At 35.8% G+C, this 57,148-nt stretch carries 71 protein-coding genes (1 of these 71 running past the window's edge); 63 read left to right on the top strand and 8 right to left on the bottom strand.

Annotated features, from left to right (window positions below; all coding sequences use genetic code 11):
- Positions 1-142 carry the 3' portion of a hypothetical protein gene (locus ACHUFV_RS19140; RefSeq protein WP_101552463.1) on the top strand. The gene continues 53 nt to the left of window position 1, outside the view, so 142 of the gene's 195 nt are visible here — the last part of the coding sequence; the start codon falls outside the window, past its left edge; the stop codon is at positions 140-142.
- 56 nt (positions 143-198) lie between these two features.
- Complete coding sequence (locus ACHUFV_RS19135) at positions 199-465, top strand: nucleotidyltransferase family protein (RefSeq protein ID WP_101552464.1); 267 nt, start codon at positions 199-201, stop codon at positions 463-465.
- 237 nt (positions 466-702) lie between these two features.
- Here ACHUFV_RS19135 and ACHUFV_RS19130 read toward each other — a convergent pair whose 3' ends face one another.
- Positions 703-927 carry a DUF2188 domain-containing protein gene (locus ACHUFV_RS19130; protein WP_101552466.1) on the bottom strand — a complete coding sequence of 75 codons (225 nt, stop codon included), beginning with the start codon at positions 925-927 and terminating at the stop codon, positions 703-705.
- A 141-nt stretch (positions 928-1,068) separates the two neighbouring features.
- Positions 1,069-1,197, bottom strand: a complete 129-nt coding sequence (locus ACHUFV_RS19125; protein WP_257964302.1) for a hypothetical protein — start codon at positions 1,195-1,197, stop codon at positions 1,069-1,071.
- A 486-nt stretch (positions 1,198-1,683) separates the two neighbouring features.
- On the opposite strand from ACHUFV_RS19125, the gene ACHUFV_RS19120 reads away from it, so the two are divergent.
- Positions 1,684-2,136, top strand: a complete 453-nt coding sequence (locus tag ACHUFV_RS19120) for a helix-turn-helix domain-containing protein (RefSeq protein WP_101552468.1) — start codon at positions 1,684-1,686, stop codon at positions 2,134-2,136.
- 58 nt (positions 2,137-2,194) lie between these two features.
- Positions 2,195-3,178 carry a hypothetical protein gene (locus ACHUFV_RS19115; RefSeq protein WP_101552470.1) on the top strand — a complete coding sequence of 328 codons (984 nt, stop codon included), beginning with the start codon at positions 2,195-2,197 and terminating at the stop codon, positions 3,176-3,178.
- Positions 3,179-3,213: 35 nt separating this feature from the next.
- On the opposite strand, the gene ACHUFV_RS19110 is transcribed toward ACHUFV_RS19115, so the two are convergent.
- A complete protein-coding gene (locus ACHUFV_RS19110; RefSeq protein ID WP_101552471.1) occupies positions 3,214-3,480 on the bottom strand; it encodes a hypothetical protein in 267 nt (88 codons plus the stop codon).
- Positions 3,481-3,883: 403 nt separating this feature from the next.
- Between ACHUFV_RS19110 and ACHUFV_RS19105 the strand changes: the two genes are divergently transcribed.
- From ACHUFV_RS19105 to ACHUFV_RS19010, 20 genes are all read left to right on the top strand, one after another.
- Complete coding sequence (locus ACHUFV_RS19105; RefSeq protein ID WP_101552473.1) at positions 3,884-4,435, top strand: hypothetical protein; 552 nt, start codon at positions 3,884-3,886, stop codon at positions 4,433-4,435.
- A gap of 117 nt (positions 4,436-4,552) precedes the next feature.
- A complete protein-coding gene (locus ACHUFV_RS19100; protein ID WP_101552475.1) occupies positions 4,553-4,882 on the top strand; it encodes a hypothetical protein in 330 nt (109 codons plus the stop codon).
- Positions 4,879-5,301, top strand: coding sequence for a hypothetical protein (locus ACHUFV_RS19095; RefSeq protein ID WP_101552477.1), 423 nt, complete (start codon positions 4,879-4,881; stop codon positions 5,299-5,301). The genes ACHUFV_RS19100 and ACHUFV_RS19095 overlap by 4 nt, the downstream gene beginning before the upstream one ends.
- A gap of 734 nt (positions 5,302-6,035) precedes the next feature.
- Entirely contained in the window at positions 6,036-6,806 is a 771-nt protein-coding gene (locus ACHUFV_RS19090; RefSeq protein WP_101552479.1) for a hypothetical protein, read from the top strand.
- Positions 6,807-7,106: 300 nt separating this feature from the next.
- A complete protein-coding gene (locus ACHUFV_RS19085) occupies positions 7,107-7,274 on the top strand; it encodes a TIGR04540 family protein (protein ID WP_394236919.1) in 168 nt (55 codons plus the stop codon).
- A gap of 112 nt (positions 7,275-7,386) precedes the next feature.
- Complete coding sequence (locus ACHUFV_RS19080) at positions 7,387-8,616, top strand: PIN domain-containing protein (protein WP_101552481.1); 1,230 nt, start codon at positions 7,387-7,389, stop codon at positions 8,614-8,616.
- 12 nt (positions 8,617-8,628) lie between these two features.
- Entirely contained in the window at positions 8,629-9,228 is a 600-nt protein-coding gene (locus ACHUFV_RS19075; RefSeq protein WP_101552483.1) for a hypothetical protein, read from the top strand.
- A 2-nt stretch (positions 9,229-9,230) separates the two neighbouring features.
- Positions 9,231-9,947 carry a hypothetical protein gene (locus ACHUFV_RS19070; protein WP_101552485.1) on the top strand — a complete coding sequence of 239 codons (717 nt, stop codon included), beginning with the start codon at positions 9,231-9,233 and terminating at the stop codon, positions 9,945-9,947.
- A 239-nt stretch (positions 9,948-10,186) separates the two neighbouring features.
- Complete coding sequence (locus ACHUFV_RS19065) at positions 10,187-10,387, top strand: hypothetical protein (protein WP_101552487.1); 201 nt, start codon at positions 10,187-10,189, stop codon at positions 10,385-10,387.
- Positions 10,387-11,622 (top strand): hypothetical protein, encoded by a 1,236-nt coding sequence (locus ACHUFV_RS19060; protein ID WP_101552489.1) that lies wholly within the window; start codon positions 10,387-10,389, stop codon positions 11,620-11,622. The genes ACHUFV_RS19065 and ACHUFV_RS19060 overlap by 1 nt, the downstream gene beginning before the upstream one ends.
- A 765-nt stretch (positions 11,623-12,387) precedes the next feature.
- Positions 12,388-12,681 (top strand): hypothetical protein, encoded by a 294-nt coding sequence (locus ACHUFV_RS19055; protein ID WP_101552491.1) that lies wholly within the window; start codon positions 12,388-12,390, stop codon positions 12,679-12,681.
- Positions 12,682-12,704: 23 nt separating this feature from the next.
- Positions 12,705-13,106 carry a four helix bundle protein gene (locus ACHUFV_RS19050; RefSeq protein ID WP_101552493.1) on the top strand — a complete coding sequence of 134 codons (402 nt, stop codon included), beginning with the start codon at positions 12,705-12,707 and terminating at the stop codon, positions 13,104-13,106.
- A 468-nt stretch (positions 13,107-13,574) separates the two neighbouring features.
- Complete coding sequence (locus ACHUFV_RS19045; protein WP_101552495.1) at positions 13,575-13,943, top strand: hypothetical protein; 369 nt, start codon at positions 13,575-13,577, stop codon at positions 13,941-13,943.
- A 51-nt stretch (positions 13,944-13,994) separates the two neighbouring features.
- Positions 13,995-14,726: a hypothetical protein gene (locus ACHUFV_RS19040; RefSeq protein WP_101552497.1), complete on the top strand. Its 732-nt coding sequence runs from the start codon at positions 13,995-13,997 to the stop codon at positions 14,724-14,726.
- A gap of 93 nt (positions 14,727-14,819) precedes the next feature.
- Positions 14,820-15,320, top strand: coding sequence for a hypothetical protein (locus ACHUFV_RS19035; protein WP_101552499.1), 501 nt, complete (start codon positions 14,820-14,822; stop codon positions 15,318-15,320).
- A gap of 80 nt (positions 15,321-15,400) precedes the next feature.
- Complete coding sequence (locus ACHUFV_RS19030) at positions 15,401-15,697, top strand: hypothetical protein (RefSeq protein WP_101552502.1); 297 nt, start codon at positions 15,401-15,403, stop codon at positions 15,695-15,697.
- Between the two features lie 340 nt (positions 15,698-16,037).
- Complete coding sequence (locus tag ACHUFV_RS19025) at positions 16,038-16,211, top strand: hypothetical protein (RefSeq protein ID WP_180827440.1); 174 nt, start codon at positions 16,038-16,040, stop codon at positions 16,209-16,211.
- Positions 16,208-16,612 (top strand): DUF2442 domain-containing protein, encoded by a 405-nt coding sequence (locus ACHUFV_RS19020; RefSeq protein WP_101552504.1) that lies wholly within the window; start codon positions 16,208-16,210, stop codon positions 16,610-16,612. Before ACHUFV_RS19025 ends, ACHUFV_RS19020 begins: the two co-directional genes overlap by 4 nt.
- Before the next feature lie 30 nt (positions 16,613-16,642).
- On the top strand, positions 16,643-17,182 hold the full coding sequence (locus ACHUFV_RS19015; RefSeq protein WP_101552506.1) for a hypothetical protein: 540 nt from the start codon (positions 16,643-16,645) through the stop codon (positions 17,180-17,182).
- A 353-nt stretch (positions 17,183-17,535) separates the two neighbouring features.
- Positions 17,536-17,748 (top strand): hypothetical protein, encoded by a 213-nt coding sequence (locus tag ACHUFV_RS19010; RefSeq protein WP_101552508.1) that lies wholly within the window; start codon positions 17,536-17,538, stop codon positions 17,746-17,748.
- A 200-nt stretch (positions 17,749-17,948) separates the two neighbouring features.
- Here ACHUFV_RS19010 and ACHUFV_RS19005 read toward each other — a convergent pair whose 3' ends face one another.
- Positions 17,949-18,797 (bottom strand): nuclease-related domain-containing protein, encoded by an 849-nt coding sequence (locus tag ACHUFV_RS19005; RefSeq protein WP_101552510.1) that lies wholly within the window; start codon positions 18,795-18,797, stop codon positions 17,949-17,951.
- A 598-nt stretch (positions 18,798-19,395) separates the two neighbouring features.
- Between ACHUFV_RS19005 and ACHUFV_RS19000 the strand changes: the two genes are divergently transcribed.
- The 18 genes from ACHUFV_RS19000 (at position 19,396) to merA (ending at position 33,503) form a co-directional block, all read left to right on the top strand.
- Positions 19,396-20,205: a recombinase family protein gene (locus ACHUFV_RS19000; RefSeq protein WP_052126233.1), complete on the top strand. Its 810-nt coding sequence runs from the start codon at positions 19,396-19,398 to the stop codon at positions 20,203-20,205.
- The gene (locus ACHUFV_RS18995; protein WP_036178215.1) at positions 20,195-21,040 is read left to right on the top strand and encodes a heteromeric transposase endonuclease subunit TnsA; all 846 of its coding nucleotides are present in this window, start codon (positions 20,195-20,197) and stop codon (positions 21,038-21,040) included. The genes ACHUFV_RS19000 and ACHUFV_RS18995 overlap by 11 nt, the downstream gene beginning before the upstream one ends.
- The gene (locus ACHUFV_RS18990; protein WP_197414230.1) at positions 21,030-23,210 is read left to right on the top strand and encodes a Mu transposase C-terminal domain-containing protein; all 2,181 of its coding nucleotides are present in this window, start codon (positions 21,030-21,032) and stop codon (positions 23,208-23,210) included. The genes ACHUFV_RS18995 and ACHUFV_RS18990 overlap by 11 nt, the downstream gene beginning before the upstream one ends.
- Complete coding sequence (locus ACHUFV_RS18985) at positions 23,194-24,858, top strand: ATP-binding protein (protein WP_101552512.1); 1,665 nt, start codon at positions 23,194-23,196, stop codon at positions 24,856-24,858. The genes ACHUFV_RS18990 and ACHUFV_RS18985 overlap by 17 nt, the downstream gene beginning before the upstream one ends.
- Before the next feature lie 5 nt (positions 24,859-24,863).
- Entirely contained in the window at positions 24,864-26,738 is a 1,875-nt protein-coding gene (locus tag ACHUFV_RS18980) for a TnsD family Tn7-like transposition protein (protein WP_062686386.1), read from the top strand.
- A 210-nt stretch (positions 26,739-26,948) separates the two neighbouring features.
- Positions 26,949-27,071: a hypothetical protein gene (locus ACHUFV_RS18975; protein WP_255475359.1), complete on the top strand. Its 123-nt coding sequence runs from the start codon at positions 26,949-26,951 to the stop codon at positions 27,069-27,071.
- A 131-nt stretch (positions 27,072-27,202) separates the two neighbouring features.
- The gene (locus ACHUFV_RS18970; RefSeq protein ID WP_036178223.1) at positions 27,203-27,415 is read left to right on the top strand and encodes a hypothetical protein; all 213 of its coding nucleotides are present in this window, start codon (positions 27,203-27,205) and stop codon (positions 27,413-27,415) included.
- A gap of 36 nt (positions 27,416-27,451) precedes the next feature.
- The gene (locus ACHUFV_RS18965; RefSeq protein WP_062686384.1) at positions 27,452-27,898 is read left to right on the top strand and encodes a hypothetical protein; all 447 of its coding nucleotides are present in this window, start codon (positions 27,452-27,454) and stop codon (positions 27,896-27,898) included.
- Positions 27,895-28,086 (top strand): hypothetical protein, encoded by a 192-nt coding sequence (locus tag ACHUFV_RS18960; protein WP_036178230.1) that lies wholly within the window; start codon positions 27,895-27,897, stop codon positions 28,084-28,086. Before ACHUFV_RS18965 ends, ACHUFV_RS18960 begins: the two co-directional genes overlap by 4 nt.
- Positions 28,087-28,184: 98 nt before the next feature.
- A complete protein-coding gene (locus tag ACHUFV_RS18955) occupies positions 28,185-28,511 on the top strand; it encodes a hypothetical protein (RefSeq protein ID WP_169187617.1) in 327 nt (108 codons plus the stop codon).
- A 388-nt stretch (positions 28,512-28,899) separates the two neighbouring features.
- Positions 28,900-29,208, top strand: a complete 309-nt coding sequence (locus ACHUFV_RS18950; RefSeq protein ID WP_139109147.1) for a hypothetical protein — start codon at positions 28,900-28,902, stop codon at positions 29,206-29,208.
- Positions 29,209-29,294: 86 nt separating this feature from the next.
- The gene (locus tag ACHUFV_RS18945) at positions 29,295-29,969 is read left to right on the top strand and encodes a hypothetical protein (protein WP_062686381.1); all 675 of its coding nucleotides are present in this window, start codon (positions 29,295-29,297) and stop codon (positions 29,967-29,969) included.
- 139 nt (positions 29,970-30,108) lie between these two features.
- On the top strand, positions 30,109-30,435 hold the full coding sequence (locus tag ACHUFV_RS18940) for a YnfA family protein (RefSeq protein ID WP_062686379.1): 327 nt from the start codon (positions 30,109-30,111) through the stop codon (positions 30,433-30,435).
- A 112-nt stretch (positions 30,436-30,547) separates the two neighbouring features.
- On the top strand, positions 30,548-30,946 hold the full coding sequence (gene merR / locus ACHUFV_RS18935; protein WP_062686376.1) for an Hg(II)-responsive transcriptional regulator: 399 nt from the start codon (positions 30,548-30,550) through the stop codon (positions 30,944-30,946).
- Positions 30,947-30,963: 17 nt separating this feature from the next.
- Positions 30,964-31,194 (top strand): mercury resistance system transport protein MerF, encoded by a 231-nt coding sequence (gene merF / locus ACHUFV_RS18930; protein WP_036178241.1) that lies wholly within the window; start codon positions 30,964-30,966, stop codon positions 31,192-31,194.
- Between the two features lie 19 nt (positions 31,195-31,213).
- Positions 31,214-31,516: a mercuric transport protein MerT gene (gene merT, locus ACHUFV_RS18925; RefSeq protein WP_062686373.1), complete on the top strand. Its 303-nt coding sequence runs from the start codon at positions 31,214-31,216 to the stop codon at positions 31,514-31,516.
- 16 nt (positions 31,517-31,532) lie between these two features.
- Positions 31,533-31,847, top strand: a complete 315-nt coding sequence (locus ACHUFV_RS18920; protein ID WP_062686372.1) for a heavy-metal-associated domain-containing protein — start codon at positions 31,533-31,535, stop codon at positions 31,845-31,847.
- Between the two features lie 15 nt (positions 31,848-31,862).
- Positions 31,863-33,503 carry a mercury(II) reductase gene (gene merA, locus ACHUFV_RS18915; RefSeq protein ID WP_062686370.1) on the top strand — a complete coding sequence of 547 codons (1,641 nt, stop codon included), beginning with the start codon at positions 31,863-31,865 and terminating at the stop codon, positions 33,501-33,503.
- Between the two features lie 85 nt (positions 33,504-33,588).
- On the opposite strand, the gene ACHUFV_RS18910 is transcribed toward merA, so the two are convergent.
- Positions 33,589-34,230 carry a class I SAM-dependent methyltransferase gene (locus ACHUFV_RS18910; RefSeq protein ID WP_044394568.1) on the bottom strand — a complete coding sequence of 214 codons (642 nt, stop codon included), beginning with the start codon at positions 34,228-34,230 and terminating at the stop codon, positions 33,589-33,591.
- Positions 34,231-34,423: 193 nt separating this feature from the next.
- On the opposite strand from ACHUFV_RS18910, the gene ACHUFV_RS18905 reads away from it, so the two are divergent.
- From ACHUFV_RS18905 to ACHUFV_RS18820, 18 genes are all read left to right on the top strand, one after another.
- Positions 34,424-34,792 (top strand): ArsR/SmtB family transcription factor, encoded by a 369-nt coding sequence (locus ACHUFV_RS18905; RefSeq protein ID WP_044394569.1) that lies wholly within the window; start codon positions 34,424-34,426, stop codon positions 34,790-34,792.
- Positions 34,785-36,899, top strand: a complete 2,115-nt coding sequence (locus ACHUFV_RS18900) for a heavy metal translocating P-type ATPase (RefSeq protein ID WP_044394570.1) — start codon at positions 34,785-34,787, stop codon at positions 36,897-36,899. The genes ACHUFV_RS18905 and ACHUFV_RS18900 overlap by 8 nt, the downstream gene beginning before the upstream one ends.
- A 705-nt stretch (positions 36,900-37,604) precedes the next feature.
- Positions 37,605-38,729: a cysteine desulfurase family protein gene (locus ACHUFV_RS18895; protein ID WP_394236875.1), complete on the top strand. Its 1,125-nt coding sequence runs from the start codon at positions 37,605-37,607 to the stop codon at positions 38,727-38,729.
- A 364-nt stretch (positions 38,730-39,093) separates the two neighbouring features.
- The gene (locus ACHUFV_RS18890) at positions 39,094-39,396 is read left to right on the top strand and encodes a hypothetical protein (RefSeq protein ID WP_394236874.1); all 303 of its coding nucleotides are present in this window, start codon (positions 39,094-39,096) and stop codon (positions 39,394-39,396) included.
- Positions 39,397-39,501: 105 nt separating this feature from the next.
- Positions 39,502-39,765: a hypothetical protein gene (locus ACHUFV_RS18885; protein WP_394236873.1), complete on the top strand. Its 264-nt coding sequence runs from the start codon at positions 39,502-39,504 to the stop codon at positions 39,763-39,765.
- A 355-nt stretch (positions 39,766-40,120) separates the two neighbouring features.
- Positions 40,121-40,534 carry a hypothetical protein gene (locus ACHUFV_RS18880; protein WP_394236871.1) on the top strand — a complete coding sequence of 138 codons (414 nt, stop codon included), beginning with the start codon at positions 40,121-40,123 and terminating at the stop codon, positions 40,532-40,534.
- A 265-nt stretch (positions 40,535-40,799) separates the two neighbouring features.
- On the top strand, positions 40,800-42,155 hold the full coding sequence (locus tag ACHUFV_RS18875) for a rhodanese-like domain-containing protein (protein WP_394236869.1): 1,356 nt from the start codon (positions 40,800-40,802) through the stop codon (positions 42,153-42,155).
- Between the two features lie 80 nt (positions 42,156-42,235).
- Positions 42,236-42,646: a hypothetical protein gene (locus ACHUFV_RS18870; RefSeq protein ID WP_394236867.1), complete on the top strand. Its 411-nt coding sequence runs from the start codon at positions 42,236-42,238 to the stop codon at positions 42,644-42,646.
- A gap of 305 nt (positions 42,647-42,951) precedes the next feature.
- On the top strand, positions 42,952-43,659 hold the full coding sequence (locus ACHUFV_RS18865; RefSeq protein ID WP_394236865.1) for a YdjY domain-containing protein: 708 nt from the start codon (positions 42,952-42,954) through the stop codon (positions 43,657-43,659).
- Positions 43,660-43,731: 72 nt separating this feature from the next.
- On the top strand, positions 43,732-44,847 hold the full coding sequence (locus ACHUFV_RS18860) for a TVP38/TMEM64 family protein (protein ID WP_394236864.1): 1,116 nt from the start codon (positions 43,732-43,734) through the stop codon (positions 44,845-44,847).
- On the top strand, positions 44,844-45,863 hold the full coding sequence (locus tag ACHUFV_RS18855; RefSeq protein ID WP_394236862.1) for a lysylphosphatidylglycerol synthase transmembrane domain-containing protein: 1,020 nt from the start codon (positions 44,844-44,846) through the stop codon (positions 45,861-45,863). The genes ACHUFV_RS18860 and ACHUFV_RS18855 overlap by 4 nt, the downstream gene beginning before the upstream one ends.
- The gene (locus ACHUFV_RS18850; RefSeq protein ID WP_394236861.1) at positions 45,835-46,584 is read left to right on the top strand and encodes a glycine/sarcosine/betaine reductase selenoprotein B family protein; all 750 of its coding nucleotides are present in this window, start codon (positions 45,835-45,837) and stop codon (positions 46,582-46,584) included. The genes ACHUFV_RS18855 and ACHUFV_RS18850 overlap by 29 nt, the downstream gene beginning before the upstream one ends.
- Positions 46,585-46,586: 2 nt before the next feature.
- Positions 46,587-46,799 carry a hypothetical protein gene (locus tag ACHUFV_RS18845; RefSeq protein ID WP_394236859.1) on the top strand — a complete coding sequence of 71 codons (213 nt, stop codon included), beginning with the start codon at positions 46,587-46,589 and terminating at the stop codon, positions 46,797-46,799.
- A gap of 17 nt (positions 46,800-46,816) precedes the next feature.
- Positions 46,817-48,088, top strand: coding sequence for an ABC transporter substrate-binding protein (locus tag ACHUFV_RS18840; RefSeq protein WP_394236857.1), 1,272 nt, complete (start codon positions 46,817-46,819; stop codon positions 48,086-48,088).
- A gap of 1 nt (position 48,089) precedes the next feature.
- Entirely contained in the window at positions 48,090-48,974 is an 885-nt protein-coding gene (locus ACHUFV_RS18835) for an ABC transporter permease (RefSeq protein WP_394236855.1), read from the top strand.
- Positions 48,962-49,780: an ABC transporter permease gene (locus tag ACHUFV_RS18830; protein ID WP_394236853.1), complete on the top strand. Its 819-nt coding sequence runs from the start codon at positions 48,962-48,964 to the stop codon at positions 49,778-49,780. The genes ACHUFV_RS18835 and ACHUFV_RS18830 overlap by 13 nt, the downstream gene beginning before the upstream one ends.
- A gap of 5 nt (positions 49,781-49,785) precedes the next feature.
- Positions 49,786-50,796: an ABC transporter ATP-binding protein gene (locus tag ACHUFV_RS18825; protein WP_394236851.1), complete on the top strand. Its 1,011-nt coding sequence runs from the start codon at positions 49,786-49,788 to the stop codon at positions 50,794-50,796.
- A 52-nt stretch (positions 50,797-50,848) separates the two neighbouring features.
- Positions 50,849-51,442, top strand: a complete 594-nt coding sequence (locus ACHUFV_RS18820) for a CDP-alcohol phosphatidyltransferase family protein (protein ID WP_394236917.1) — start codon at positions 50,849-50,851, stop codon at positions 51,440-51,442.
- Between the two features lie 86 nt (positions 51,443-51,528).
- On the opposite strand, the gene ACHUFV_RS18815 is transcribed toward ACHUFV_RS18820, so the two are convergent.
- From ACHUFV_RS18815 to ACHUFV_RS18805, 3 genes are read right to left on the bottom strand one after another with little or no spacing between them, the layout of a single operon-like run.
- The gene (locus tag ACHUFV_RS18815; RefSeq protein WP_394236849.1) at positions 51,529-52,305 is read right to left on the bottom strand and encodes an ABC transporter permease; all 777 of its coding nucleotides are present in this window, start codon (positions 52,303-52,305) and stop codon (positions 51,529-51,531) included.
- Positions 52,302-53,195: an ABC transporter ATP-binding protein gene (locus ACHUFV_RS18810; protein ID WP_394236915.1), complete on the bottom strand. Its 894-nt coding sequence runs from the start codon at positions 53,193-53,195 to the stop codon at positions 52,302-52,304. The genes ACHUFV_RS18815 and ACHUFV_RS18810 overlap by 4 nt, the downstream gene beginning before the upstream one ends.
- Before the next feature lie 14 nt (positions 53,196-53,209).
- A complete protein-coding gene (locus tag ACHUFV_RS18805) occupies positions 53,210-53,398 on the bottom strand; it encodes a PLD nuclease N-terminal domain-containing protein (RefSeq protein ID WP_394236847.1) in 189 nt (62 codons plus the stop codon).
- A 337-nt stretch (positions 53,399-53,735) separates the two neighbouring features.
- Here ACHUFV_RS18805 and ACHUFV_RS18800 point away from each other — a divergent pair, with 337 nt between their 5' ends.
- From ACHUFV_RS18800 to ftsH, 3 genes are all read left to right on the top strand, one after another.
- Positions 53,736-54,353, top strand: coding sequence for a TetR/AcrR family transcriptional regulator (locus tag ACHUFV_RS18800; RefSeq protein WP_394236845.1), 618 nt, complete (start codon positions 53,736-53,738; stop codon positions 54,351-54,353).
- 62 nt (positions 54,354-54,415) lie between these two features.
- On the top strand, positions 54,416-54,820 hold the full coding sequence (locus ACHUFV_RS18795) for a Spx/MgsR family RNA polymerase-binding regulatory protein (RefSeq protein ID WP_394236843.1): 405 nt from the start codon (positions 54,416-54,418) through the stop codon (positions 54,818-54,820).
- Between the two features lie 76 nt (positions 54,821-54,896).
- Complete coding sequence (gene ftsH / locus ACHUFV_RS18790) at positions 54,897-56,714, top strand: ATP-dependent zinc metalloprotease FtsH (protein WP_394236842.1); 1,818 nt, start codon at positions 54,897-54,899, stop codon at positions 56,712-56,714.
- The last annotated feature ends 434 nt before the right edge of the window (positions 56,715-57,148 follow it).

The following is a 57,148-nucleotide window of genomic DNA, read 5'->3' as shown; positions in this document are numbered from 1 at the left end:
TCCTGATGGAGTATTTGCAATCCCAAGAAATCATAATGACCCAAGAGTAAAAGTTAGAGCGTTATGGGATTACTGTAAAGAAAATAGTGTTGACCCAGAGGATTTAAATGAAGAAGAAATGAAACAATTCCTTCAATACTAAACAGAGAGTTTGATAAGTCTTTTATCGGATTTTCTTTTGAAGAGGGGGAATGTGGGATGAATCAAGTAATTGAGGCATTGCATCGCAATTTAGATTCCATTCGAGACTATAACGTTCAAAAGTTAGCAATTTTCGGCTCATACGCTCGTAATGAAGAAAGTGAAGATAGTGATATTGACATTTTAGTAGCCTTTAAAGAAGGACATACAACATTCCGCAACTTCATGGGATTAAAACTGTACCTTGAAAGTTTACTTGAAAAAGAAGTGGATTTAGTCTCTGAAAAAGCGGTCAAAAATGAACGACTCCTTTACATTATGTAGGATGCGATTTATCTTGAAGGACTATAATATTTTTTTGAAAGATATTTTAAAAGAAAATTTGAACTAAAATTCAATCTGAACAAAGTTGTGTCTAATAAGCATCAGTGTAGAAAAAGTGAAACGATTTCTTGCTTACTAAGTTAAATGCCTATAATATACTTAAAGAAACAGGGGGATAACATTCCTCCCTGTTGTAGTAGTAAGTCAGTTAATGAATATCCTTATGGATTCATTCAATTAACCTCTTGGTGGGTAAGGGTCATTTCCGTAGCTGTTTTTTTCTCGGATTCTTCCTTTTAGATTATGAATAACAAGTTCTGATTGCTGATTTTTTGCAATACCCCTACCATATGCGATAGCTTCACGCTGGGTATCGAAAATTTTTGTAGCTCTTGAATTTCCTGCACCCTTTACTTGAAATCCACCACCAGAATGCGGTGTAACATGCTGATTCTTCCTCATTTTTACATCACCTCATAAGTTGATATGGTGTGGGAGGCGAACGTAAGGTCCTCTTTTATGAAAATAAAATTTGTTGTAATATAAACTTGGATATATAACACTATGGCTCTTATTTGTTCTGCAAAACAAATAAGGGCTTTTCTATTTTAGCTTTCTCTTTAACTCTCGTTCGAGCTTCTGCATTTCTCTTTTTACTTGTTTATCTACTTCTCTATTTAGCTCTCTAATTGTTCTATTAACTTGTGAAGTATTGATTTTCACCCTTACCATATGGTTCACCTCCTCTTATGTAATCCTTTTTCGTTTGTTCCCCCACAATATAGAATTATAGCACCTTATCCCTTTGTTAACAATATATAGTTATTTGTAGGTTTAGTTAATACTATATGTTGTGTTTTGTTGGGTATTATTATAATTTATTAAACATGAAAATATTAGAATATTTAAGAATGCTCAAGAATAAGGAAGGAGATGATAGAGTTTCAATAATTTCTACTCAATTTCCTCATTTGCCATAGATGTTCCAATCATTTCAGCATAGCTCTATATTTTTGAACATCTCCTTAATCATTCATTTTTTGTATTTGTCATCTTTACTTACTTGTTTAACCCTGTTCTATCATCGAATATTCTTTCAAGAGAAATCTATAATATATCATTCTTAATAAAAACAAGGAATTCTATTAAGAAGAGTTAAAACAGGATGTTCTAATCTATTAAACGGATTAGGCAGATTAAACAGGAGGCACATATCATATGAGTAAAAATGGAGATGACCGTACAGTAAGTAATAATTTTGGGGCTACCCTTAAGTTCTGGAGAGAAAAAAAAGGATTAAGTCTCCAAGAACTATTTGAAAGAACAGGTGTATCAAATGGCTACATTTCTCGTTTGGAAAGAGGAGAACGTAAAGCTCCAAGTGTTCCTATTTCTGCTAAACTCGCAGATGCTCTTGGAATTCCACTTTCGTTGTTATTAGACATTTCAACGTCTGACACTCCGATTGATGAAGCTCCCTTAGTAGCGGAGTTGATTTTGTATAATGATTGTAAACGGGATGCTGATAATCTTTTTAGTAAAGACGAGAAGGAATCTTTTATTCAAATCATTGAATTTATTCTCGAAATGAGCTGGGATGAAGATAACCGAATTAAACAGTTATTCGACCTCTCAGAACTGATTGATGATTTTAAAGAGGTAAGTAAATAAATTTGGAAATTAGGGGACTCTTTTAGGGTCTCCTATTTTTAACAGGAGGAAGAAAAATATGAGTTTTAATGGGTCAGAGAAAGAGTTCTTAATGACGTTGTTTTTAGGTCGGAAGAGAATAATCGAAAAGGAACTTGGTTTGGAATTAGAAAGTGTCCAGTTTGAAAAACATTATGAAGGTCTTAAAATTGATATGTATGCTATAAGCAGTTTAGGGGTAGAAGTATTTGTGGAAAACCTATTGCTTAAGAGTAATAAGACACATCAAAACAAGATATTAAAAATTATTGAGATGATTGAAAGTGGCATTATCGTTTACATTGCTTCAGCATTTCATAGTAAACACCTAAAAGAATTACAAGATGTAGTCAAGAAGTCTGGTAAACCGATTACTCTATACTTTGCAGAACTAAATCCCGATATATTTGCACCCCTACAAAGATTGAACCATATGCACAAGCTAAAAGTTTACGAAAATCTAAACTTGTTAAATATAGAGAATCCTATTCGGCTTTTAAGAAAGGAAAGTATTGTACAACCGTTTGTTGCTAAAAGATTGGAACAACAGCAACAGGAAACCCTTAGTGACCTTGAAGCAATGAGAAAAAAGGAAAATGAATTTCTGTTAAATTCACTGAGAAGTCGTATCAAATACTTCTTGCCTTTTCATCGAGAGAAGGCACACTTACAAAAATTACGTATTATCAGTTTTGGAGCTGGTCGTAGTGATTGTAATTATTATGTATCGTTGAGTGATAGAAGAAATATCGCTTTTGTAGAGTTAAGATTTAGTGATAACAATAGAAAAATATACGATTCTATCAAGGAAAAAGAAAATGTTATTCAAGAGAGATTTGATGGAGCAGTTCGATTTAAGGATAACTGTATATCAGTGACGATTAAGCCTTCAGAAAGTATTGAGAAGACAGTTGAAAAATTGGTGGATATTTTTGAGAAAATGATTATCGCTTTCTCGAACTATACTTATTATTTCTATCAGGACAAAAAGGAGATGTGGCAATATCACGAGCAAGGGATATAAAAAATTGTTAAGGCATTGGGTAATCCAGTGCTTTTTTATATACCCTTAAATCTTTTGATAAATTCCCTACCAAATTCTCTCGTATTTAACTTAATGCGGTCATTGGGTTCATATTCAACCCCAAAAGAAAACTCTTCATTTAATCTTTTAAGCTCCCTGTACATGTTTTTCACAAGTATTTCATTTCCATCGGCTACCTGATAAATGACAAGTTTAGGTAGGGCGTTGCCATCATCATATTGAAAAATCTGATAAATTCCATTAATAGATTTTACCTCAATTACTTCCAGCAATTTATTCATGCAATAGCCTCCGAACGAATTCCATTTGTATCCATATTATATCATGTATTTTCTAAACTTTTCTTTAATTATGTAGGTTCAAATAGCGTTTGTTACATAAATATATCTGAAGATTTGCCAAAGAAGTACCTACCAATTTCATAATAGTGCTTAAATTCATCATACCTTTTCGGCAACAGTTCCGAATAATTTGCACAATAGTTATGAAAATGTTCATACCTTCCTTTATAGGGAGGGGGCTTTTATTTTCCTGAAATTATCTTTTTAGTAATTTGAGGTGTTATCCGTTCCACAATACAGGGATACAACAATGTCGGGTGTTATTAAACCAAGGATTTAGAATTAATTACGTTACATCCATCTATAATATAAGACTAATAATTGAAAGAGAGGGAATCGTAGCATGGACTTAAAATTAAAAGACAAAGACACTCTAATTGAAAGTGTTGGTCTTCCAATTCCTTTGCAAATTAGCTTGGAGAAAAGGGGAAAGACGGTTGTAAATCATAGATATGTAGAGGATACCAAGGAGCTTCAGATATACTGTTCTTCCTGTAATCGTTGGCATCCTGTTTACAGATTAGTGGATGGGTCATGGATTGATATAAACCTAACGTACAAGTTGTGCAACGCAGGGAAAGAACGAGCTTACTTTGATACCTACTGTAGCCATTGCTATTCTAATCGTCATATTAAAGGTGATACAAGTACAGTAGTGAAAGATGCAGGGGCGAAAGCAGTTGAAGTAAGTAAAGAAAAGGTTACTAAGTCAGTGGAAGAAGAACAGTATCTTCCCTGGAGCGAGAAGGCAGGAGGGATTCAGCAAACTATTTTTCTCGAACCTGGTCTGGATATGTACTTGAAGCTATACGGTGTTTATCACAACAAAAAGAAAAACCAACTACTCAATGAAATCATTGCTGAATTCAAAGCCAAGAACCCAATCAATCTATAAAACTGCACTGCAATCACCTTTCCTAAATTTGTCCGATTAAGGAAAACCTAATAGTTTCTATATCAAATTTTATATCAAAACCCTATCATATCTAAAAACAGGAAGGAGGAGAGAACTTTGAAACGTAAAGATGGGGGGCTTTACTACAAGGTTCAAGAAGTTGCTTATCTATTAAACCTTTCCCCTGCCACCTTGTTCAACCTTATCAGGAATGACCGCCAAATGAAGCAGGAAGGGAAGGAAGGCTTCTTACCAAATGTAACAAAGATAAACAATATCCAGCATTTTAAGAAATCGCAAGTAAAAGAGATTCGAGATGGTATTGCTAATCTAAAAAAGGGAGACTTGAAGCAATATCGAAAAGAAACCACTTATCAAAAGTTAAAGCAGGAAAACGAGAGCCTAAAGAAAAAACTGGCTCAATTAGAAGGGAGAGAGAAAAGGTGAGAATCATTGAAGGGCAAAAATACCTTACCACAGGTGATTTAGGGGCATATGTAAACCGTAGTCCAGCTACAATCGTAAAATGGTGTAAGTACAGCGATAGACTGTCTGACAGTGGAAATGAACGATTGATTCCGAAGCCCCTTGTGGTTAATGGTCAACGATTGTTTACAACAGAACAGGCATTAGCGGTTAAGGAGTTTTCTGAGTCAAAGAAATATGGAAAGATGGCTGAATTTAATCGAAAAAGTCTTGGTAAACGGGGTGCAGATATTGAGAAAAGGATGAAAGCAAGGGAAAAAGAGCAGGAGAAAATGCAGGAAGAAAAGAAAGAAAAGGAACTGGAAGTGACTCTGTCTAAGGTTAATCGAAGAGCGGTTGATTATACAAAACGATTTCAGCATATTAAAAAGAACTTGTAGCAATGATACAGGTTCTTTTGTGTTTTTTGGTTGAATATTAGATGAATTGAGATGAAAATAGAAAGTGGATTTTTAAGGCGAAAAGGGTAGTTAAACTTTGATACATAAGGCTTCACAGCATCTTACAACTTTCGGAAAACATAAACCTATATATAGCAAAGAAAAAAATGAAAAAACTGATTTGAAATGTCGCATACCTTTATCTAAAGTAGGAATAAAGTTTTTTAGGGCTTTACTGTTTTATTCATTTTTTCGGCTTTACAGCCTTCTATTGGAATTCAACAGTTTTTATTTGAAAGGTCGATGGTATTTTAAAAAAATCAAGAGTAACTTTTAACTAAAATCTGTTAGAGGGCAAAACACATACATGAAAATTGTCGTAGTTCCCTTTCCATGAATTGATTATATCTCTTGGGGTTGCTTCTATTGTAAATAATCTAAGTTATTTCAACACAATAATAAATAGGAGCCTCTACAGGCGGTATAATGGATATTTTTCGGTGACTCCCTTTAAAAAAGCAGTTTTTAAAGGTAATACATACGTTTAAAAAGCAAATATCATCCTTTACCTATAAGTCCCCTGATTACCTATAGAACCATTCTAAGACGTTGTAGAACCACTCTAAGCTATTTCTTGATTAAAGCAAAAGATATAATCAAATAGAATTTATTTGCGATAAACAAGCAACATGACATTGCTATATTAGAAATTTTAAGGAAGGAGTAGAGCGAAGTTGTACACAGTAGAAACTATTTTAAATAGAATTAACGATACAGGCTATAGAATCAATCCATTCTATGTCCAGGAAATGTTAAAGCATTCGGTAACGGAAAAGGAAAATATAAGGGTGGACCTTTTAAAATATGCGGAAATTGATTTTACAAGCAATCGTGATGTTATAGGATTTATTAATAACAAGTTATTGAGAAGAGAAGGTATTCAGGGAAAAACGATATCCAATAAAATCTTGGAGGAGTTATTTGAAGAAACAAATAATCTCTTTTTTCAAAAGCTAATTGCTTTCAGAAAATGTCATGATAGATATAAGAAGGGGGTTTCTTTTATCAAAGCTGTCATTGATTCGGAATTTAACAAAGATAATGATGACAGTGTTACTGCGTTTTTAAATAAAGATAAATTTGAAGTAATCTGGATTAGTCCAGAAGCCAAGCTAAATTCGGTTGGCGGAATTAGCCTATCAAATCCTCCTTTACCGTTTTCCACTGAGGATATTAAAAATATATTTGTTAGTGAATACATTGCTATTCCCTGTAATGAAATGGATGGAGTTCTATATATTCTAAATAAATACGGAAACCTTCTGAATGCGGATAATTATATTGTAATTGGAACTACCCTTTATGCTGATTTAAGGTATAGTAAATGGAACGACATTCCTTTTCCACCTTCAGACGAGGAAGAAACAAAGCATATGGAAGATTTCCGTAGGGAAATTGGCATAGATTATCACGGAGATAAAATAAAAGGGGAAACGGAACAGTAGGAATATTCATTCTTCCCAATCCGTCACTTATTGAAATAGGTTTTGAAAACAATCACTATTTATACAAGAATCTGATACGTTTTGCAAAAACATGACCGATAGAATATTCTATCGGTTTTTCCATGCAATCGTTCAATACGAATGATTGCTTATTCCAAAAAGTAAGAATAAAATAATGGTATGGTAAAAATAAAGTATTAGTTTGAGGTGGCACAATTGGAGCTTAAACTTTTTTATAAAACACAGAGGGAACTGGCTTCGGCATTGAACTCCATAATAGATGCATATTGGGAAAATTAAATAGATGAAAAGATTCTTATAAAAGAAGTAGAGGATATTTACAAAAATAATCCGAACAAGGTACTAAAGAACGGTGACTTTACAACTATTCTTAAGCAACAATGCGGAAAAAGGCGACTTGAGATTGTAGATAGAATTTTGGATATGAAAGGCTTTGATAGCAAGTAAGTTCGGTATTTAAAGCATTAGGAGTAAGTTAATATTGAATTATATGAACTGCTGGGGATTAACTTCTCCAGCATATTTTTTAAGGAAACGATGGGAAGTTGGGAGAGGGAACATGAATATCTTTTTAGATACGAATGCCATATATTATGACCCCTTCTTTAAAAAGGGGAAAAATAGAATTCTATTAAACTTTGCAAAACATGAAGACGTAAAAATCAACATATGTAAAACTGTATATATCGAACTTTTTAGAGCACATAAGGTTTTTATTGAGCAACAACTGAAAGCGGCCAATGAATCAATGGTTAAATTAAGCCCTTTTTTAGATAAGACAGCCCAAAATTTTATTATTGATATAAAACTTGATGACATTTTGGATGATTTCCATAAGCAGTTTAATTATTTCCAAGACGAAAGCCAAATCGAAATTATTGAGTACGATGGGGATGTATTAGAAGATATTATTGAAGCTGACATGTATGAGAAAAGTCCATTTATAAAGCAAGGGAACATTACTAATAATAAAGGTCAAAACGTAAAAACCGTAAATAAGGCGATAAGGGATGCGATTATTTGGTATTCGTATCAACGATTTGCAGAGAAAAATAAGTTAGAAGACTGCTATTTTATTTCTAATAATACAAAAGAATTTGGCGATATTGGCTCTAAAAGCAGTCCAAAGGAAATGCCATATCCCCTCCATCCTGAAATTAGTAAGAATAGCAAGATAACTGCATATAAAAATATACATGATTTTCTCGCCCATAATGACGAACAGATAAAGAGATTGTTTAAAGATTTACATACAAAAGTTTTATCGAGTGAGTTATTTGATAAGTTGGTAGAAGAATTAGAAGATGGCATCGGAGAAGAGTTGATTAATCAATATTTTGCAGAAGAAATTTCATCCGAAACTTATAGTTTTCTTTCCAATATGCAACCGAATGGGATACATGAGGATTATTTTATGCCAGGTTACGTTGACCCCTTATTATACGGAAATATTAGTGATATTCGCTTAAGTGAAGTAGATGTATTTGGTGACTCCATTTCCGTTTCAGTAGATGTTGACGTGGAAATGGAAGTAGATATCTATATATATAACCCTGTTCATGATGATTTAGATGAAAAATTTGAAAGTTATGCTACTGATATGGTAAAGGTTACGGAAAATATAGTCTTTTTGCTTCCAGTAGATATAGAAAAGGAATTGGATGTCGATAACTTCTCTTTAAGAAAGTATATTGAAGGGAATGAACCAGACTATCTTAGTATTGAAATAATCGAATGTGAAAATATAGACCATACGGATATGTTTCGTGAGGAAGAATATGAGGAATAAGGTGAGGGAAAAATGATTTTTAAATCGAATCCAGATATCTATAAGAATGCTTATCCAAATTGGCAAAAATCAATGAGAAAGTTTGATGAACAATTTGCTTTGTACTCCGTTCAATTTAAAGATTCTGCGGATAAGTTAATAAATGATGTTGGTGAGAACCGAGGGCATATTGCTGATAGTATTATCAATCCAGCTTTATTTCTTTACCGACATTCAATTGAGTTATGTTTAAAAGCAATTCTCTATAAAGTTTATCTTGATAATGGTGTCGATTACGAAAAACTCAAGGAAAAACTTGAAGGACATAGCTTAGATAGCTTATGGTCGAAGGTAAATAATGAGGTAAGGAATAAATATGGCTTTTTAGATAATCAACAAGCTAAGAACGAACTTAAGAAAATTGGTAAGTTAATAATGGAACTACATAATACTGATGACAGCTCCATGACTTTCAGATATCCCTTTGATAAAAATTTAGAAGAGTATCAGCAGGGGGATGGGAAAGAAAGTTTTGGGATTGACTTCAATCATATGCAGAAGGAAATAGATTACATTCATTCAAGATTGTATTATTGGATTTATGAAAGGATTGCAAATCGGGAGGAGTGGTAAATATGGAGGATACACAACTCTACTTTTGGAAGCCATTAATGGAGAGGTATAAAAAAGAGTTATCTATGGTTGCGGAATATTACAATCGAACGATACCATCATTTGGAGACATTGAGAAAGAGGCTACTGATTACGCTGATTCTATCTATAATAACTTTCCAGCAGACGAAAATAATGACCCCGCCACAGTTGCAGATTTTGCTAATGATGAAGGGATACAACTTTACGAACTTTTGAACACAATGAAAAAGAATCATCTGTTGATGACAATTTCAATGATGTGTCAGATTTGGGAACAGCAATTAATCAAGTTTACTGTAACAGAGATGCGTCACTTTTTATCATTTGATAATAATGCTTTATCTTTCGGTGATGCCAAAAAGATTTTTGAATTACATGGGGTTATATTTAAAGAGTTATTATCCTGGAATAAAATAAGGGAAATGAGGTTACTGGTCAATACAACCAAACATGGTGATGGGGAATCAGCCAGAAAACTTAGGAAGATTAGACCAGATTATTTTGAACTCGATATTATAAAAGGAACAGATACATTGGAACTTGCAGGAGCAGTATTGTTAGATTCATATTCCCTTATGGTGGCGGAACAAGATTTTAGAAGCTACGTAGAAGCAACAGAAACATTTTGGGATGAAATGCCTGAACGTGCTTATTCAAATGTAGATTCTATCATATCAGCATTCAACAAAAAGAGATGAACTAATTTGAGATTTTTGGTAAAGCTGAAATTTATAAAGTTGTATGCAATAAACGAGCCTTTAAGGCTCTTTTTATTTTGGCAAAAATTTAGGTGGATACATGGAAATAATCTATTTCATATCGTTTGGGTGACAAAATAGTCAACCGCCATAGAACAGTTCTACTATAGGCAATGATGAACCACAGAGGTAAAATTATATTATAAAAATAATAACATCTAAGAAGGAGGGTTTTTGATATGAAACCATTTACTGAAACTGAAAAGAATATGAGCAATATGGAGAGCAATAAAAACGATAAGATAAATCGAGAGAGAATAGAGCAAATGGCTTTTGACTACAATCATCAGGAAAGAGTTGAACATGTTAATAAAACGGTTGCACAGTTTGATGCTATGTTTGCAAGATTGAAAGCCTCTAAAAATGGTGAAGACAAGTAATGAACCAAGGGAATTCAAGAAATATAAAAGAAAGGCAGTACCGTAAACAACTTAGAATCGATAGGCTAAAAAACGGAATGAAGGCCAAGGGTGCAACTGGGAAGGAAATTAGAAATGCTGTTTTCAAGTTAAAACAAAACGAAGATAAAAAGATAGAAAATGGAGCACAAACGAAATACGTAAAGTCATCATCAAAAAAGGTAAAAGTCCTTTTGCGACAAGAACTTTTACAAAATAGAAATATTGAAATATTAACCACTACAAACAGTATAGCAGAGCACAAGATAACAATTCCAGAGAAGATTACCAAGCATAAAGAATTTATGGAGTACATGCAGACTTTGGATTTCCGATTTTACTTTGGCGGTTTTCAGAATTGGAATACAAATGAAACAAGAGCATGTATATTTTTTGAAGGAAATAAGGCATGGATAAAGCAAGATGATAAAGGTGTATATAGATACTATTCTAAAGATGCAGAAAAGCATACGGTTCATGGCTTGAATATTTTTGACTTGATTGAAATACGTGAAGGTGTTGAAATCGGCTCTGTATATAGTATGAATAATGCCAGAAGAAGATTGGCTTCCAATTTAGGTATCGTTTATTCAGAGAGACAGTGGGAAATCTTGCAAGAGAAAAAGTATGAAAAAAATATGGATATCATTCAACGAGCAGATATTGAAATACAAAGATATTTTCCAAATTTGTTTAACTTTATTCAAAGTTATTTGCCCTTACTGAAACATTTAAACGAATGGGGATTCAAGCATATCTTGGAAAAGGAACAAAGTTTTCAGGAAGAAAGTGTCTTCTTCCAATCTACTACGCATATGGAAAAGATTGTGGGCAGAGACCAAACAATATGTAGCCGAGCTGTTAATATGTTTGCAGTATTAGGATTAATTAAGAAGATTCGGGAAGAAGATACACCAGGTATCCTTATGAGTGTAGCCCAAGCTATTAAAGGAAGGCGAAATGAGTTTAAATTAGTTAATTTCTATACTGTTCCTGCCCTTAATCATCAAGTTCTTTTGAAAGCAGAAAAACGTGTAGAGCGATTAAATGAACATGGTATTACAAGCACGTGGCTTATTTCAAAAAAGAAAATAGAACAGTGCTTTAGTGAAGGATTTGCGGAGAAAGTATATGTAAAACCCATGTCTATTCGGGAACAATTATTGGAGGAATCCTTAAAAGAACATTTGTATTATGATATTGAACCTGCTGATTGATTGGCAGGTTTTTTGTGTTGGAGAATAGGGGATTCATTAAACACTATGTATATATCGCTGACTGCATAAATAAAACTACTATATTATGTTTTAAACTAAATCTCGGAATCTCTAAACGAACATCATATTTTATTATAGAAAAATTCCAAAAAAACATTCAAGATTTTATATTTATGTCATTCGGCTTCTTTTCGCCTTTAAAGGCTACTATTCGTCTTATTCAACTAAATCTAAGATAACTTAGAAAAGTCAAAAGACAAAAGAAGACTTTTATTCAAAACAGTTTTGGAAGGACAAACCAACAAACAAACTGCTCTATGTCATTAAATTGAAATCGGTTTGCCTCAAATCATATTTTGACAACAAGATTATTCTTATTAAATATTTTGAAGGAATCCCTTAAATCTCGTTAATAATAATTTGCAGTGTTTTGATGAATAACACCAAGTTACTGCTTATGTAACAGACTTTAGTTAATATCCCTTGATTCATTTGGAATTTGACAACTGCATTAAATGGTTTTTGTTGGAAGGTTCTTTTGGTAACAAAAGAACAGTATGTAGCATAAACGGATTATCGAATAGCGGAATTAATTCCATCCAAATAGTATTTAAAACATATTTATATGGAAGCTCAGACTATATAGAACAGCTATGCTATCGTTTTTCCCTTGTATATTTCTTATAATTTATTTATCAAGGAAAAGGTTAATAGCAAAAATATATAAATGAGACTTATCATTTTCAATGAAGGGAGCTTACAGAATTGACAACTGAACAAATTAAATTGGACATCGACCAATTGGAAAGAACGTTCTTTATTCATTCGCTTCAACCACTGGCGACAGAAGAGTTGGAGCAAATGCAGGAGAAAGTAAAGGGGTTAAAAGAAGCCTTTTTAGGAACTTGCTTTATAGGTAGTAGCGTTGAGGAACTGGAAGAAATGCGATTTAAGTTAGCGGAAATTAGTTGCAACATCATTATCACTTTAAAAGAACGGTTGCATCTGAACATAGTAGACGATATTAGAAATCTCGAAAACGTATATAGAACAGCTTAATGAAAAGAAGGAGGCAGAAATAGGTGAAAAAAGATATGAACGGACAGAACTTTTTTGCAAGAGACTTTAAACAATTAGAGGTTTGGAAAAAGGCGGTGTCATTAACAGAAAAGGTTTATAAATTAGCGAAAGGATTTCCGCAACATGAACAGTACGGTCTGAGGTCGCAAATCGAGCGTAGCTCCAGTTCGATTTCATGCAATTTGGCGGAAGGACAAGGATATGCAGGTATCTTTCCTAATCAAGAAATCCACTTCTACGCAATTGCGAACGGTTCTGCATACGAGGTAAGAGCACAGATAGAGCTAATTTATCGGGTCGGCTATGTGAATTTAGAAACCTATGAGGAGTTAGAGAATGAAGTTTGCCAGATTATCAAAATGCTTATTTCTTTAATTAAGAAGGTGAAAAGGGAGATTGCTTAAGTGCTATAAAATATGCTTCCCATGCCATCGCTAATTCACTGCAACTATCTATAGTAAATTGGATTATTAATATTTTTTTAGAAAAAGTATTGACGAATAACTATAATCTATGTATAGTATGTCCATAGGCAATGGAAATAGAGTTGTTGCCTAAAAAAGATTTTTTGAAACTAATTCATACATTTTTAAAAATGTATTATTATCTGATTTCGGTAAGAGGCCGAATCTATCTATTGTAACTTCATATAGGTTTTGAATATATCCTAAAGGATTTTCCTTTAAGGTTATTTATTCCTATGTGTTATTTACAATAAATAGATTCGGTCTTTTTGTCGTTCCTTGAAAAATTGATAATGGAAACTCTTTTATTGTATTGACCGCTATTGGTCAGGATTCAACAAGGAACAGGTCTTTATTTGATAACAACGTATGGAAACTACGGGAATTTTAAAATTGGAGGAATAAAAAATGGGATATCAAGAATCATTTATTAAATTCAAAGATGAAAAAACTTTGGTACAAGAATTGAGAAGATATGAGAAATATGAAAAGGATAGCGACCTTGTTCGCATTGTATGCGTAGATAGGGTTAAGAAACAAGTTTTCCCCTTTAATGAAGGTGAATTGGTAGCGGTGGTTGGAGGAGATAGAGGTCAACAAAGAGATAAGGAAAGATTACAAAAAGAATTAGGCATTAGAAATATTGTGGATATAGTATTTGTTGATAATCCGATTTATTGGGAAATGGCGGAGGATAAGGGCGTTAGATTTACAGATTTTTTGAAGGAGCACTTTATACAACTGTCAAAGGGTGAATATGAAGAAATCTTAAAATAATCTATGGGATTCAATAATAAAGAATTTTACTAATATGAGGAGGAAATAATTATGCAAAACCAAGTAATCACAAAAGGAAATGATTTTCAAACTTATTCAATTGGTGGGGGATTAGAATTCGATGAAAAACAGATGTCATTTTTCATCGGTAATCAATACGAAGCGGCCAAGTTAGAATTGCAAGGTCTTTTTACTACGAGTGAGTTATGGATTATTGTAGATAGTCTTAATGGAATTCCATATTCTCCTGAACAGTCGGCAAAATTCATTGTAAATGAGTTTGTTGAAGACTATATCCAACATGGTATTGCCGAAGGTTTATTAGATTTTGTTCATAGCCTATTACCAAATAAGTTGGAAAAGTTAACGGAATTTCAGGCATTTACCACTTTAAAAATGGTCTCTGAATTCCTTGAAACGGATTTGGATGAAAAGTTAAACCAAGATAGTGAGGAACTATTAAACGGAATCTTCCAGATATCTGATAGGGAAATGATTATTGATGAAGAAGAAGAGTGTTGCGATTGTGGTTGGGATAATTTTGAACTTAGTTGGGAATTAGGGTTTCAAAAACTCCATCATATTGGCACGATATTCGCACTTAAATTCGGTATAGTTATTGCTGTTAGATTTGATGAAGGGGAATTCACATTATATGAAGACTGTGAGAATTGTGGGGAACTTCACTTCTTAGAATCGTATTCAATCCATGAATTAATAGAATTAGATGTGATGGAAGAAGCCAAGTATTTGATTGAAGAAAATTTTACAGATGAAGATTAATAGCAAGAGCAAAGAGTTGGAGATTAACTATCCCCGACTTATAACTGAAACTTTAGTCATAAGTCGAAATGAATTTTAAGGAGGAATAAATTTATGCAAAATGTAGTAATTGAACACGAATTTACAATTGATTTTCTTGATGTTGAACCTGAGTGGTGGGGATTTAATCAATTCCCTATGGAAACAGAGCTTGACGATTATTCTTTCAAAGCTAAACAGATGGTGTATATGTTGAATGAAGTTTATCAAGGTACAAAAAGAGAACTAACAGGAGTTTTTGATTTAAATGAAGCAGGGCTTATAGTCAATGCGTTTAATGGACACTTATATTCTCCTGAATTGCCCAATAAAAAAGTGTTAGTTGCTAATGTAGCAGACGATATTCAAATTAATTTAGCAGATGAAATATTTGGTGTTGATGCCGATAAGCTATTGAAGAAATTGAATCAACTAACAGAGTTCCAGGCTTTTACGGTAATAAGAATGGCCTTTGAATTTTTGTATTCACGATACAGAGAAGCGATTGATACGGAAAATCAGAACGAAAAGCTATTAAGTGCAATTTTTAATGTTGGAGAAGGTGGGGACCTTTAATGGTCTCCAATGATTGAACTTTAATTAGAGAAAAAAAGATTGTTAAAATATTAAATTTAGATTGAAAAGGAGAATTTGATATGAATAAAGTAAATAAGAAGGAAAACAACATGGGACTTGGGCAAATGAGACAACAATTAGCGTTAGAAAGAATAAATCATCTTTCAGCATTATTATGTTACAAATATGGTTTGGATACTGTAGTCTGCCAACATGTAAACAAAAAAGATTTTGCTATTTTTGTTATCTGTGAGTGTTGCGGTGAAATGGAGCATTTTGTTACGTATTCTTTGGAACAGCTTATAAAAATTAATGTACAAAGTGAAGTTATGAATCTATTAGAGAACTCCAATAAGGTTAAATTAGCTGTGGAATAAATCCCTTGAAAATTAAAGTAACTGAAATCCCCCGTTTATAAATTTGCTTCTGACCACTTGCAGTGATTTTAAATACACTGGGAATCATGATTTTTATTGCAATTCTAATAAATCAGCTATAACTTATAAATAAAGGTCTGATATTAGCAATTTTATAAAGGGCATCTTGTTATAGATATTTTTCACTTTTAAAAAAAGGGGAGAAATATTTTATAAACAAGATGCCTTTTGTTTTTGCCTATAAACAAGAAGGAACAGCGTTAAGAAGGTGCTGTATGCTATGTATTTGTGTTAGGGAAGCAAAGTTATTGTGTACACCAATAAAAAGGGAGAGAAGCTAATGGCATTCGAGAGGAATAAAAAGAGCAGTAATCCGAATTTCGGGAAAAAGATGTCCGTTGTTGATACGGGTCATCCCATTCTAAGGGAAAATGAAAAAGCCCTGGCATTATTAGACGAAATGGATAAAAAGAAGTGTGGATTTTTTAGAAGGAAAGGAGAGAAAAAGGTATGAGAGTAAAATCGATATTTACTGGCACATTTAAAATAATTTTGGCATTTGATAATGGGGAGTATCGACTCTTAAATATCAAGCAATTCTTACAAAATGATAATATGGGGAAGTTAGCAGAGATTCGTGATGATATAGATATGTTCCGAACAGCAACTATTAATAGAAATTCTGGTACGGTCACTTGGGAAAATGGGGTAGATTTTGACAATGAAATTTTATTTCAATCCAGTACCTACATAGGCAAAATAATAGGGCATGGAGCAGAAGGGACAATTGATAGTGTTGAAAGATATGAAGCGGAAAAGGGGTTACGAGATACTGAAGAATATAAAATAGGCTACTGCGAAGGGCATGAAAAAGATGCTGATTGCATATATAGAGGAGCAAGAAAAGGCAAGTAGCGAGGGTGAAGGAAAAGGAGAGATATAATAATGGGACAATATCTTCAAATGGGAATTTGTTATAGATTGGAAGTAGATAAAAAAAGATTGGACAAGTTAGAGGTTACATTAGAAAGATTGATAAAAGAGTTAAATAAACACTTGGATATTACCTTGTACGAAATAAATGAAACTCATGAAGAAGTCATTTTTGAGATTAAAGAATCGGTAGTATTAGAATTGCAGGGGTTTATGGAGTTTCAGTATTCGATGTATCCCCAAGAACAGCAATATATTGATTGTTTTAAATCGGCTGTGGAAACAATCGGTGGTTTATCGTCATTTCAAGAAATAGTACAAGTGGCAGAAGAGGGGAATTTCCCTTGCTTTCAATCGAATGTTATTATCGATGAAATTAAGATTTCGGCTTGGAATTGGTTGGAGATTGAAATAGCTATGTTCGTATTCTTTGTTGAAGGAAAGATATTTATGGAAGGATATAATTTCTTCTTGAGATATATTGAAAATAATGTAAGAGAATCAAGTAGAGAATGGGGAATTGCTGGAGCATTTAGATGTTACATAGATTGATACTTACTAAAGAGAATTCGTATATTTCTCAACTTGTTTTCGAGAGTAATTTTTGCAGTTTGTACAGGCTATCTATTTGTTAATTTTAGGTTAAGCAAAAGAATTGGAACAAGAATTGAGGTAAACTTGGATTAGAGTAACAGGTTATCCTTAGAAAGAACTTCATATCAAATGATGCGGTTCTTTTCTTTTTACCTGTTATTTGTATAGTTCTCATTTATAATATTGAGCTGGAATACCTAATTAGAAAATGTGGTTCAATTTGAAGAACCTGGATGTTGAATAGATTAACACAATTTTATAAAATATATAACACATATAATAGAAGAAACTAAGAAAAAGGATGAATATTAATGGAAAAGAATTGGGCAGTTGAAGTTTGGGGCGATTGGCCTCTTGAAGTGACAACGGAGACTTTTTATTCCAAATCCCTGGCTCAAAAATATTTCTTAGACATAAGACGTAAGCTCGATAGTAGTAAATATATCATTACCAGGGATTCTATTGTAGATGTAAATGATAGTAGTAATGCTGTTTACTTAACTAATCTGGATGAACTTGAGTGAATGGTAGACTAATCATCTAACATGTTTACCATTACAGAAATAGATTTTTGTTATACTCAAGCCGAACGGGAGTGTCAATGATGGTGATAAGTGCTTCATAATTCCAGTAATAATTAAGATATGAAATGATAAAGAACTTTTCAATTGAGCAAGATATTGAATCTTAAACTTATTAGGAAGCTGGAATCCAGCTTCCTAAGTTATAAAGTTTTTTGGTGGTCATAACAATAAACTTTTCCTTGGAATTTCTTATTAGATAAACAGAATGATTTTACTTTATCAGACACAGCTTTCTGACATACTGCACACTTGTTTTCGTCAGTTGTCTTATCAATATTATTCTTCTTTAATTGTATGCTCTCAATATGTTGTTTTCTAATTGATTCGTCTAAAATATTGGAATTAGAGAGAGAGTTATATATAAGTTCAATATCATCTTCCATTAAAATAGGATTTTTGTATTGTAATTTAAGGACAGCGACTTTTCTATTAATAAATTCAGTCAATTCCACATCATAAATTACTAATTGATTAGAATGTATCTTTCGTAATTCTTCTTCAATTTTAAAAGTACATCTCTTTGTAAAGGAAACCATTGAAACAAAGTATTGATGGTATTTCCCATCGATAAAATTTTTAAGTGCTTGAATGTGACCGTAATTTTGCATTAATGGATTCATCATTTTGAACTTGCCATTAATCAACCAGGCTTTTCTATCTTTTCCTCCATAAATAGTTCCCTGATAATTCTTTGTCTCGATTACAAATAATCCATACGGAGTAATGATAACGTGGTCAATTTGGGAGAATCCTGTTGATGATTTGGGATTTTTGATTAGTAAATCACTTAAATGCAAATACTCTTTGGGCAGTTGGGATAGCTGTATGTCGATTTTGTATTCTCCCAGTTCACCTTTTCTAATTGCAGTCCGTTCATTCTTTATTTTTTTTACCTCATCGTTTGTCCTTGTTACAGTGCCTGGGACTTCTTCCACAACATTACTTGTGCTGTTTTTCTTCTTATTTTTAAATAGAAAATCTAAAAACATGATTTGCCTCATTCCTACTGGAAATAAACTTCTATATTTTTATATCGGCATAAATAGAGCCATTTGAATAAGTATTTCCCTTATAAGAAACGTTAGTCAAATTTAAAATTCAATGTTAGTCGGATTAAGAATGAATATGACACAAAACATTAATTCATCGAAATTATCTACTTTTAGTTTACGAAACAATTTTTGGGTAGAAATGAAAATAAAAAAGGGCTTGAGTTATTTCCACTCTTAAGTTAAGATGCAAAATAAAGAGTTAAGAATATTCAACTCCCAGCCAATCAATTGTTCAATTTGTTAATTCATATTTTAAAAGCCAGTCAAAAATAGCATTTAGTTTCTATTCAAAAAAAATTTTGGATAGTGACTAAATGCTATTTTTTTGTCTGCAATTCATATTGTCAATGACCCATATTGCTTTTAGATAAAGGGGGTGATGCCGAACAGGATTTTGCAACTAACTAATGAGATGACCAATTCATTAATAAACGACTTTAAAAGCGACTGGACATTGATAGTCCTATATTTTTTCAGCTTTTAAGTCAGATGTTATGAATAATAATTGACTACATATAAGTGGGGGAAGAACAAGTTGGATGTTTTTGGATATATAAGGGTTAGTACAAAAACTCAAATGGATGGGTATGGGTTAAAAACGCAGGAATCAGCAATTATAGACTTTTGCCAAAAGAATGGATACGACTTAATTGAAGTATTTCGAGATGAGGGAATCTCTGGAACGATTGCAAACAGAGACGGATTAAATGATTTAATTAGTTCTTTTGGTGAAGTAAAGAAAGTTGTAGTATTAAACACCTCCCGACTTTGGAGAAGTGATACAGTCAAAGTTTTAGTTCACAGAGAATTTCAGAAGCATTCGGCTGACGTTATCAGCATTGAACAGCCTAATTACAGCGGAATTTACACGAAAAATCCAAATGACTTTTTGGTTAATGGGATGATGGAATTGCTCGACCAATATGAGAGAATGAGTATCGCTATGAAGCTCAACAAAGGCCGTAGAACAAAAATTAAAATGGGCGATAAAGCATGTGGGAATGCTCCTCTTGGCTATAAGTGGAATGATAAAGCAAAGATTATTGTTGATGAAGAAACAGCGGCCATTATCGAATTGATTTTCAAAAAGTATTTGGAGTTACGCAGTCTTGGGAAACTTAAAAAGTATTTAGACAACTCTGGGGTAAGAAGCAGTAGGGGGAACAGATTTAGCAAACAGGCCTTGGTTGGGATACTAAAGAATGATTTTTATAAAGGTGTTTTAAGACACAGTGATTTGATTATCGAGGGGAATCATAAACCGTTGATAAATAAGGTCGTATTTGGGAAAGTACAAGCTCTAATTAATAGAAACAGAAAAGCTGGTGTAAGAAATGAGAAGTGAGTGGAACGAGGAAAAATTACAAAGGTATATAAAGGAAGGTAGAGGACAGGGAGAATTTGAATCCTATAAAGGATTTATTCGAGTGCAGGACTTCGGCTCGGTTGGCAGAAGCAGTCGTTTAAGAACTTGGCGATGTAATCGGATTGTCCACCTACTGTCGGATATAGAAACACGATTCTTCTACCTAACTGAGTTTGACGATTCAATTTTACAAGTGAAAGAGCATGTGCCTTTATACGATTTTGAAGAAGTAGTTGGGGAGCAAGAAGATATAGATATAAGGAAATTTAAGGATAAACAATCGGGATTTCCCTACATTTTAACCACGACCTTTCTAATTACAGTTAGGGGAAATGACGGAAATACCTATGATGTTGCAAGGAGTGTTAAAGCAAGTCATGAATTGGAAAGAAAGGCAGTGATTGAACGCTTCGAGTTAATAAGACGTTATTTTTGGAAAAAAGGTATTGATTGGGCGTTATTAACCCAAAAGGAGCTTCCAATAGTTAAGGCGAAAAACATCGAGTGGATACATCCAGCGAGGTTTTTAGAGGAAACAACGGATTTTACTAAAGGTGATATTTCGTATATTTCAGGAATTCTTTTGGAATCACTCTATAAAAATAAAAGACCAGTTCGGGAGATAACAAGTTCAGTTGATTCTCAACTAAATCTTGAAGCTGGTTCAGGGTTGTTGTTATTTAAACATTTATTAACAACAAAACAGATAAAAATAGATATGAATAAGAAGATTGAATTAAACCAATCGGCAGAAGTTTTAGAGATAGTTCCGCAAGAAAGGCAGGGTGAAATAAAAATTGCTATTGACCGTTAATACGTTAATCGGTTATACGGGAGATTCGTTAAAGGATACCGTTGAAAGAATATTGTGGATTAGCAGTGATTATACAGTTGCAGTTTTGATTGATATTTATGCTAACAAGAGCACTCCAATATATAAAAATGTAGAAGACATTGTTAATGATATTGAGATTAAAGGTGCAACCGTTATTAAAGATGACCCTTTCCAAATTTTTAGAAATGATAATGAGATTAATGAAAAAGAGAAGGAGATTCGGAATAAAGCATGGGAGATAATAAAAGCCATTGCGGAGAAAGAAAATGAACCAGAAGTTTTTAATGCAAAGAAACGTGCAGAACTTGTTAAAAAGGCAAGTGGAAAATTTGGAGTAAGTAATAAAACAGTCTACAAGTATTTAAGGCGATATTGGCAAAGGGGAAAACACATGAATGCCCTTTTGCCAGATTACAAGAATATAGGGAGGTCTCAGGAAAAACAAGCAACAGGTAAAAAAAGGGGGAGACCAAAAAAATATAAAGATATTGTGGGTGAAGGTGTAAATGTCAATGAAGAAACGAAACGGATATTTAGGATAGCACTTAATAAATTTTACTATACAAAGTCTGGTAACTCCTTAAACACTGCATACCAGTTAATGAGGAAGGAATTTTATGCAGATGGTTACAGGATAGATGGAGGCATTAGGAAGCCAATATTAAAACCATCCAGTGAAGTTCCAACCTTTGGACAGTTTAAATACTTCTTTTATAAGGAGCGAAACTTGAAGAAGGAAATATACTCAAGGCAGGGGTCGAAAGAGTATTTGCAAAATCATAGAGCATTATTGGGTAACTCTACAGTAGAGGCTTATGGACCAGGTTATTACGAAATTGATGCCACCATTGCTGATGTTTACTTAGTCTCCAGATATAACAGAAATTGGATAATCGGAAGGCCCGTCATCTACCTCTGTGTGGACAAGTTTTCCATGATGATTACAGGACTATATGTGGGCTTAGAAGGACCTTCTTGGAATGGGGCTATGAGTGCTCTTGCTAATTCGGCAAGTAATAAAGTGGATTTTTGCAAAGAGTACGATATTGAGATTATAGAGGAGCAATGGCCATCCCGCCATCTTTGCGATACTTTGATAGCTGACCGAGAGTTGCAGGGTAAGATGGTTGAGACACTTGTTAGTTCCTTACATGTTAAAGTACAGAACACAAGTCCCTATAGAGCCGATATGAAACCTTTTGTAGAAAGAAAATTTCAAATTATTAATGAGAAATCCGTACAACCATTTTTACCTGGAACTGTGAAAACAGATTTCCGTAAGAGAGGAAGCCGAGATTATCGTCTTGATAGCGTTCTCGATTTGTTCCAATTTACCCAAGTTATGATTTATTCGATTCTCGAATATAACCAAAGTTGGCTTTCTAATTATAATCGTGAAGAAATGATGATTAGCGATGATATAGAGCCTATTCCAATAAAGTTATGGAATTGGGGAATGAAAAATCGTGCTGGTTTATTGCGTTCTGTTTCAGAAGATACTGTGAAATTGTGTCTGATGCCAACTGCAAATGCTTATATAACTGGTAAAGGAATTAAATTCAAAGGGTTATTTTACACTTCTTCAAATCTTATTAGAGAAGGTAGTTTTGAACGTGTTCGTATAAGTGGTAGTGGAGAAAAGATTCATATATCCTATGACCCAAGAAATTTAAACTTCATATATATAAAGAAGGAAGACGGAAAAGAATTTGAGAAATGCCACCTTCTGGATTACCAAGAAGTTCACATAAACAAGAGTATTGAAGAGTTTGAATACTTACAGGAATATGAAAAGTTACTGAAAAAGCAAAAAGAGGATGAACAGTTACAATCCAAAATTGATTTAATTTCAGAGATAGAAAATATCGTTCAAGAAGCAGAGAAAATGACGAGGGAACAGCAGGATGAAACTGAGAGCAAGACACAAAAACTAAAGGGAATTCGTAAAAATAGGCAAATAGAAAAGATGATTAACAAAGAAAATGAGGCATTTGAACTTGATAAGAAAGTGACGAACGAAAAGGGAGAAGTTCTTTCATTTAATAGAATGAATAATCAAGAACCTGAAGAGGGACCAGAAGAGTTTGAAAATGAAATGGCCCTATTAAGAAAGAAGCAGAAGGAGAGAACGTATGGAAAAACAGAATAAAGTAATAATTCCAAACGGTGGAGAAGCTGTAATGGCAAAATATAGAGACCAGGAAGTGATGGAATACAGAAACAATCCTTTTATCGAAGCTCTTCCTCCCATTCTTTCAAAGGAGGAGGTAGTTGATAAATTAGCCTATTATCCACCTTTTAATGAAAATGAACGTAACTTGGATAGTCATATAAGACTGCACCTTGTCCAGCGATTATTCCAATATTACCAGCCAATTTTTCAAACGCTTGATTTGGAGTCAAGGGTCTCCAGGATGATTCGTATGGGTTATGTTCATAAAAATCCTTTTAAACCAGAATTCGCTCAAGGATTGCACGAAAACTACAAGTCGATTCTAAACGCAAACATAGATATGTACAATGGCAATTTAAAAAGCACGTCTTCTGCAATGACGATTTTGGGACCATCAGGAATCGGTAAAAGCCGAATGATAAATGTGGTACTATCAGCTCTACCACAACTTATTGTTCATTCTCGCTATAAGAATAATGATTTTAATATGTATCAGTTGGTCTGGCTTAAATTAGATTGTTCATTCGATGGAAATATTAAAGGTGTTTGTATTGATGCATATAGGAGCTTGGATAGTTTATTGGGTACAAGCTATTATAAGCGGTTTGGTTCAGCAAGAATGCCCATAGCCTCCATGCAACCTGCTTTATCTCAAATGCTTAGGGTTCATGGGGTTGGACTACTGGTAATAGACGAGGTGCAGTCGCTGAGCGTTGCCAAATCTGGTGGAGCAGAAAAAATGATGAACTTCTTTCATTACTTATCTAATATGGGAACTCCTATTCTTTTGATAGGAACACCAAAGGCACTTCCTTATTTAAGAGGCGACCTCCGCCAAGCACGAAGAGGCAGTGGTCAGGGGGATATGGTGATAGAACGCATGAAAAAGGATTTTAATTGGGATTTAATTCTCGAAGGAATGTGGGATTATCAGTGGGTGAGAAAGCCAACTGCTCTTACACAAGAGTTTAAAGATATTTTATATGATGAATCTGGCGGAATAACAGATATTGCGATTAAACTTTTTGTCATGGCTCAAGTAAAGGCAATTTCCAGTGGTAAGGAACAAATAACTCCTGCATTAATAAGAAAAGTGGCAAGAGAGAATTTGCAACTAATTCAGCCGATGATTAATGCTATAAGAAGTGGCGACATTAAAGCTATTTCGAGATACGAAGATATCGCACCTATAGATGTAGAAGGGTTTATTAATCAGGAATTTTCTACTGTTTCTATGAACAATAAAATAAAAGAAATTCAAAAAGCGAAGAAAAAGCAGGAGAAAAATTGGAAGGAAAACGTGAGGGAACAGTCTATCTTAAAGTTAATTGAGTTGGATGTTGAACCAGGCAAGGCAAAAAAGTGTATTGATACTGTGATTGAAAAGCAAGGACAAGAATTTGATATAAAGGGGATTGTAAAAGAGGCGTTTAAGCTGTCTATAAATATAGAAGAAAGTAGCCCTATACCGACTAAATTACCAAAGAAAATGGAGTTGCAAAACAAGCAAGATTTAAGATTGATTGTTTCGGAAGGAAAAGCAAATGGTCTATCTGCCCATGAAGCACTTAAAGAAAAAGGAATTATTAAAGTGATAGAAAATGATTTCTTCAGTGTGGGGTGAGAATAATGGTTGGTTTTTTTCCAACACCGTATCCGAATGAGTTGTTATATAGTACATTAGCACGTTTCCATATAAGAAGTGGGAACATCAGCCCCAAGGCAACCATTGAAGAGTTATTTGGCTCTCGTTCTGTCACTACTGTTGTCGATTTACCAGCCAACATAGATAGCTTGATAAGCAATTTACCGATTGGAAGTGCATATACTGTGGAAAATTTGATAATGGAGAACACTTTATATCCATTTTATAGTGCCTTTCTTCCGCCAGAACGTGCCAAAAGCATCTTGCAATCTATGAAGGGTAACAGCGGTGGAAGCATCCATAATCGAATAGGTGTTATGGCAAGTACAATTGCAGAGAATAGATATATTAGGATGTGCAAAGAGTGTGCGACAGAGTCATTAAAGAAATATGGAGAAGTGTATTGGGTGAGAAGTCACCAAATTCCTGGGATTATTATTTGTTCAAAGCATAAGACCTTACTGTACAACAGCAAAGTATTAGTACATCACTTTAACAAAAATGAGTTTGTTCCAGCAACTGTAGACAATTGCAATTTAACCGAAGAACATACAACCTCAAAGAATATAGAAGATGCTATAGAATCTGAATTTATCCCCAATTATATTCAAGTTGTAGATAATGTGGATAAACTATTAAACAATCGTTATTCCAATAAGCCACCTGAATGGTTTTTCTCTCAATATATAGAGAGGTTAAAGTTGATGGGATTAGCAAATATAAATGGAAGTGTAAAGCAAAAAGAACTTCGAGAGCAGTTTCTTGAGTTTTATGGGGAGAATTTATTAACGATAGTCCAATCATCCGTTACTAATAATGAAAGTTGCTGGTTAAGTATGATGGTTAGAAAACCACGTAAAACTGTTCATCCAATTAGACATCTGCTGATGATTCAATTTTTAGGAATTATGTTGGAAGACTTATGGAATGAGGAAAATGAGTATTTACCTTTTGGCAAAAGTCCTTTTCCATGTTTAAATGCGGGAGCAGACCATTATTTACAGCCAGTAATTACTGAAGTGTCTATACGGTATGACAGTAAAATCAAGCGGCCAGTTGGGACATTTAGCTGTTCCTGTGGGTTTGTTTACGCACGAAAGGGACCCGATAGTAGTGAAGATGATAGGTACAAGGTTGGAAGAGTAAAAGAGTTTGGAGAAGTATGGAAATCAAAGCTAAAAGAACTTTTTCAAATGAATTTAAGTATGAGAGAAATCGCAAGAAGATTAAAGGTAGATGTAAATACGGTAAAGAAATATGGTCAGAATTTAGGAGAAACCGAAGTGGAACTCGGTTATAAAAGAAAAGACAATCTTATTAACAAGGATAGTTTTCGTAATGAATGGCTGGATTTGCAGAAGCGATATCCCGAAAAGAGTAAAACGGAACTGCGGAAGGTTAATAGTGGTCTTTATACTTGGCTATATCGCAATGATAGGGAGTGGTTAAATTCAAACTCTCCAAAAAAGAAGCAAATTACTATGGTAAATAATCGGGTGGATTGGGATAAAAGAGATGTGGAAACTCATGAGTCCGTAAAGGAAATTGTAGAAGAAATACTTAATTCCCCTAATAAGCCTGAAAGAGTAACGATAAGCAGAGTTGGGAAGAAAGTAGGCAAATTATCCTTGCTGGAAAAGCATCTATTCAAGTTGCCTCAAACCAATGAATACTTGCTACAACATATTGAATCGGTAAGAGATTTTCAAATTCGCAGAATCAAATGGGCGATTAAAGAATGCCAACGAGAAGGATATGATGTGCAATGGTGGAGAGTAGCGAGGGTAGCTGGTATTCGGGGTGAATGGATAGAGGAATTAGAAGTGGAGTTTGAAAGGATAAGTAGCATTATTTCATAAGATTAGTTTAGCAAGGTTTGGCTTGATATTGGGAAGAGCTGTAGGTATCATAAATTTATAGAAAATAATAATTATTTGAAATGAGGAAACAAAATGGCGACTTTTTATATTAATCGCAAAAGTCCATATTGCATAAATTAACGCTCAGTCATAGGACTGGGCGTTTTTAATTGTGTTTGTTTCCAAACTGTATCGAAAGGAGGAGAGAGAATGTTGTTGGAAAAGTTGAAAGGGTCTTTACAAAATCTTTCTATTGAATTAATTGGAGACGCACTTACTATTGCTGTTTCTTTAGTCATTGGCTACTATGTGAAAGTTTTCTTTCTTATGTAGTTAGCTTTATTAAAGACTGTAATCAAAAGGAGATGACTAATTTGTGAATGAAATGAGTTTCGTGGATGTTATAAACAGGTCAGATTACAACTTAAAGAACGATGATGAATAGGAACAAGGAGGATATAAGAATGAATAAGGGATTTAAGCAGGAAAAGGAAATTGATATTACCGAATTGATGGAGGTGTTATCATTTAATGCTGAATTAGAATTGGATAATGATATTCGAGAATGGTTACAAACACCGCCTGTTAAATTGCAGAATTATGGATATGAGGTGGAAAGGGAAGAGGAGTATTTTGCAACACTAAACGAGATTTCAGAATATCTATTGGAGAGATGATGAAATAAGAATCGCAAATAAAGGAGGGAAGTCTTAATGGAACAAGATTGGATGGAAAAGTTTAGAGCAGAACTTCTGGAGGATATGAAAAAGGAAGCAAGGCAAGAGATAGCGGAAGAAATGGCAAGAATTTATCTGGAGACCACTGATTATGATGATGAACCAATATCTGAAAGGTTTGGAGTGCCTATTTACAAAATAGAGCAATTTAGAGAAGACCATAAAAAGTGGCAGTTCGCAAAACAATTAGAGATAACAGAAGAACCAGCTTTTCTTGAGGACAATGTGATTTCATTGTGCTTACCAAAAGACATGTTTCTAAAGAAGGGAAAACTGGATGGGGCTGAAAATATGCTTTTGCTCGGTTTACATGCCACAGGATTAAAGCGATTTTTAGAACTCATCTCCGATGATACAAGGAAGACATTGCGAAAGATGCTAACTGAACAAGATTTAGACGTTAAAGAGGAGGGGGAAGAGTGAATTACTATCAAATGTTAGAGAATTTGCATGTTGTTTCCAATAATAAAGATAGAGATGATGAGAACTTCTGGTCACAAGAGGTATATAGCCAATCTGATTTTTCCAGTGCGTGTTTAGATGCCCATCTACTGGTAAGGAAAAATATTTGTAAACAAGTTGAGTGGGGAAAAGAACAAAATGAAGAATGAGCAAGAAATACCAAAAGAATATTGTCCGTATTGTGGCAAGAATTTGATAAGAATTCTTTCGGAACAAGAGCAAAAGAAATACAAACTTCGATACGTAAGTGAGAAAATTGGCGTTTCCAATTGGGATTCTATCTTTGCATGGAAATGTCCTTATTGTACTAAAACCTGGAGGAGGTAGTTATGACCTTATGTTAATCCCAAAGATAGAAGCTCAGCTTATTAATTATAAGATTTACGAAGAATATACTCCTACATTAAACAAGTTAGAATTCTTTCAAGGAGTTTTCCTCCCTTTTAACAATGAAAGACAAAAAATGTTGATGTTGTGCTTATTCAATATGGGCATCAGAGAATTTATCAGTATTCTTCCACAGGAATCAAAAGAAGAATTATTGTGTTTGCTTCAACAAGATTTGAAAGAATGATTTAATTTACACAACTTTCCTGCATTTACTTTCTGTTTGTTTAGAGTTTTGGTAAAATATGATAGCGGAGCTTTGGGTTTTCGTGCATCGAAAGGATATTTTTATGAGAACGAGCACCCTTTTTGCTTTACGAAACAACCACCTTTTTTGCGGAGCTTAAAGGTGGTTGTTTTCATTACTGTGTGTATTAATGCAGGAAGGCAAAAATTCCCTTTTTGACATAAAAATAGGGAGAAGTATTTATTTTACCAAATTGAGTAAAGTTGCTAAGGTAACTCTTTTCTTCGATAGTCTTAATTGAAATATGTAAAGAGTACGGTAAATGTCATTGACGAGATTACTAAACCATAATAAGCAGATAAAAGAACTTTTCAAGTCAATTCCAAATATGAAACAGTTTTTTCAGACACTTAATGAAGGTCCTGCCTTTCCTGTGAAAGCACCAATTATTGTGAAATCAGATGGTAGAGCAAACCCCATTGTAGGACACGCATATGATTATTGGTTAAGAGCGTTTATACAACGAATAAATAACCGCTTACAAGAAAATGATAATTTAGTTGCTTATCAGGGTCTATCCTTGCTTTTTACAGAGAAAAAATTTTTCGATAAAGATGCTTACAAATATCACCTTCCATTCATAAAAGAAGAAGAAAAAGAGTTCGGTAATTATTATTATGAGACCTATTTGAAATGAAAGAAGAGAATAAAACAACTGATGAATGGTTTGAAGCAGTCCTTGATTAAATACATGAAAAATACACGGATGAAATCCTTGAAAATATGGAGCTAAAGTTTTTTGGGGACTTTACAATAACTACCCATTATTCTGAAGGGGAAATTATTTATGATAATATTATTGAAAGAAGAAATTCTTACATTTTAGGGGAATCAGTTGATGATACTCAACTGATGGAAGATTGTATGATACTGGGGAATTTGGATGCTTTCTATCGTTCTAATTATATACATGAACAAGGTGTTTTTTATGTGTCAGAAAAGGATATCACAGACTTGTTAAATTTAACAAGAGAGACTCAAAAGTTTTCTTCTCTTTTCATAATGAACCATACTCTTATATGTAATCCTTCATTTGAAAAAGCATCTATTTTAGTAGGAGGAGCAGATGCTGATATTTTAATAGATAGCACGTTGATTGAGATAAAAACTGAGTCCCAGTTTGGATATAAAGCAGACCATATGAGGCAACTTATCGGATATTATATTTTATCTCTCTTTACACCTTCCTTTCCTAAAATAGATAAGTTGGCTATTTATAATTCAAGATTTTGTCGATATGTTTACATCAATATTGATGATATATTTGATTACTTTGATTTGATTGGTTTTGCTAAAGAATTTATTGAGATTCTCCTTGAAAGAAATTCGCTGTTAAACAAAGATAAAGACGTAATTCAGCAGTCTTTTGTAACCAAAACGAAAGATTTCCAGAAGTGAAAATAATATTATTTCATTTAAATATTTTTCAACAGGGATTTCAAAACTTCCTTAAAATAGGAAGTTTCTATAAATATTCAAGTAACTGGGAATGTTAAAAGGTTATTATTCATTAAATTGTTCAAGGGAGTGTTTATATTTGTTTTATACAATCGCATTATTTCTGTTTGCAGGAATTGCTGAGATTGGAGGAGGTTATCTTATTTGGCTGTGGCTAAGGGAAGGTAAGCCGTTTTATTGGGGTATATTTGGAGGTGTTGCATTAGCTTTATACGGTGTTATTGCTACATTTCAAACCTTTCCATCGTTTGGAAGAGTCTATGCGGCCTATGGAGGAGTATTTATAATACTTTCCGTATTATGGGGATGGGGTATTGATAAAAAGACACCAGATTTATATGACTGGGTGGGTGCAGGTATATGTTTAGTTGGTGTTTCAGTGATGTTGTTTGCACCACGCCAATAACAATTCCTTTAATAGAAGGGTATTGCTTTTTTAGTCTTAAGAAAAATGTATAACACTATCCTTGACCGTGTACTATAGTACACGGTTTATACTTTTATATGGGGTGAATAATTTGAGTTATCGTATTAGTGAATTTGCGGATAAGTGTAGGGTTAATAAAGAAACCATTAGATACTACGAACGAAAGAATTTATTACAAGAACCTTCTCGAACAAATTCAGGTTATCGGACATATTCAGAGGATGATGTTAAGCGTGTAGGGTTTATTAAACGAATGCAAGAGCTTGGTTTTTCTTTGAATGAAATTTATAAATTACTTGGGGTTGTAGATAAAGATGAAATTCGATGCCAGGACATGTTTGAATTTGTATCAAAAAAAGAAGAAGAAGTTAAAAAACAAATAGAAGATTTAAAGCGTATTGAACGCATGTTGAAAGATTTAAAGAAAAGATGTCCAGATGAAAAGGAGTTACATGAATGCCCCATTATTGAAGCGTTGATTGAGGACTAATAAGAAGGGAGATTTTTATGAAACATAAAAAGAGCTTTATTGTAGGAATGGTAGGGATATTTGTTGTTCTACTATGTTGTGCTACACCTATATTAGTTATTTTATTAAGTGCTATTGGATTAGGGGCGATAACTGGCTATTTAGATTATATTCTAATTCCAGTTTTAGCAATTTTTCTTGCCTTAACTCTCTACTCTTATAATAAGTTGAATAAATCGAATTCTAAGAATGATTCTTGTTGCTCTTAAGATATAGGTGGTGATAGTGATGAAAGAGAAAGTTTCACAAGTAGCAACACTATTTTCTGGATTTCTGATGGCAGGTTGTTGTTTAGGACCTGTAATTTTGATTCCTCTTGGTTTAACAGGTTTTGCTGGAGGATTAGCAATTTATGCAACGAAATATCAAACGATGCTAATAACGGTTACGTTGGTTTTATTAGCTTACTCATTTTATTTGATTTATGGGCGAAAGTGTAAAAAGAAAAGTTCTATTATTGGATTATGGATTACAACGGTTTTGGTATTTGGGATGTTTGTTTATACGCTAATTTCCAAAGGGTACTTGTAGGAAAGGGGTATTTATTGTGCGGGTTCAACAGGTTTTAGCCATCATTTTATTGTTGTTTTTACTTTTTCTTTCTGCGTGTAGTAATGAAAAAGAGATACAAACTATTACAAGTAATAATAGTAACTCCGTATCGTTTACAGTAACAGATATGTATTGTGCAAGTTGTCCATTTGTCGTAGAAAGTGCGATAAATAAAGTGGATGGGGTAAATAATGTAATTATTGAAACAAAAGGAACAGAGGGAACTGTAACGGTTTCTTATGATGATGTAAAAACAGATATTAAAATCATTCAAGAGTCCGTTTTGGATTTAGGTTACGGTGTAAAATAAAGGAGGATAAAACACATGAAAAAATATCGGATAAAGATTGAGGGAATGACTTGTACAGGGTGTGAAGAGCATGTAGCTGTCGCACTTGAAAATATAGGAGCTAAAAACATAAAAGCTAATTTTAGTCGTGGTGAAGCTGTATTTGAATTACCTGATAATAAAGAGATTGAAACTGCCAAAAGAGCTATCAATGAAGCAAAATATCAACCTGGTGAAATAGAAGATGTGTTATCAAAGGAAGATGTGGATTTAGGTAATGAAGGTGATTATGACCTGCTTATTATCGGTTCTGGTGGAGCGGCCTTTTCGGCCGCCATTAAAGCAATAGAATATGGGGCAAAAGTTGGGATGATTGAGCGTGGAACGGTTGGGGGAACATGCGTAAATATTGGTTGTGTTCCTTCAAAAACCCTTTTACGAGCTGGGGAAATCAATCATTTAGCAAAATCAAATCCATTTATTGGGTTACAAACATCTGCTGGAGAAGTAGAATTAGCACCGTTAGTAAAGCAAAAGAATGAATTGGTTAGTGAACTCCGCAATCAAAAATATGTTAATTTAATTGATAAATATGGATTTGATTTAATTGAGGGTGAAGCTAAATTTGTTGATGAAAGTATAGTTGAGGTAAATGGAAGAAAACTTTCAGCAAAACGCTTTTTAATCGCAACAGGTGCTTCTCCATCTTTACCACCGATTGCAGGACTTGAAGAAGTAGATTATTTAACAAGTACAACGCTACTTGAATTAAAAAAAGTTCCAAAACGCTTAACGGTAATTGGTTCAGGGTATATTGGAATGGAACTTGGGCAACTTTTTCATCATTTAGGTTCGGAAGTTACACTTATGCAAAGAAGTGAGCGTCTATTAAAAGAATATGACCCTGAGATTTCTGAAGCAGTGGAAAGAGCTTTAACAGAACAGGGTATAAACCTAATAAAAGGGGCAACTTTTGAGCGTGTGGAACAAGAAGGAGAAATAAAAAAGGTTTATGTAACGGTTGAAGGAAAACGAAAAATAATTGAATCAGAGCAACTCCTTGTTGCAACAGGTAGAAAACCAAATACAGATTCTCTAAATTTAAGTGTAGCAGGTGTTGAAGTGGGAAACCGCAAAGAAATAAAAATAAATGAATATGCTCAAACAAGTAATGAAAAGATTTATTCTGCTGGGGATGTAACACTTGGACCACAATTTGTGTATGTAGCGGCCTATGAAGGTGGAATTGTCGCTGATAATGCAATTGGTGGGTTAAATAAAAAATTAGATTTATCGGTTGTACCAGGTGTTACATTTACAAATCCTTCGATTGCAACCGTTGGTTTAACAGAAGAACAAGCAAAAGAAAAAGGATATGATGTCAAAACATCTGTATTACCTTTAGAAGCTGTTCCAAGAGCAATTGTGAATCGTGAAACCACAGGTGTATTCAAAATAGTGGCAGATGCGAAAACATTAAAGATATTAGGAGTCCATGTTGTATCTGAAAATGCTGGTGATGTAATTTATGCAGGAACATTAGCTGTGAAATTTGGTCTAACTGTTGAAGACTTAAAGGAAAGCCTTGCACCATACTTAACAATGGCAGAAGGGTTAAAGTTGGCTTCTCTTACGTTTGATAAAGACGTTTCAAAATTATCTTGTTGTGCAGGATAGAAGGTCTGTACATGTTCTTCTTAAACAAATGGTGCTTTACTTCAATAAGGAGTAAAGCATTTTTTATTCAATTAACCTTGAGTATTTAATTCCTTACTTTTTTATCATTTTGGATTTTAATTCCAATAATTTTTCTGTACATACCATTTAGCATAATTGGTGAATCCATTTGTATGGATAATTGCTTAGAAAATGGATTAGCCACTTGTTCAAATCTCAATCCAATATCTGTACCCAACAAGGAGATAAGCGGTCTTATTCCCCTTTTGAAAAGGGATAGTTCTTGGTTCTCAGGAACGAATTTATCAAATATCAATATTCTCCCTTTAGGTTTCGTTACTCTAATCATCTCTTCCATACACTTATGAGGATTTGGGACAACAGAAAGAAGTAAACTTGCTATTACAATGTCAAAAGATTCATCAGGAAATGTTAAATCCTGTGCATCCATTTGCAGGAATGTAATATCTGTATGATGAAACTTTTCTCTTGCTTTATCCAGCATGTCACTGGAAAAATCAATGGCTGTTATGTCGATATCATTATGAGGGACATACTCTAAATCTGCACCTGTACCACAACCTACGAAGAGTACCCTTTCCTCCTGAACCCATTCTATATCCTTAAATACCTCTCTTCTTGCTTTTAAAAAAATTCCTTTATTGAAAAATTGGTCATAAAATGGCGACCATACTTTATAGATAATTTGATTCCATGTGCTATTCATTTTAGAACTCCTCGTTTAAAAACTTTATTGTGTATCTGTATTCTTTGGAATATTAATAAAATCCTTTAATTTGTGGGATTTTCATAAAGATAAGAATAATTTTTCGTTTCATTCAAATATATATTTGAATAACAAAGGGGTTAGAGTTATAATATATTCAAATAAACATTTGAATGAGAAAGGAGAAGTGAATGTGAGTAAAAAAGATACATGTGAAATTTATTGCTACGATGAAGAGAAAGTAAATCGAGTTCAAGAGGAAATCGAGAAGGCAGATATCAGTAATATTTCCAAAGTATTTAAAGTAATAGGTGATGAAAATCGTACTAAGATTGCGTATGCTCTTTGTCAAGAAGATGAACTATGTGTTTGTGATGTTGCCAATATCTTAGGTACATCTGTAGCGACAGCCTCCCATCATCTTCGTACTCTTCATAAACTTTCTATATTAAGGCATCGAAAAGAAGGGAAATTGGCTTTTTATTCATTAGACGATGACCATATTAAACAGTTAATCCTTATTGCATTGGAACATAATCAGGAGGTGAAAGCACATGTCTGAACAACAACAAACGAAAACTTATAGAGTACAAGGTTTTACTTGTGCAAATTGTGCATCAATATTTGAAAACAACGTCAAAGCACTTGAAGGAGTTCAAGATGCGAAAGTAAATTTTGGTGCATCGAAAGTTGATGTTATTGGAAATGCAACTATTGAAGAGTTAGAAAAAGCAGGGGCATTTGAAAATTTAAAGATAAGAAATGAAAGAGAGCAAGTTGTTAAGCAAGAATCTTTTTGGAAACAAAAAGAAAATATAAAAGTATATATATCAGCAGTCTTACTATTGATAAGTTGGATGATGACCAAACAATATGGTGAGGAAAGTCTAATTCCGACTATAGGCTATGCACTTTCTATTTTGATTGGTGGCTATTCCCTATTTATCAAAGGACTTAAAAATTTAGTTCATTTAAAGTTTGATATGAATACCTTGATGACGGTAGCCATATTAGGAGCATCTGCTATTGGAGAATGGGGCGAAGGAGCAACTGTTGTTATCCTGTTTGCAGTTAGCGAAGCATTAGAAAGATACTCAATGGATAAAGCTCGTAATTCTATCCAATCCCTAATGGATATAGCACCAAAAGAAGCTCTTATTCGTAGAGGAAATAAAGAGATTACGGTTCAAGTTGATGACATTCAAATAGACGACATTATGATAGTAAAACCAGGTCAGAAACTTGCAATGGATGGGATTGTTGTAAAAGGAACATCTACTATCAATCAAGCGGCCATTACGGGTGAATCTGTACCAGTAGTAAAAAAAGTCAATGAAGAGGTATATGCTGGTACGTTGAATGAAGAAGGATTATTAGAGGTAAAAGTTACGAAACGTGTTGAGGATACCACTCTTTCCAAAATCATTCATATGGTGGAGGAAGCACAAGCGGAAAAAGCACCATCCCAGGCGTTTGTAGACAAATTTGCAAAGTATTATACACCAGGAATTATTATTATTGCCCTATTACTGGCAGTAGTTCCTCCCCTATTCTTAAACGGAGATTGGCAGGAGTGGATTTATAGAGGTTTGGCAGTTCTTGTTGTAGGTTGTCCTTGTGCGTTGGTCATTTCAACACCAGTATCCATTGTAACTGCCATAGGAAATGGAGCGAAAAATGGTGTTTTGATAAAAGGTGGAATTCACTTAGAAGAAACAGGGGCATTAAAAGTTATTGCATTTGATAAAACTGGAACACTTACAAAAGGTCTTCCTTCTGTTACAGATATTGTCGCTTTTAATGAAGAAGAACAAAAAATAATGACGATTACATCTGCAATTGAAAAGGGGTCACAGCATCCGTTAGCTTCAGCCATTATAAGAAAAGCTGAAGCCGATAATTTACCTTATAAAGATGTGAATATAGAGAACTTCCAGTCGATTACAGGAAAAGGTGTAAAAGCAGATATCGATGGAACGACTTATTATGTAGGTAGTCCAAATTTATTCGAGGAATTATATAGCATAGAAAAGAATATTAAACAACAGATAACTAATATGCAAGAGCAAGGAAAAACAGTGATGGTCTTAGGAACTTCTAAAGAGATTATGTCTCTTATTGCAGTGGCAGATGAAGTAAGGGAGAGTTCTAAAGAGGCAATTCGTAAACTTCATCAAATTGGCATTGAAAAGACGGTCATGCTTACAGGAGATAATGAAGGAACAGCTAAAGCAATCGGTAAAGAAGTTGGTGTCATGGAGATACAAGCTGAACTTTTACCAGAAGATAAGTTAGTCTATATTAAACAGCTTCGTAGTAAATATGATAAAGTAGCAATGGTCGGAGACGGAGTAAACGATGCACCTGCCCTTGCATCTGCAACAGTGGGTATAGCAATGGGCGGAGCTGGAACGGACACAGCATTAGAGACTGCGGATATTGCTTTGATGTCTGATGATTTAAGTAAACTTCCATATACAATCAAACTAAGTCGAAAAGCGTTGGCAATCATTAAGCAAAATATTACTTTTTCATTAGGCATTAAGTTACTTGCCTTGGTACTTATTGTTCCAGGCTGGTTGACATTGTGGTTAGCCATCTTTGCAGATATGGGAGCAACATTGATTGTTACCCTAAACAGTTTAAGATTATTGAAAGTAAAGGAATAATGGAAAAATGTTAGCACTCAATCCCTAATCCCTTTTTTCCTATCACCTGCTTCTATGTTATAGCAAAAAGAAGTTTTACCCAAGGCAAATAAACTGTTCCCTTGGTTAAATAAGTTGTTCCCTAAAACGAGTGAAAATTGGAGGATAGCCTCCAGTTTTCCTCGTTTTTTTGTGTCCAGAAGCGGAGAAAAAGCCAGTAAAAAGCATGAGAAAGGCATGAATAAAGGCAGGAGGAAACGTCTGATAAAGCCCGATAAATCAACGATTTCAAGATAAAAACCAGAGGAAAAGAGAGAAAAAGGGCAGGAGAAAAAGCAGGAAAAACCCTTAGCCCTGACCCATTTTTATCCCTGTTCCTACGGAACAACTTATTTTCCTAAAAAATCAGGATTCTGACAAAAAATAGGAGAAAAAAGGAGCGAACGGGGGAACAACTCATTTGCCTACAGAAAATGGGAAAATCGGAGAAAGGCAGGAATGACAAGGGTTTGAGAGAAGGGGGGAGAATACACTTTAATTTTGCGACTACAGTTAAAACAACCATTTCCAAAATAGTTTTACAGGGAAATGATCGTTAAAAGGATAAGGAGTGAATTCTCACTTGACATTTTATTAGTAACAAAGTCATTCTTTTAATTGAGTGACTATATCAATGTAAAGGAAGGATAATTCCAGAGGTCATCTATAAGCTGAGGGAGTGTTGTCATGAAAGGAATCTATTTAGATTACAATGCAAGTACACCAATTGCAGGGCAAGTGCGGAAGGCGATGCTGCCATTTTTAGAAAATCACTACGGAAACCCATCTGCTCTTCACTTTGCGGGCGTCGATGCAAAACAAGCTGTTGAGCGAGCAAGAAAACAAGTAGCGGCACTATTAAACGTGAAACAGAGTGAAATCATATTTACAAGTGGTGCAAGTGAGTCCAATAATCATGTATTAAAAGGCGTGTTCCAGCAGTCAAGAGATAAGGGAAATCATATTATTACAACCAAGATTGAACACCCCTCTATTTTAAAGCCATGTGAATACCTTGAAAAACAAGGGGCAACCATTACTTATATTGGGGTTGACCAATTTGGTCGTGTAAACCCTCATGATATAGAGGCAGCCATTACAGATCAAACAATACTAATTTCTGTCATGCATGCAAATAATGAGGTTGGAACGCTTCAGCCTATCGAAGAGATTAGTGAGATAGCAAAAAAATATCATATTCTTTTTCATACAGATGCTTCACAATCCGTTGGAAAGGTGCAGGTGGATGTAAAAGAGCTTGGGGTTGATTTTCTAAGCTTAGCCGGTCACAAGGTATATGCACCAAAGGGAATAGGCGCACTATTTATTAGAGAAGGAATTGAGATTGAGCCGTTGATACATGGAGCAGGCCATGAAAGCGGGAGAAGAGCGGGTACTGAAAATGTCTTATTAGCTGTTGGATTGGGTGAAGCCTGCGAAGTTGCGCATCAGAGCTTAGAGCAGAATATGGAGATTCAAGAGCTTCGAGATTATTTTTGGGACCGGTTAAGGAAATTGCCCGATGTCGCTCTTTCTTTAAATGGGCATACTGAACTTCGTCTTCCAAATACGCTAAATATTAACTTCGAGAATAGGGTAGGCCAAGATATATTGGATTCCGTCCCGCAAATTGCAGCCTCTACCGGATCAGCGTGTCATACAGGCGAGGTAAACTTATCACCAGTGTTAAAAGCCATGGGGGTAAAGGAGAGTGCCGGCAAGGGGGCAGTTCGTTTTAGTTTAGGAAGATATACAACGAAAAGTGATATAGACACCACCCTTGAATTATTGAAAAGCGCGCTAAAAAATTAAGAAGAATGGATACATGATTAATCCGAGGGTCTACTGAATGATACAAATCAGTTGGCCTTCTTTTTTTAAGAAGGTTTCCGTAAAAACAAAGATCTTATCCTAAACAAATAGTTTCTACATACAAACGCTTGGAGTAATTAACTTTAATATGGTAAGCTAGTTATAGATATAATTTTTTATAAATTCTTGAAATGAGAATAGTACAATTAAATATACGTGAACATAGGTGGAGTCTGTCAAGTCGGGATAAGTATGTCCAAATATGACAGACTTTAATTTTAGTGTGTGATACGTTTGTTTGTATCTGTTGCCAACCTGTTTGTAGATTGAAAAATATAAAAGATAAAGGGGGCAGCTATAAAACATGAGCATTGACGTTGCGGTAATCACGGTGGCCTATTTTATCATTGTCGTTTTAACTTACGTTATTTCTGTTCTCAAGGGTTCAAAGGATGAGAGGGGACAGGAGATAATAAACAAAGCCTTTAACCATGCCTATATCGCTCTAATACTCGGACTTGTCTTCATCTATCTCCTGGTTATCCTTCCTCATATACCAATCGATTCTCAAACCACCTCCTATTTGCTCTTGGCAAGCAAATTCATATCAGCACTTACACTCGGAGGCAGTCTGTTTATCTTAAATAGGAAAAGACGATTTGAATAGTAGCGGAGGGACGGTTCTTCTGCTTCCACATGGCTATGACCTCCTGATAACAATTCATTTTCTGGATAAACTAGCAGAAATGAGGATGTGAAGGGGAGTGGTCATATGCAGTTGAAAGGCAATATTATTTCTGGTGAGTTTGACGAACAGATGAACGAATTTACATTGCAGCAAATGAAGCATTTTTCAACTGAATCAACTATTAAGGAAAACCAATTAAATGCTCTTTACCATTACTTGAAAAAGCATGAAAATGAACCGGATGGCCAAGTTATCACCTTATACGACCAAATGCCTGTCTATCTTAGCCAGGAAGATATCAAACATTTCTTATCAGATCTCGAGAAAGTTCAATCTCTGTACCACTAAATTCCCTCAATAAAACTGAGGGCTTTTTTCATGCTGTGATACATTTTGATACATAATCTTCTTAATAAAGAAATGTAATCAAACATTTGTATATATTTCACTAGACTCTTTTTAAGTGACAGAGCAAAGCAATGTGAGAATAATGTAAACTGTTTAACTATATGAAACGGCTGGGGATGACGTATCGCAAATAAAGGTGTAAATTTTAGACGTAAGGCATTACGGAGATAGAGTTACCTATCAATCAATTCTTTCTAATGATCTGGGAGTAAACGAACCTAAGTTGTTATTAATGATTTAAACTAGGAAGCAAGAGAACCGTCCCCCTGCTTCGCACAGAAAGGTGGTGAAACCAATGGTGGTTAGATCGAATAGGAAAAAGTTAGTGATTAAGTTTTTGGCTTCATTTGTGTTTGTTTTAGTTGCTATTATTGGGATTCCATATGGCATTAGGGAAATGGAATTTGGACTTGTTGGTGCTGGAATTCTTGCCCTTTGCTTTTTTCCTGTCTTCATTCGTTCATTTATCAATCTGATCAAACCAAGTACCATTTTTGTGGTAAAGAATGGTTATCTCATATCCAAAAGAAAAAAAGTCGAGCTTGCCCTTGTTAAAGGCTATTATTTTATGTGGATGGGGCTTTCCAATTATATTTGTCTGGTTAAAAAGGATGGCGGTGAGGTAAAGATTAACCTGAAGAATCTAGTAGATTTAGAGGATTTTCAAAAGGAACTGGAGCAGTATATCCCTTATGTAAATCCAGATTAAAGTGCATGAATCCTCCAATTAGTTGGGGGATTTTTTATGTCGCCATATACGTAACTTCATTATTGTAAAACGCTTCAATAAACGGTGTTCAAGAAATAGACAACTATATAAAATACCGATTACTTATTCAAACATACCAACGATATTTTGAATTTGTTTATTAGAATAACTTTTCTATAATAATTAGGAAGCGTTTAATAAGATGATACTTCTAATAAGGCGCTTTATTTATATTCTAAAATACTAATTTGTTAGGAGAAAACTGATGAAGCTGAACCGTAAATTATTTTTAATTGGTTTCTTATTCATTTGCAGTATTTTGATTTCAGCATGCTCAAATAATGAAGAAGCCAGTGAAGCTAAGGACTCAACAGATGAAATTGAAGTGCTCACCTTGGCAGACCTTCAAGAAAACCTAGGGAAAGATGACTGGGCTGTTGTTGACACAAGATCAAATGATGCTTGGAATGGCTGGGCATTAGATGGAGTAGAAAGAGGCGGACATATTAAAGGTGCAGTTGATTTCTCAGCTGCATGGTTAACTGCCGATGTTGACAAAATGGATGAAAAGATTAGTGAAGTACTAAAAACAAAAGGAATTACAGCAGATAAAAACATTGTTCTATATGATGCAAACGGAAAAGATGCAAAGGAAGTAGCGGGTTATCTAACGAAGCAAGGGTTTGAGAACGTATATACCTTTGATGTAAAAGAGTGGGCAGCTAACAAAGAGCTGGCAATGGAAAGCTATCCAAACTATGAGATGGTTGTTCCGGCAACATGGATTAATGATTTAATTAAAGATAATAATGATGGTCAACCATATAAAGTTTTTGAAGTAAGCTGGGGTGATGAAGCCGAGGATTATAAAAAAGGCCATATCCCGGGAGCTGTTCATATTAATACAGATGAAGTAGAAGAAGGGCCTGTATGGAATCGCTTGTCGGATTCAGAGCTTGAGGCATTCGCTTTGAAAAATGGCATTACCGCTGATACAACTGTTGCACTTTACGGAGCAGATCCAACAGCAGCTTACCGTGTTGCCGTCATTTTAAAATACATGGGTGTGGAGGATGTCCGCGTATTAAACGGCGGGTGGGAAGCTTGGAGCAATTCAGGCTATGAGATTGAGAAAAAGGAAAACCAAAAGACAGCGGTCAAATCCTTTGGCGCAACTGTCCCGGTTAATCCTGACTATATTATTGATTTAGAAGAAGCAAAGCAAATTCTTGCTGATAAAGAAAATAGTATACTTGTAGATATTCGTAGCTGGGACGAATTTACGGGTAAAGTATCAGGCTATGATTATATTGAACCAAAAGGTCGTCCTGCTGGATCACTTTGGGGTCACGCCGGATCAGATGCAATGCATCTTGAGGATTACCGAAATTTAGATAACACAATGAGAAACAGTGATGAAATACTTTCGATGTGGAAAGCGGAAGGTATCACACCGGATAAACAGCTTGCTTTTTATTGTGGAACAGGCTGGAGAGCTGCTGAAGTATTATTCTATGCAGACGTCATGGGATTAGAAAATATAAAATTATATGATGGCGGCTGGAATGAGTGGAGTATGGATCCTTCAAACCCAGTTGAAACGGGTGAACCAACTAAATAATCTATCGTCATAAGGTAAAAGACAATACGATATCTTGTATTGTCTTTTAACCTTTATAAATAGTAATAGGGGGCATTTACATGGGGAAATTTCTGAGATGGCTGGTATTTTTCATTTTTCCATTAGTAGTCATAGGCGGAGCGGCAATTTTAGAAAATTTATCTTCTTCAAAAATGGGGGTCAATCGATACTTATTGTTTAAAAAAACGCATTATGCTACAACGGTCTTTACCCCAGAACGGATTAAACTTTATACCATTTTATTAATAGTTGGATTGATTCTTTGCCTCTTTTTATATTTCAAAATTAAAATGGGTAGTACTAGAAGATTACTGATTTATTTAACTGCTTATCAAGCAATTGGGGTTGTTCTCCTATCACTTCAAAACTTAAGTGCCTATCCAATCTTTGGATTCGGAATTGCGATAATCGTTATCTTACAATACTTTTTAGTTGTTGTTGTATTGGTAAAAAATAAGCCTTGTAAATAGTGAATTGTGTCTAAATTGTTATATCGGTAAAAACGATATATTTCCAATTGTTATATAGATAAAATGATATACAATTCCCCATAATTATTACTTATAATGAAGGAGACCTAGATAACAAGCAAACCTATAATAATAACACGATAGTAGTGTTAATGTAAAATAATTTGTGCTTTTTATCACAAATTATTTTACAAATTGAAATTATATTATTAAATTGATAAACAGAATTGTGTCATCCTTTTTGAGAGCGGCACCGCTTTGTTATGCAGTTTATTGGGTCAAATAAATCAATCGAGGGATCTAATATGAAAATGAAACGTATGTTCAAGCTATTTCTTACAGCGTTACTAGCCATGTTTGTTTTAGCAGCATGCTCCTCAAAAACAGAAACAGCTAAAGAACCAGTGCAAAAGGAAGAAAAAGCTGTCGAAGAAACTTCTAAGTTAAGTAAGGGAAATCCAATTGTAGTTAATGAAGAAGAAAAAACAGTACAGGTTTATGCAACAGTAAACGGTAAATATCTTGTAACGCCAACTCGTCACGGTGCAAACTGGGTTGATGGAAAATATGGAGATCAAGCAGTATTTAAGACATATGCGGATCCACTGCTTTTTAATGAAGCATTAACAAAGTTAGGCGGTACGCCAGCCGTTGAAAAAGGTGGAGATGCTAGTAAGGAATTTAAAGAAACAGCAGAAGGAAAATTTATTAAAGGTGATACAGTAAATGTTAGCATCACATGGGAAGGTGCTGACAAAGACTTTGATATCAATGATGTAATGGTTGATAGTACTGGTAAAAAGCTTGAGTACCATTTCGGCGGCAACTATGATGCAGCTGCAGCAAAGGTTACTGGATGTTTCATGTGTTTTGATAGCTGCCCAGTAGGGATTACAAGCAATGCAAATCAGCCAGTTGGAGCATTTGAAAGCGGTGCAGCGGAATTCCACGGTAATGCAGATGTACTTCCAGAGGACGGAACTGGTGTTATTCTTACTTATAATTTTCAGTAATCGGGTGATATAATGAAAATTTTATTTCAAGCAATCATACATCTCATAGCAGCGCTATTTCTATACCTGATCATGGGTACAGCGGTCACAGCCTTGCTTATTCAAAGTAAGTTTGTCGATATGCGCTTTGATAGCGAAGTGATCATCACAGTTGCTGTACTTGCTGGTTTATGGCATTTCTTTGCGAGAGTATTTATGAATGCGAAGAGCTTATCCTTATGGGAGAAAAAGCTGGTCAGTACGATTGCGGCCATCCTAAGTCTAGCTATTATCCTGATCATCCATGTTCTAAATGGCAGTCTTTCGATCATGCCTGCTTTTATGGTGCGAAAGGGTTTGCTTATTGAAAATGTAGTTTCACTAAGCGGAATGAATATGGTTTTAGTAGTAGGTTTAGTTGTTGGCTTAATTGCCCTGTTTGCAGCGCAAAGAACTCCTTTAACTATTAAAAGTAACCCAAATATGGACTGGAATAGGCTTTCTAAGTCCAGTAGATTTGGAATGATATCATTTTTCGGGCTGCTGGGAGTTTTTCTTGTCCTTTATTTAGGACAAGGTGCAATCCATGATCTTGTTAACAGTTCAGTTGTGTATTTAAAGAATGCAGATGTTGAAGGATTTCGTGATTTCTTACTATCCTTTGGTCCATTAGCAGCCGTTATCTCAGCTCTATTAATGGTGTTCCAATCTGTCATGGCTCCACTTCCGGCATTTGTCATTACCTTTGCAAACGGACTTTTATTTGGTTGGTTTTATGGAGCCATTCTTTCATGGAGCAGTGCCATGCTCGGAGCTGTTATTTGTTTCTATCTGGCGAAGTTCCTAGGACGACCAGTGGTGGAAAAAATCGTTTCGAAAAGGGCTTTGGAGTGGTGGGATCTATTCTTTGAAAAGTACGGGAAACATTCAATATTTTTAGCAAGGATTCTACCGATAGTCTCCTTCGATTTAGTCAGCTACGCGGGCGGTGTGACATCTGTACGCTTTTGGTCTTTTTTCTGGGCTACAGGTCTAGGTCAATTACCGGCTACCATTCTCTATTCGTATTTAGGAGAAAATGCTTCAGGTACAGTGCAAATTTTATTTACTCTGTTTACGGTTGTCATTGCACTAGCAGTACTTGGAGTGATTTTTAAACCAAAGCTAAATTCAATATTGAAGGGGAAAAAAGGGGCTAAGGTCCAATGAGTACTACAACAGAAGAACGAGCTAAATCTCGATTTCAATTAATCTTTAGAATGGCTGTAAGCGCGGGATTAATGATTTGGTTAATGCTGATGATTGAGTGGGATGAAGCCCTTCGTGTTATGAAGGAGGGCTCACCCCTTTTTCTTTGGGCGGCCTTTCTTGCCATTCAAATAACGGTTGCAACAAGTATCTGGAAGTGGAAGATGCTTGTGGACAGCTCAGATACTAGTAAACAAAGCGACTATTCTACAATGACTCAACTAGGTAAGCTTTATTATATCGGCTTATTTTTTAATAATTTTATGCCTGGAAGTGTCGGTGGTGATGTAATTCGTATTTATTACTTGGGTAAAAATACAAGTGCAGCAACAGCAGCTGCATCTGTATTATTTGAACGGATTACAAGTGGCATTGTCCTTGTAGGAATCGTTCTAATCTCAGCTCTGTTCATGGATCAATCAAGACCGTATTTAATCTCATTACTTGTTTTATTGGCTATATCGGCGGCCGTTTATTTATTGATTAAGCTTTTGCTGAAAAAAGATCATTCTAATCCATTTGATAAAACGTCCTCCGGGAAAATAAACGGTTATGTAATGAAAGGAAAGCAAGCGATTAGAAAATTCGGGGAGACAGCAAAAAATTATCAAAATAAAGGCTGGAAATGGTGGAGTATGATTATGCTGCTTTCCCTTCTCTTTCAGGCTGGGATGGCATGGATTAATGATTTATTATTTTTAAGCTTTGGAATCGATGTGCCCTTTCTTCATCTATTAGTCATTATCACCTTAATATCCGTAATCACGATGCTGCCTGTTTCTCTAAATGGCCTTGGTGTTCGTGAAGCGGGGTATATCTTTTTCTTTCAAGGTCTTGGTGTTCCAGATGAAATTGCATTATCTGTTTCATTATTGTTTTTCGTTCTTGTCACAATCTCTAGTTCGATTGGAGGGTTATTCTGGCTTGTAGAAAGGAGGAGAGTCCATCATGAAATTATCGGGCAACAAGCTGATTGAGTCTGTTGTTGGGATGAAAGCACAAAACATGGTCCATTCTATTAAAGGAGAAATTCCTTTTACTCTATATAAAAAACCACTGAAGGATTCTGTCGTTGCTCTCGTAACAACGGCTGGCGTTCATTTGAAAACACAGAATATATTTGATGTGGAGGCGGGAGATGCAACCGTCAGATTTCTTTCTTCTGACTGTAGGGAAGAGGAACTCATGATAAGCCACACACACTATGATCGTTCTGATGCAGATCAGGATATCAATTGTGTTTTTCCAATAACAAGATTAAACGAGTTAGCAGCAGAAGGCCAAATTGGCAAAGCAGCACCAACCCATTACGGATTAATGGGATATATACCAGATACAAAACCGTTAATCGAAGAAACGATTCCCTTGATCATCAAACAGCTGCAGGAGGAAAAGGTAGACGCTGTCATATTAAATCCTGGCTGATATATATGCCATCAATCCGTGGGGTTGATTCAATATGCGATTGAGAAAGCTGGGATTCCATCGATTTCAATTTCGCATTTAGGTCATTTGACGAAGAAGGTTCGAGTTCCAAGGGCCCTACAAACGAAATTCCCGCTTGGTCGAAGTTTTGGAAGAGCGGGTGAAATCACGATGCAAAAGCAAATACTATTAGATTGTATGAACTATTTAATAGAAATAGAGGAGCCCGAAACAATTGTTAAGCTTCCTTATAAATGGAAGGGGCGCGGGTAAGAGTGAAAAAGAATCCGGCGCGAAAAATTCAAAAGGTCATCTGGCATATTAGGTGGATGCTGCTTTGTATAATAATACTATTTAATATGGTTGGATTAATTTGCAGCTTATCGCTGGTTGTAGTATTAGCGACAGACAGTATTAGCTTTTCTATTTATTTTCTGCTGGGTCAACTGGACGGGTATTTTGATTGTAAATCAAACTGCCATACATAATTTGGAGGGAATAGATGTTGAAAAAATTGAAAAAAAGTGGGTTTGCATTATTCATGGTTTTCTTGCTCATAGTAGCTGGATGCTCTGCTAAAGAAGAAAGCAAGGATACAACTGACAAAAAAGGTAAGAGTACAGCTGATGTATCCGTGTTGGATAAGGACTGGAAAGAAATTGTGTCAGATGCAAAAGGTAGTACAGTTAATTTTTATCTTTGGGGCGGTGATGAGGGAATCAATCGCTATATTGACGAGTATATCGCTCCACAATTGAAGAAAGAGTATGATATTACGCTTAAGAGACAGCCGATGGATGCAGTTGAATTCATCAACAAGCTTGTCGTTGAAAAACAGGCAAAAAATAATGAGGGCGTCATGGATGTTCTGTGGATTAACGGTGAAAACTTTAAAACAGCTAAAGAAAAGGATCTGTTACTTGGACCGATTACAAACGTTTTACCTAACTTTCAAGAATATGTGGATGCCGACAGTCCTGATGTACAGTATGATTTTGGTTTTCCAACTGAAGGCTATGAAGCTCCATGGGGGAAAGTGCAATTTGTTTTTACCTATGATTCAAGTAAAATAGAAAATCCTCCAAGATCATTAGCGGAGCTTGAACAATGGGTGAAGGAAAATCCCGGTAAGTTTACGTATCCTGCGCCGCCTGATTTTACGGGAAGTGCGTTTATCCGCCATATGTTAAATGAAACAAGTGACGATTATTCTGCCTACTTAAATGGATTTGATCAGAAGCTCATTGAAAAAGAAGCAAAGGGCGTATGGGCTGCTTTGAACCGGATGAAGCCCTATTTATGGAGAGAAGGTACCTCATATCCACAATCCATTGCCCAGCTTGACCAGCTATACAAAAATGGAGAAGTATGGATGACGATGGGATATGATGAAGCAGGTACTTCAAATTATATAAAGAGTGGAGAGTTTCCTGAAAGCTCAAAAACGTTTGTCCTTGAAAAAGGGACATTAGCAAATACACATTTCTTAGCCATTCCATATAATGCGCCGAACAAGGATGCTGCTATGGTCGTTGTGAATCATTTCTTATCAACTGATGCACAATTGAAGAAGATGGAACTGCAGTATTGGGGAGAAAATACAACACTAACAATTGATCGTTTGCCGGAAGAAGCGAAACAAAGGTTAGAAAAAATAGATAGAGGCCCGGCAACTTTAACACAGGAAGAACTTTCAGAGCACCGGTTACCAGAGTTAAGTGCAGAATATGTTGAATGGCTTGAACGGGGCTGGATTGAGAATGTTGGTAATCTATAAGATGACAAAATCTATTCATAAGCATAAAGGGCTTTTTGGGGTTCTCCCAGCCCTTTTGTTTGTGATTTTCTTTTTTATTGGCGGATTTATTTACTCCTTCAGGATCAGTCTTGGGGAGTATGAGGAGATATACGGGGTAAATGAGATAGGCTGGGCCTATAAAGAGCTATTTGATGGTTCCTTTTTAGCTTCACTTGGCGTAACAGTTGGTATAGCAGGGGCTGTATCGCTTTTGTCAGGCATCATGGGGCTGTTGATTGCACTGCTTTTAGCCACGTATACGTATAACAAAACATGGACACATCTCATTTTTCAGCTTCCATTTGGTGTTCCTCATTTATTGGCGGCTTATATGCTGACACAGGTCTTTATGCAAACAGGCTGGTACTCTCGCATTGCCTATCATTTGGGCTGGATTGATTCGTTCGAAGCCTTTCCGGTATTGATTCATGATCAGTGGGGGATAGGAGTGCTGCTGGCGTATTCCTGGAAGGAGATTCCGTTCATTGTGTTACTGCTTTATCCTTTTGTTACAAAGCTTCTGCATGAGTGGAGGGATACTGTGAACATGCTTGGCGCCAATAATTCACAAATGATTCGTTGGGTTTTAATTCCGATTCTTTTACCTATATGGGTTGGCGGCATGTGGATCGTGTTCTCCTTTGTATTAGGTTCTTATGAAATCCCAGCATTGATGGCTAGAACCTCGTTTGGATTTATTCCTGTGATGGCCTGGCAGGAATACACTCAGTTTGGATTGAGTAGACAACCGTTGGCCATTGCGATGAATATTGTGCTTGCGTTCGTATCATTGCTTATCGGAATTGTTTTATTGGCATGCCAGAAGAAATGGTATGAAAGTGGGAGAAGAGTATGGAAAGGTTAATTCTAGTGAAAAGAATGCTTATCTGGTTTTTCCTTATTGGCATGAGTTTGTTTATTATTCTTCCCCTCATCTCGCTAATCTTATGGAGCTTTACAAAACTTTGGCCGTGGCCTGAATTGCTTCCGAAGGTATGGAGTCTTGACTCATGGAGCTATTTATTTTCTCCGTCAGGCAGAGCCTTTGAGGCACTGACAAATAGTATGGTGATTGCAGGTATCACAGTGTTATTAAACATTCTATTAGGCTTTCCAGCGGCAAAAACATTGAGTCAAAGGCAATTTTCGGGGAAAGGAATGGTCTTTATTCTTCTCCTTTCCCCATTATTCATCCCGTTAACTGTATCTGTGATGGGGTTACACCATCTATCCGTTCAACTTGGCTTTTTACCTGATTATTTCAGTACTGCTTTTGTGCATACATTAGTCACAATGCCTTATTTTATTACTATGCTTTGGTATCAGTTCAATCTTCTTGGTGTAAAAGTGCAGGAGGCAGCTTCTAGTCTTGGTGCCAGTGGATGGAAGATTTTTTTATGGATTGAATTACCGTTATTGACTCCTGCTTTGCTGCTCTCATGCCTGCTGGTGGTAGTCATATCAATGAGTCAATATTTGCCGACGTGGATTATGAGCGGAGGGACATTAATGACGATGCCATTAATTATTTTCCCATTTGCCAGCAGCGGGAATGCATCGATTGTGGCAGTTTATTCGATATGGTTTTTTGTTCCGGTCATCCTGTTAGTCTTGATTTATTATGTTCTATTGAAATGGTGTAATAAGAAGGTCTTTGGATTAAGGGGGTGAAGGAAATGCTAAAAATAAAGGATGCTGGAATTCGCTATGGGAATCAACAAATTCTCGATGCTATTTCACTTGAAATAGGTGAAGCGGAAATCTATGTGTTAATGGGGCCGTCAGGAAGTGGGAAAACAACCCTATTAAGAGGAATCGCCGGTCTCACTCCCCTTTCAGAAGGAACTATATCCTGGAGGGAGGATAGAAAAGGCCAAACGGGTCTTGTTTTTCAGGAGCCGAGGTTATTCCCACATATGACGGTACTAGAAAATTTAGCATTCGGCTTACGGGCCCGTGGGATTCCTGCCAAGAAACGGTACCAACAGGTGAAGCAGTATTTAAGTATTTTACAACTAGAAGGGTTGGAAGACCGTTTCCCGCACCAACTCTCTGGTGGACAGCAACAGCGTGTGTCTCTCGGCAGAGTTCTTGTGCTAGAACCGGATTTACTTTTATTGGACGAGCCGTTTGCCTCCCTTGATGCCCCTTTGCGAATACAATTGACTGAGTGGCTGTATAGTCTCCAGAGACAGCAGGGATTTTCTATTCTATGGATTACCCATTACATGGATGAAGCTTTTTCCGTTGCTGACCGAGTGGGATTATTAATGCAGGGCAGGATTATTCAGGAAGGGAAGCCGCTTGATTTTTACCAAAAACCAATAAGTGAAGAAGCAGCGGCATTTTTTTCATTAAAGAATCGTTTTTCACGTGAGCAATGGGAAAAGTGGGTAGGGAAGCTGCCTAAAGAGCAGGATGTTCACGAAATGGGCTGGCTTCCTGCTGAATCTGTGAAGTTGTCAATTGAGGGTTCAAATATAGAAAATGAGGACGGTTATCGTTTATTAGATGGAAGAGTGATAAGGGTAAAATATGAACCGAGAATGCAAACAATTCTAGTAGAGGTACAGAGCGGTGAGATAGAGGTACAGCTTCCTGTTTGGGGAACTGCCCCGACTGTGGATACAAGGGTTAAGGTTGGAATTCCGGTAGGAAAAATAGTTTGGTATCCTAAGGGGAACTGACTGGAAGCTTTAGTGCAAAAGATAGAACTAGATTGCTGAGAGGAAGATGGATGTGCTCGATACACATGGACGTACGTATGTACAACCTATAATAGAACGAACGGCGAAAGGGCTGCTGGGTCTTGGTTCAACACCAAATCAAATTACGGTGACGGCCTTTATTGTGGGTGTTGCGGCAAGTGTTGTTACCTATTATGATCAACCTTATTTAGGTGTCGCAATTCTTTGGCTTTCAGGCTTTCTAGATGCAGTTGACGGAAGTATGGCAAGGTTAAGTCATTCATCCTCAAGCTGGGGAACGGTGCTGGATGTGACCTTCGATCGGATTGTAGAGGTGGGGATTATAATTGCTCTATCTCTTCGCCACCCCGAACCGAATATATTATTTTTACTCATGCTGCTGGCGATTTCAATTATCATAACGATGACCATCTTTCTAACAGTCGGTGCCGTGTCAGATAAGCAAAGTGAAAAATCCTTTTATTATCAGCCAGGCCTTGCCGAACGAACGGAAGGATTCATTCTATTCTCTCTAATGGTACTACTGCAATCCCATCTTGCCATCGTTACCATTCTCTTCATTGCTGTTGAACTATTCACAGGAATGCAAAGACTGCTTGAGGCTAGGCGAATTTTAAAGGAATAGAAGAAGGGGACCACTTTCTTCCTAAGAGTAAAAATTCATTCAATCAAACATTTGTTTAAGAAAAGCAGCAGGGCTCCCTGCTGCTTTTAAAATTGCTCAAACCGTTTGAAATTCAGCGCAGCGACAGCAATAAGAAGCAATGAAAGGCCAAGCGTTGTCCAAATAACAAGCCAGCCGTTTTCCAATAGCCCACCTTCTAGGAGAACTGCAGATGCATGTGACCGCAAGTTAGCCGGGCTCCACTTTGTGTATTTCGTAAACAGGCTGGATGCTAGTGAAAGACCGCCTAGGATGAGAATACTTACACCTGCAATTCCGCCTGCAGACTTAAGTAAGGTACCAAGCAGAATCGTGACGGATATGATAAAGACAATCCATAAACTGTAGATGACTAAGCTGGTAAGCATCGTGTCCCATTTAACGGGGTTGAATAGTAAATTTGTATAATACCAGGTCAAACCGTAGCTGAGGAAAAGTGACACAATGGAAATGAGTATTTGTGAGAACCATTTACTTGTAATATATTGAAATGGACTCACAGGGCGGACCATCACAAGTGTTAAGGAACCGTTTTGTCGTTCATTAGCGATAACACCCATTGCTGCAAGGACAAATAGGAGCGTTCCTATTGATCCGAACTGGCTGAGCGTCGATGATAAGACTTCTTCTCCTGTTGGTGTCGGAATTTCAATGACTGTTCCTTCAGGCATATTACCGGCGCTTTCGAGGATTTGCGGCATATAGTAGTTTGCCAGCGGCTGTGAGATGCCAATGATGATGAAAGCGATCGGCAGCCAAATCCATTTACCGTTTCGCAGGCTTTCCACTAGTTCTTTATAGAATAAGGTCATTAAAGTTTTCATTGGTTCATCACCTTCATATAGGCATCCTCCAGGGAATCTTGAAGCTGTTCAAAGTTTAGAAGGGTTAGATTCTTTTCTAGGATTACTTTTAGTAAAAGATCGGTATTGACTGACCTATTAATAAAATAGAGAACGGCTGTTTTAGCATCCTCATATTCGATATGCTCTAAGCCTGGAATATCGTTAAAGCAATGCTCTATCCTTTGTGCTGTCTTTATTCTAATGGCTGGAGATGTATGATTTTCCTTTAAAGAGAGCAGGCTGCCATTCCACTTGATGATTCCTTCCTTTAACATCATGACTGAATCACAGACCTGTTCCGCATCGTGTAAGACATGGGTGGAGAAAAGGATCGTCATGTGGTCCTTCAGACGTAGTAATAGCTGCAGCACATCCCGTCTCCCGTTCGGATCAAGAGCAGAGACCGGTTCATCGAGAATTAAAAGCTCGGGCTCATGTAAAAGGGCCTGCGCTAAACCAAGTCTTTGCTTCATACCGCCGGAAAAACCCCCAATCCGTTTATTTTTCACATCTAAAAGACCAACAAATTCAAGGGTTTCACTGATCTTAGAGGTAAGCTTTGATTTCGGCATCTGTGACAGCTTTCCAGCAAGAAGTAGGAATTCCTTGGCAGTCATCCAGGAAAAGAAGGCAGGATGCTGTGGTAAAAAGCCAATGAGATAACGATAATCCTTCTTCTGCTCTCCAGGAAACTGAATGGTGCCGGAAGTCGGTGTCAGGAGTCCGGCAAGCATTTTTAGTGTTGTTGTTTTGCCAGCACCATTTGGTCCAATTAATGCAACACAGGTACCTTCTTCAATGTCAAAGGAAAGATTCTTTACCGCTTGATGATGTTTAAAGCTTTTGGATAGATCGCGAACCTCGAGCAGCATATTTCCACCCCCTACTGATTTTTTCTTCCAATTACAAAATAGAGAATCGGCCCAATCATATTGACGAACAGGATAATCAAAATCCATAACCATTTTGGACCGTTTGTTTCCTCATGTCTCAAACAGCTCACCAACGCAGAAACCATCAAAATAATCTGAAGCACCAAAATAGGCGCCACCAGTGCCCAATTGATCTCCATGGCTCAAACAACTCCTTTTTCGGAAGCGGGGGGACGGTTCTCTTGCTTCCTCCGCAACGGCATGATTTAGTTGTATCTAATTAAATTATATATGATAGCAGAAGGGTAGAATGTGAAAACTCTGAAAACTAGTTTGAGCAGAGGATATGATGGGGTGAATTGACTTAATTAAAAACTGGAGTTTTACGGAGAATATTATAGAAAAGGAAGCAGAAGATAGGTGGGTTAATATGACACTGTGTCACAAAAAAGTTGACAAGTGACACGGCGTCATATTAATATAAGAACATGAAAGTGACAAGGTGTCATTTACTCGTAATGACTTGGAGGTAGAGTCGTGCCGAAACCAACGTTTTTTAATCTAGCAGAGTCGAAAAGAAAAACATTAATCGAAGCAGCAGAAAAGGAATTTTCCAAATCCCCTCTATATGAAGCATCCATTGCCAATATTGTAAAAATGGCTTGTATTCCACGGGGGAGCTTTTATCAATATTTTGAAGATAAAGAAGATCTCTATTTCTATTTGTTGGACGAGAAATTGAAGGAAAACAAAGTGCACTTGATTACCTTATTGAGAGAACATAACGGGGATATTATCGAGACGATAATGGAATTGTACCATCGTTTTCTTGTCATGATTCCTGATGAGGAGGAAAGGGATTTTTTAAAGAATGCCATGCTGTATGCGACACACAAGGTTGAAAACTCCTTTGCCAATATGTTTCATGCGTCACATGATAACGATTATTTCAAAGAAATATTAGAGGTAGTTGACCTGAAGCGGTTAAATATTAAGGAAGAGAAAGAATTGACCCATATTTTACAAATCATTTCGGCAGTCGCCTTTCACAATTTCATTGAGAAGCTCTCGAAGGAGCTGTCTGATGAAGAGGCGATGAAACAATTTACAATGCGGATGGATTTAATCAAGCATGGAATTTATAAATCAAAATAAACCTTGCCGTCATACATATGCGGAAGCAAACTAAGAAATGTTAATTAGAAGGAGAATGGCAAATGACTGTGAAACTTTATGGATTAGATTGTAGTTCGACAAAGAAAACAAGACAGTGGTTCGAAAAGAATGGAATCCCATATGAGGAACGTAATATGTTAAAGGAACCGCTGACAGTAAGTGAACTTCAAGGTATTCTGCGCCTGTCAATGGACGGTACAGAAGGAATTATTGCTACAAGGTCAAAGGCATATAAGGATTTAAAATTAGATTTAGAGGACCTTTCATTACAGGAACTGCTTGAATTCATTCATGAGCATCCAAGAATGCTTAGAAGTCCCATTATTTTCGATGAAAAGAGACTTCTGGCTGGCTTTCATAAGGATGAGATTCGTCAGTTTCTTCCGAGACAAACGCGGAAAAAACAGTGGTTAAATTGGCGAATGAATAATCTCAACTTGGCATAAGTCAAGCCCAATAGGAAAAATCAATTAGTGATTTACAGCTCTTAGACAAGGCTATCAAGAATGCGGAGGAAGCGATATGAAGGAAGTTAAATCACCCAAAAAGCCGATTGTCTTTTACTATGCAATAACCATTATTGTCATCTTGCTATTAAATTCATTTATTTTCCCCGCTATCTTTGGTCAATCGGTTAAAGAAGTCGATTATGGATCTTTTTTAGATATGGTTGAGAACGGGAAAGTAAAAGAGGTTGAAATTGAAAACAATTATATTGTCTTTAAATCAAATGAAGGCGAGGAAGGTCAGCTTTATAAGACAGGGACGATTGAAGACCCTAAGCTAGTCGATCGCTTATATAAGGCGGATGTTGAATTTACAAGGGTTATACCAAGGGAGACTTCTCCTATCCTAAGCTTTATTTTGTCATGGGTTCTACCGCTGCTAATTTTTATTGCCATTGGACAATGGCTCTTTAAGAGAATGCAGAGTAAGCTTGGAGGAGGAAACGCTCTTTCCTTTGGAAAAAGTAATGCTAAAGTTTTTGTGGAAGCACAGACAGGCATTACTTTTGAGGATGTAGCGGGACAGGATGAAGCAAAAGAAGCGTTACAGGAAATTGTCGATTATCTCCACAATCCGAATAAATATCGCGACATTGGAGCGAACATTCCAAAAGGTGCGTTGCTAGTTGGTCCTCCAGGAACCGGTAAAACGTTATTGGCAAAGGCAGTAGCAGGTGAATCAAAAGTACCCTTCTTCTCAATCTCGGGGTCTGAGTTTGTTGAAATGTTTGTCGGGATGGGTGCAGCCAGGGTAAGGGACTTATTCAAACAAGCACAGGAAAAAGCGCCATGTATTGTTTTTATCGATGAAATTGATGCAATTGGAAAAAGCAGAAATTCCGGACCAATGGGTGGGAATGATGAAAGAGAACAAACATTAAATCAGCTTTTAACGGAAATGGATGGCTTTGATGCTGATAAAGGGGTTGTTATTTTAGCAGCGAGTAATAGACCGGAAACACTTGATAAAGCCTTGTTACGGCCAGGACGATTCGATCGCAGAGTCCCTGTTGAATTACCGGACTTAAAGGGCCGTGAAGCCATTCTTAGTGTGCACGCAAAGGATGTAAAGCTTGAGGATGGTATTGATTTTAATGTTATCGCAAGGGCCACTTCAGGCGCTTCTGGTGCGGATTTAGCCAATATTATTAATGAGGCTGCCTTAAGGGCCGTAAGAATGGGAAGAAATCTTGTTTCTCAAAGCGATTTAGAGGAATCGGTTGAGGTGGTTATTGCCGGGTATCAAAGAAAGAATGCGGTTATTTCGATGAAGGATAAATTAACGATTGCCTATCACGAAATTGGACATGCCCTAGTGGCTGCCAAGCAAAACCATTCGGCTCCTGTTCATAAAATTACAATTATCCCTAGAACCTCTGGTGCGCTAGGCTATACGATGCAGGTCGATGAGGCTGAGCAGATTCTGATGTCAAAGGAACAGGCATTAGATAAAATCACAACGTACATGGGCGGCCGTGCTGCTGAAGAAGTGATTTTCCAAACGATAACGTCTGGAGCGTCTAATGATATTGAACAGGCCACCAAAATTGCAAGAGCTATGGTAACAAGATTCGGGATGTCAGAGGAATTTGATATGATGGCGTTAGAGACGGTCAATAATCAATACTTAGGCGGAGATACATCGCTTATCGTCTCAGGCGAAACGGCCTCAAGAATCGATGATGTAGTCTTAACTATCATTAAAAGCTGTCATCAAAGGGCCATTCAAATTCTAGAAGAAAATAAAGCTCAATTACACGAATTAACGAAGTATTTAGTTGAAAAAGAAACCATTACCGGTGAAGAATTCATGAATATCTTAAATGCGGAGTAGGAAGCATGGCACGATAGTGTGCTCTCTATGAAATGGATATGGGCGGGTTGTTAAGAAAAAAGGTGTTGTCATCTAAAGGTATAAAACAGTAAATCGCAATGCGAATAGGGTGCGAAATCACAGTGATTTCGCACCCTATTCGCATTGGATTTTCAACAAATCACATGGGAAAATATCGGCAATTAAAAACTTGCGAATAGGCATTATCCATTCGTGTATTTCTTTGCTAGATGATAGGCTAAAAAACATGTTCATATATCGATAAAATAAAGGAATTGTTAAATAACGAATTGAATCTTCGGACAGAAGAAAGCAAAATATGCATTTTAAAAAACAAGATTTGACAGAAGAAGAGCGATCATGAGACAGAGTTGTATTATAGAAAGCAAGATGTGTCAGAAGAAGAGCAATCATGAGACAGAGTTGCAGTATAG

The organism is Niallia oryzisoli, assembly GCF_043641075.1.
Lineage (GTDB): Bacteria > Bacillota > Bacilli > Bacillales > Cytobacillaceae > Bacillus_BD > Bacillus_BD oryzisoli_A.
This window is presented reverse-complemented; position numbering and strand designations above follow the sequence as displayed.

Coding starts and splice junctions, on each gene's coding strand:
- ACHUFV_RS19105 (WP_101552473.1), top strand. CDS start 3,884: ATGGACTTAAAATTAAAAGACAAAGACACTCTAATTGAAAGTGTTGGT.
- ftsH (WP_394236842.1), top strand. CDS start 54,897: ATGAAGGAAGTTAAATCACCCAAAAAGCCGATTGTCTTTTACTATGCA.
- ACHUFV_RS18875 (WP_394236869.1), top strand. CDS start 40,800: ATGAAGCTGAACCGTAAATTATTTTTAATTGGTTTCTTATTCATTTGC.
- ACHUFV_RS18975 (WP_255475359.1), top strand. CDS start 26,949: ATGTTGTTGGAAAAGTTGAAAGGGTCTTTACAAAATCTTTCTATTGAA.
- ACHUFV_RS18895 (WP_394236875.1), top strand. CDS start 37,605: ATGAAAGGAATCTATTTAGATTACAATGCAAGTACACCAATTGCAGGG.
- ACHUFV_RS19060 (WP_101552489.1), top strand. CDS start 10,387: ATGAACCAAGGGAATTCAAGAAATATAAAAGAAAGGCAGTACCGTAAA.
- ACHUFV_RS19075 (WP_101552483.1), top strand. CDS start 8,629: ATGATTTTTAAATCGAATCCAGATATCTATAAGAATGCTTATCCAAAT.
- ACHUFV_RS18900 (WP_044394570.1), top strand. CDS start 34,785: ATGTCTGAACAACAACAAACGAAAACTTATAGAGTACAAGGTTTTACT.
- ACHUFV_RS19005 (WP_101552510.1), bottom strand. CDS start 18,797: ATGTTTTTAGATTTTCTATTTAAAAATAAGAAGAAAAACAGCACAAGT.
- merF (WP_036178241.1), top strand. CDS start 30,964: ATGAAACATAAAAAGAGCTTTATTGTAGGAATGGTAGGGATATTTGTT.
- ACHUFV_RS19135 (WP_101552464.1), top strand. CDS start 199: ATGAATCAAGTAATTGAGGCATTGCATCGCAATTTAGATTCCATTCGA.
- ACHUFV_RS19045 (WP_101552495.1), top strand. CDS start 13,575: ATGGGATATCAAGAATCATTTATTAAATTCAAAGATGAAAAAACTTTG.
- ACHUFV_RS18880 (WP_394236871.1), top strand. CDS start 40,121: ATGGTGGTTAGATCGAATAGGAAAAAGTTAGTGATTAAGTTTTTGGCT.
- ACHUFV_RS18865 (WP_394236865.1), top strand. CDS start 42,952: ATGAAAATGAAACGTATGTTCAAGCTATTTCTTACAGCGTTACTAGCC.
- ACHUFV_RS19020 (WP_101552504.1), top strand. CDS start 16,208: ATGAGAGTAAAATCGATATTTACTGGCACATTTAAAATAATTTTGGCA.
- ACHUFV_RS19040 (WP_101552497.1), top strand. CDS start 13,995: ATGCAAAACCAAGTAATCACAAAAGGAAATGATTTTCAAACTTATTCA.
- ACHUFV_RS18835 (WP_394236855.1), top strand. CDS start 48,090: ATGACAAAATCTATTCATAAGCATAAAGGGCTTTTTGGGGTTCTCCCA.
- ACHUFV_RS18910 (WP_044394568.1), bottom strand. CDS start 34,230: ATGAATAGCACATGGAATCAAATTATCTATAAAGTATGGTCGCCATTT.
- ACHUFV_RS19115 (WP_101552470.1), top strand. CDS start 2,195: ATGAGTTTTAATGGGTCAGAGAAAGAGTTCTTAATGACGTTGTTTTTA.
- ACHUFV_RS18985 (WP_101552512.1), top strand. CDS start 23,194: ATGGAAAAACAGAATAAAGTAATAATTCCAAACGGTGGAGAAGCTGTA.
- ACHUFV_RS18815 (WP_394236849.1), bottom strand. CDS start 52,305: ATGAAAACTTTAATGACCTTATTCTATAAAGAACTAGTGGAAAGCCTG.
- ACHUFV_RS19110 (WP_101552471.1), bottom strand. CDS start 3,480: ATGAATAAATTGCTGGAAGTAATTGAGGTAAAATCTATTAATGGAATT.
- ACHUFV_RS19125 (WP_257964302.1), bottom strand. CDS start 1,197: ATGGTAAGGGTGAAAATCAATACTTCACAAGTTAATAGAACAATTAGA.
- ACHUFV_RS18795 (WP_394236843.1), top strand. CDS start 54,416: ATGACTGTGAAACTTTATGGATTAGATTGTAGTTCGACAAAGAAAACA.
- ACHUFV_RS18885 (WP_394236873.1), top strand. CDS start 39,502: ATGCAGTTGAAAGGCAATATTATTTCTGGTGAGTTTGACGAACAGATG.
- ACHUFV_RS18970 (WP_036178223.1), top strand. CDS start 27,203: ATGAATAAGGGATTTAAGCAGGAAAAGGAAATTGATATTACCGAATTG.
- ACHUFV_RS19070 (WP_101552485.1), top strand. CDS start 9,231: ATGGAGGATACACAACTCTACTTTTGGAAGCCATTAATGGAGAGGTAT.
- ACHUFV_RS18805 (WP_394236847.1), bottom strand. CDS start 53,398: ATGGAGATCAATTGGGCACTGGTGGCGCCTATTTTGGTGCTTCAGATT.
- ACHUFV_RS19035 (WP_101552499.1), top strand. CDS start 14,820: ATGCAAAATGTAGTAATTGAACACGAATTTACAATTGATTTTCTTGAT.
- ACHUFV_RS18855 (WP_394236862.1), top strand. CDS start 44,844: ATGAGTACTACAACAGAAGAACGAGCTAAATCTCGATTTCAATTAATC.
- ACHUFV_RS18950 (WP_139109147.1), top strand. CDS start 28,900: ATGAAACAGTTTTTTCAGACACTTAATGAAGGTCCTGCCTTTCCTGTG.
- ACHUFV_RS18945 (WP_062686381.1), top strand. CDS start 29,295: ATGGAGCTAAAGTTTTTTGGGGACTTTACAATAACTACCCATTATTCT.
- ACHUFV_RS19010 (WP_101552508.1), top strand. CDS start 17,536: ATGGAAAAGAATTGGGCAGTTGAAGTTTGGGGCGATTGGCCTCTTGAA.
- ACHUFV_RS18860 (WP_394236864.1), top strand. CDS start 43,732: ATGGGTACAGCGGTCACAGCCTTGCTTATTCAAAGTAAGTTTGTCGAT.
- ACHUFV_RS19030 (WP_101552502.1), top strand. CDS start 15,401: ATGAATAAAGTAAATAAGAAGGAAAACAACATGGGACTTGGGCAAATG.
- ACHUFV_RS18980 (WP_062686386.1), top strand. CDS start 24,864: ATGGTTGGTTTTTTTCCAACACCGTATCCGAATGAGTTGTTATATAGT.
- ACHUFV_RS18965 (WP_062686384.1), top strand. CDS start 27,452: ATGGAACAAGATTGGATGGAAAAGTTTAGAGCAGAACTTCTGGAGGAT.
- ACHUFV_RS18870 (WP_394236867.1), top strand. CDS start 42,236: ATGGGGAAATTTCTGAGATGGCTGGTATTTTTCATTTTTCCATTAGTA.
- ACHUFV_RS19025 (WP_180827440.1), top strand. CDS start 16,038: ATGGCATTCGAGAGGAATAAAAAGAGCAGTAATCCGAATTTCGGGAAA.
- ACHUFV_RS18825 (WP_394236851.1), top strand. CDS start 49,786: ATGCTAAAAATAAAGGATGCTGGAATTCGCTATGGGAATCAACAAATT.
- merA (WP_062686370.1), top strand. CDS start 31,863: ATGAAAAAATATCGGATAAAGATTGAGGGAATGACTTGTACAGGGTGT.
- ACHUFV_RS19015 (WP_101552506.1), top strand. CDS start 16,643: ATGGGACAATATCTTCAAATGGGAATTTGTTATAGATTGGAAGTAGAT.
- ACHUFV_RS19065 (WP_101552487.1), top strand. CDS start 10,187: ATGAAACCATTTACTGAAACTGAAAAGAATATGAGCAATATGGAGAGC.
- ACHUFV_RS19120 (WP_101552468.1), top strand. CDS start 1,684: ATGAGTAAAAATGGAGATGACCGTACAGTAAGTAATAATTTTGGGGCT.
- ACHUFV_RS18890 (WP_394236874.1), top strand. CDS start 39,094: ATGAGCATTGACGTTGCGGTAATCACGGTGGCCTATTTTATCATTGTC.
- ACHUFV_RS18995 (WP_036178215.1), top strand. CDS start 20,195: ATGAGAAGTGAGTGGAACGAGGAAAAATTACAAAGGTATATAAAGGAA.
- ACHUFV_RS18830 (WP_394236853.1), top strand. CDS start 48,962: ATGGAAAGGTTAATTCTAGTGAAAAGAATGCTTATCTGGTTTTTCCTT.
- ACHUFV_RS19130 (WP_101552466.1), bottom strand. CDS start 927: ATGAGGAAGAATCAGCATGTTACACCGCATTCTGGTGGTGGATTTCAA.
- merT (WP_062686373.1), top strand. CDS start 31,214: ATGAAAGAGAAAGTTTCACAAGTAGCAACACTATTTTCTGGATTTCTG.
- ACHUFV_RS19080 (WP_101552481.1), top strand. CDS start 7,387: ATGAATATCTTTTTAGATACGAATGCCATATATTATGACCCCTTCTTT.